The sequence below is a fragment of the Paenibacillus chartarius genome, from assembly GCF_042432825.1.
In the GTDB taxonomy this organism is placed as follows: domain Bacteria; phylum Bacillota; class Bacilli; order Paenibacillales; family NBRC-103111; genus Gordoniibacillus; species Gordoniibacillus chartarius.
Genome location: NZ_JBHLWN010000049.1, coordinates 1 through 57,671 on the forward strand (window position 1 = coordinate 1; position 57,671 = coordinate 57,671).

At 52.0% G+C, this 57,671-nt stretch carries 54 protein-coding genes (1 of these 54 running past the window's edge); 5 read left to right on the forward strand and 49 right to left on the reverse strand.

Going from position 1 to position 57,671, the window contains the following annotated elements; translation table 11 throughout:
* Positions 1-46: 46 nt before the first annotated feature.
* From ACFFK0_RS12695 to ACFFK0_RS12715, 5 genes are all read right to left on the reverse strand, one after another.
* Positions 47-1,027 carry a histidine kinase dimerization/phospho-acceptor domain-containing protein gene (locus tag ACFFK0_RS12695; RefSeq protein WP_377470596.1) on the reverse strand — a complete coding sequence of 327 codons (981 nt, stop codon included), beginning with the start codon at positions 1,025-1,027 and terminating at the stop codon, positions 47-49.
* A gap of 451 nt (positions 1,028-1,478) precedes the next feature.
* Complete coding sequence (locus ACFFK0_RS12700; RefSeq protein WP_377470597.1) at positions 1,479-3,806, reverse strand: VirB4-like conjugal transfer ATPase, CD1110 family; 2,328 nt, start codon at positions 3,804-3,806, stop codon at positions 1,479-1,481.
* Positions 3,799-4,164 carry a PrgI family protein gene (locus ACFFK0_RS12705; RefSeq protein ID WP_377470598.1) on the reverse strand — a complete coding sequence of 122 codons (366 nt, stop codon included), beginning with the start codon at positions 4,162-4,164 and terminating at the stop codon, positions 3,799-3,801. The genes ACFFK0_RS12700 and ACFFK0_RS12705 overlap by 8 nt, the downstream gene beginning before the upstream one ends.
* Positions 4,165-4,188: 24 nt before the next feature.
* On the reverse strand, positions 4,189-4,545 hold the full coding sequence (locus ACFFK0_RS12710) for a hypothetical protein (RefSeq protein ID WP_377470600.1): 357 nt from the start codon (positions 4,543-4,545) through the stop codon (positions 4,189-4,191).
* A 31-nt stretch (positions 4,546-4,576) separates the two neighbouring features.
* The gene (locus ACFFK0_RS12715) at positions 4,577-4,762 is read right to left on the reverse strand and encodes an aspartyl-phosphate phosphatase Spo0E family protein (protein WP_377470601.1); all 186 of its coding nucleotides are present in this window, start codon (positions 4,760-4,762) and stop codon (positions 4,577-4,579) included.
* Positions 4,763-4,932: 170 nt separating this feature from the next.
* Between ACFFK0_RS12715 and ACFFK0_RS12720 the strand changes: the two genes are divergently transcribed.
* Positions 4,933-5,184 carry a helix-turn-helix domain-containing protein gene (locus ACFFK0_RS12720; protein WP_377470602.1) on the forward strand — a complete coding sequence of 84 codons (252 nt, stop codon included), beginning with the start codon at positions 4,933-4,935 and terminating at the stop codon, positions 5,182-5,184.
* Positions 5,185-5,218: 34 nt separating this feature from the next.
* Here the strand turns inward: ACFFK0_RS12720 and ACFFK0_RS12725 are convergent, their stop codons facing one another.
* The 41 genes from ACFFK0_RS12725 to ACFFK0_RS12935 all read right to left on the reverse strand — a co-directional run bounded on the left by ACFFK0_RS12725 (position 5,219) and on the right by ACFFK0_RS12935 (position 51,486).
* Complete coding sequence (locus ACFFK0_RS12725; protein ID WP_446686275.1) at positions 5,219-6,058, reverse strand: VirB6/TrbL-like conjugal transfer protein, CD1112 family; 840 nt, start codon at positions 6,056-6,058, stop codon at positions 5,219-5,221.
* A gap of 66 nt (positions 6,059-6,124) precedes the next feature.
* Positions 6,125-6,424 carry a glutamyl-tRNA amidotransferase gene (locus ACFFK0_RS12730; protein ID WP_446686276.1) on the reverse strand — a complete coding sequence of 100 codons (300 nt, stop codon included), beginning with the start codon at positions 6,422-6,424 and terminating at the stop codon, positions 6,125-6,127.
* A gap of 6 nt (positions 6,425-6,430) precedes the next feature.
* On the reverse strand, positions 6,431-8,083 hold the full coding sequence (locus ACFFK0_RS12735) for a VirD4-like conjugal transfer protein, CD1115 family (protein ID WP_446686277.1): 1,653 nt from the start codon (positions 8,081-8,083) through the stop codon (positions 6,431-6,433).
* A gap of 103 nt (positions 8,084-8,186) precedes the next feature.
* Complete coding sequence (locus tag ACFFK0_RS12740; RefSeq protein ID WP_377470604.1) at positions 8,187-8,378, reverse strand: hypothetical protein; 192 nt, start codon at positions 8,376-8,378, stop codon at positions 8,187-8,189.
* A 41-nt stretch (positions 8,379-8,419) separates the two neighbouring features.
* Positions 8,420-9,325 carry a hypothetical protein gene (locus ACFFK0_RS12745; RefSeq protein WP_377470605.1) on the reverse strand — a complete coding sequence of 302 codons (906 nt, stop codon included), beginning with the start codon at positions 9,323-9,325 and terminating at the stop codon, positions 8,420-8,422.
* A complete protein-coding gene (locus tag ACFFK0_RS12750; RefSeq protein WP_377470606.1) occupies positions 9,322-10,218 on the reverse strand; it encodes a DUF3801 domain-containing protein in 897 nt (298 codons plus the stop codon). The genes ACFFK0_RS12745 and ACFFK0_RS12750 overlap by 4 nt, the downstream gene beginning before the upstream one ends.
* A complete protein-coding gene (locus tag ACFFK0_RS12755) occupies positions 10,127-11,545 on the reverse strand; it encodes a relaxase/mobilization nuclease domain-containing protein (RefSeq protein ID WP_377470607.1) in 1,419 nt (472 codons plus the stop codon). The genes ACFFK0_RS12750 and ACFFK0_RS12755 overlap by 92 nt, the downstream gene beginning before the upstream one ends.
* A gap of 13 nt (positions 11,546-11,558) precedes the next feature.
* Entirely contained in the window at positions 11,559-11,921 is a 363-nt protein-coding gene (locus tag ACFFK0_RS12760; RefSeq protein WP_377470608.1) for a plasmid mobilization protein, read from the reverse strand.
* Positions 11,922-12,289: 368 nt separating this feature from the next.
* On the reverse strand, positions 12,290-13,312 hold the full coding sequence (locus ACFFK0_RS12765; protein ID WP_377470609.1) for a polysaccharide deacetylase family protein: 1,023 nt from the start codon (positions 13,310-13,312) through the stop codon (positions 12,290-12,292).
* 1,047 nt (positions 13,313-14,359) lie between these two features.
* A complete protein-coding gene (locus tag ACFFK0_RS12770) occupies positions 14,360-14,677 on the reverse strand; it encodes a type II toxin-antitoxin system RelE/ParE family toxin (protein ID WP_377470610.1) in 318 nt (105 codons plus the stop codon).
* The gene (locus ACFFK0_RS12775; protein WP_377470611.1) at positions 14,655-14,945 is read right to left on the reverse strand and encodes a type II toxin-antitoxin system Phd/YefM family antitoxin; all 291 of its coding nucleotides are present in this window, start codon (positions 14,943-14,945) and stop codon (positions 14,655-14,657) included. The genes ACFFK0_RS12770 and ACFFK0_RS12775 overlap by 23 nt, the downstream gene beginning before the upstream one ends.
* 123 nt (positions 14,946-15,068) lie before the next feature.
* On the reverse strand, positions 15,069-16,013 hold the full coding sequence (locus ACFFK0_RS12780) for a DUF3991 domain-containing protein (protein ID WP_377470612.1): 945 nt from the start codon (positions 16,011-16,013) through the stop codon (positions 15,069-15,071).
* A 171-nt stretch (positions 16,014-16,184) separates the two neighbouring features.
* Positions 16,185-16,385: a hypothetical protein gene (locus ACFFK0_RS12785; RefSeq protein ID WP_377470613.1), complete on the reverse strand. Its 201-nt coding sequence runs from the start codon at positions 16,383-16,385 to the stop codon at positions 16,185-16,187.
* Between the two features lie 307 nt (positions 16,386-16,692).
* Entirely contained in the window at positions 16,693-17,463 is a 771-nt protein-coding gene (locus ACFFK0_RS12790; protein ID WP_377470614.1) for a hypothetical protein, read from the reverse strand.
* A 68-nt stretch (positions 17,464-17,531) separates the two neighbouring features.
* Complete coding sequence (locus ACFFK0_RS12795; protein WP_377470615.1) at positions 17,532-17,807, reverse strand: Rpn/YhgA-type helix-turn-helix domain-containing protein; 276 nt, start codon at positions 17,805-17,807, stop codon at positions 17,532-17,534.
* Positions 17,808-17,830: 23 nt separating this feature from the next.
* Positions 17,831-18,658 carry an Rpn family recombination-promoting nuclease/putative transposase gene (locus ACFFK0_RS12800; RefSeq protein ID WP_377470616.1) on the reverse strand — a complete coding sequence of 276 codons (828 nt, stop codon included), beginning with the start codon at positions 18,656-18,658 and terminating at the stop codon, positions 17,831-17,833.
* 83 nt (positions 18,659-18,741) lie between these two features.
* Positions 18,742-19,056 carry a DUF6664 family protein gene (locus ACFFK0_RS12805; protein WP_377470617.1) on the reverse strand — a complete coding sequence of 105 codons (315 nt, stop codon included), beginning with the start codon at positions 19,054-19,056 and terminating at the stop codon, positions 18,742-18,744.
* Positions 19,057-19,119: 63 nt separating this feature from the next.
* A complete protein-coding gene (locus tag ACFFK0_RS12810) occupies positions 19,120-26,397 on the reverse strand; it encodes a helicase-like domain-containing protein (protein WP_446686278.1) in 7,278 nt (2,425 codons plus the stop codon).
* Positions 26,398-26,410: 13 nt separating this feature from the next.
* Positions 26,411-26,677 carry a helix-turn-helix domain-containing protein gene (locus ACFFK0_RS12825; RefSeq protein ID WP_205430202.1) on the reverse strand — a complete coding sequence of 89 codons (267 nt, stop codon included), beginning with the start codon at positions 26,675-26,677 and terminating at the stop codon, positions 26,411-26,413.
* Between the two features lie 21 nt (positions 26,678-26,698).
* A complete protein-coding gene (locus ACFFK0_RS12830) occupies positions 26,699-27,175 on the reverse strand; it encodes a hypothetical protein (RefSeq protein ID WP_205430201.1) in 477 nt (158 codons plus the stop codon).
* A gap of 30 nt (positions 27,176-27,205) precedes the next feature.
* Complete coding sequence (locus ACFFK0_RS12835; RefSeq protein ID WP_377470621.1) at positions 27,206-31,024, reverse strand: DUF5704 domain-containing protein; 3,819 nt, start codon at positions 31,022-31,024, stop codon at positions 27,206-27,208.
* Positions 31,025-31,028: 4 nt separating this feature from the next.
* On the reverse strand, positions 31,029-32,135 hold the full coding sequence (locus ACFFK0_RS12840; protein WP_245955047.1) for a copper amine oxidase N-terminal domain-containing protein: 1,107 nt from the start codon (positions 32,133-32,135) through the stop codon (positions 31,029-31,031).
* A 115-nt stretch (positions 32,136-32,250) separates the two neighbouring features.
* Positions 32,251-33,228: a hypothetical protein gene (locus tag ACFFK0_RS12845; RefSeq protein WP_110843990.1), complete on the reverse strand. Its 978-nt coding sequence runs from the start codon at positions 33,226-33,228 to the stop codon at positions 32,251-32,253.
* On the reverse strand, positions 33,215-33,763 hold the full coding sequence (locus ACFFK0_RS12850; protein ID WP_377470622.1) for a hypothetical protein: 549 nt from the start codon (positions 33,761-33,763) through the stop codon (positions 33,215-33,217). The genes ACFFK0_RS12845 and ACFFK0_RS12850 overlap by 14 nt, the downstream gene beginning before the upstream one ends.
* A 10-nt stretch (positions 33,764-33,773) precedes the next feature.
* Positions 33,774-34,163 carry a hypothetical protein gene (locus ACFFK0_RS12855; RefSeq protein WP_377470624.1) on the reverse strand — a complete coding sequence of 130 codons (390 nt, stop codon included), beginning with the start codon at positions 34,161-34,163 and terminating at the stop codon, positions 33,774-33,776.
* 79 nt (positions 34,164-34,242) lie between these two features.
* A complete protein-coding gene (locus ACFFK0_RS12860; protein ID WP_377470625.1) occupies positions 34,243-34,722 on the reverse strand; it encodes an ABC transporter permease in 480 nt (159 codons plus the stop codon).
* A 77-nt stretch (positions 34,723-34,799) separates the two neighbouring features.
* Positions 34,800-36,869 carry a hypothetical protein gene (locus tag ACFFK0_RS12865; protein WP_377470627.1) on the reverse strand — a complete coding sequence of 690 codons (2,070 nt, stop codon included), beginning with the start codon at positions 36,867-36,869 and terminating at the stop codon, positions 34,800-34,802.
* On the reverse strand, positions 36,859-38,730 hold the full coding sequence (locus tag ACFFK0_RS12870) for an ATPase, T2SS/T4P/T4SS family (protein ID WP_377470628.1): 1,872 nt from the start codon (positions 38,728-38,730) through the stop codon (positions 36,859-36,861). Before ACFFK0_RS12870 ends, ACFFK0_RS12865 begins: the two co-directional genes overlap by 11 nt.
* Positions 38,727-39,572 (reverse strand): CpaE/TadZ family protein, encoded by an 846-nt coding sequence (locus ACFFK0_RS12875; RefSeq protein WP_080835158.1) that lies wholly within the window; start codon positions 39,570-39,572, stop codon positions 38,727-38,729. The genes ACFFK0_RS12870 and ACFFK0_RS12875 overlap by 4 nt, the downstream gene beginning before the upstream one ends.
* Positions 39,573-39,605: 33 nt before the next feature.
* On the reverse strand, positions 39,606-40,313 hold the full coding sequence (locus ACFFK0_RS12880) for a hypothetical protein (protein WP_377470629.1): 708 nt from the start codon (positions 40,311-40,313) through the stop codon (positions 39,606-39,608).
* An 11-nt stretch (positions 40,314-40,324) separates the two neighbouring features.
* Entirely contained in the window at positions 40,325-41,431 is a 1,107-nt protein-coding gene (locus tag ACFFK0_RS12885; RefSeq protein WP_080835164.1) for an SAF domain-containing protein, read from the reverse strand.
* Positions 41,432-41,476: 45 nt separating this feature from the next.
* Positions 41,477-42,085 (reverse strand): hypothetical protein, encoded by a 609-nt coding sequence (locus ACFFK0_RS12890; RefSeq protein WP_377470630.1) that lies wholly within the window; start codon positions 42,083-42,085, stop codon positions 41,477-41,479.
* A complete protein-coding gene (locus ACFFK0_RS12895; RefSeq protein ID WP_377470631.1) occupies positions 42,073-42,282 on the reverse strand; it encodes a hypothetical protein in 210 nt (69 codons plus the stop codon). Before ACFFK0_RS12895 ends, ACFFK0_RS12890 begins: the two co-directional genes overlap by 13 nt.
* Positions 42,283-42,372: 90 nt before the next feature.
* Positions 42,373-43,320 (reverse strand): ParB/RepB/Spo0J family partition protein, encoded by a 948-nt coding sequence (locus tag ACFFK0_RS12900; protein ID WP_377470633.1) that lies wholly within the window; start codon positions 43,318-43,320, stop codon positions 42,373-42,375.
* Positions 43,268-44,095, reverse strand: a complete 828-nt coding sequence (locus ACFFK0_RS12905) for a ParA family protein (protein ID WP_080835175.1) — start codon at positions 44,093-44,095, stop codon at positions 43,268-43,270. The genes ACFFK0_RS12900 and ACFFK0_RS12905 overlap by 53 nt, the downstream gene beginning before the upstream one ends.
* Before the next feature lie 293 nt (positions 44,096-44,388).
* A complete protein-coding gene (locus ACFFK0_RS12910; RefSeq protein ID WP_080835602.1) occupies positions 44,389-45,855 on the reverse strand; it encodes a hypothetical protein in 1,467 nt (488 codons plus the stop codon).
* 757 nt (positions 45,856-46,612) lie between these two features.
* A complete protein-coding gene (locus ACFFK0_RS12915) occupies positions 46,613-47,092 on the reverse strand; it encodes a hypothetical protein (protein ID WP_139787179.1) in 480 nt (159 codons plus the stop codon).
* A 394-nt stretch (positions 47,093-47,486) separates the two neighbouring features.
* Positions 47,487-49,082 carry a 23S rRNA (uracil(1939)-C(5))-methyltransferase RlmD gene (rlmD, locus tag ACFFK0_RS12920; RefSeq protein WP_377470634.1) on the reverse strand — a complete coding sequence of 532 codons (1,596 nt, stop codon included), beginning with the start codon at positions 49,080-49,082 and terminating at the stop codon, positions 47,487-47,489.
* A gap of 173 nt (positions 49,083-49,255) precedes the next feature.
* Positions 49,256-50,209: a diacylglycerol kinase gene (locus tag ACFFK0_RS12925; RefSeq protein ID WP_377470635.1), complete on the reverse strand. Its 954-nt coding sequence runs from the start codon at positions 50,207-50,209 to the stop codon at positions 49,256-49,258.
* A gap of 1 nt (position 50,210) precedes the next feature.
* Positions 50,211-51,050: a sirohydrochlorin chelatase gene (locus tag ACFFK0_RS12930; protein ID WP_377470637.1), complete on the reverse strand. Its 840-nt coding sequence runs from the start codon at positions 51,048-51,050 to the stop codon at positions 50,211-50,213.
* 145 nt (positions 51,051-51,195) lie between these two features.
* Positions 51,196-51,486: a YerC/YecD family TrpR-related protein gene (locus ACFFK0_RS12935; RefSeq protein ID WP_377470639.1), complete on the reverse strand. Its 291-nt coding sequence runs from the start codon at positions 51,484-51,486 to the stop codon at positions 51,196-51,198.
* A 211-nt stretch (positions 51,487-51,697) separates the two neighbouring features.
* Here ACFFK0_RS12935 and ACFFK0_RS12940 point away from each other — a divergent pair, with 211 nt between their 5' ends.
* Both ACFFK0_RS12940 and ACFFK0_RS12945 read left to right on the forward strand, forming a co-directional pair.
* The gene (locus ACFFK0_RS12940; protein ID WP_377470641.1) at positions 51,698-51,964 is read left to right on the forward strand and encodes a hypothetical protein; all 267 of its coding nucleotides are present in this window, start codon (positions 51,698-51,700) and stop codon (positions 51,962-51,964) included.
* Between the two features lie 432 nt (positions 51,965-52,396).
* Entirely contained in the window at positions 52,397-52,900 is a 504-nt protein-coding gene (locus ACFFK0_RS12945; protein ID WP_377470642.1) for an aminotransferase, read from the forward strand.
* Positions 52,901-53,005: 105 nt separating this feature from the next.
* Here ACFFK0_RS12945 and ACFFK0_RS12950 read toward each other — a convergent pair whose 3' ends face one another.
* On the reverse strand, positions 53,006-54,220 hold the full coding sequence (locus ACFFK0_RS12950; RefSeq protein ID WP_377470711.1) for a phosphotransferase: 1,215 nt from the start codon (positions 54,218-54,220) through the stop codon (positions 53,006-53,008).
* A gap of 186 nt (positions 54,221-54,406) precedes the next feature.
* Here ACFFK0_RS12950 and ACFFK0_RS12955 point away from each other — a divergent pair, with 186 nt between their 5' ends.
* A complete protein-coding gene (locus tag ACFFK0_RS12955; RefSeq protein WP_377470643.1) occupies positions 54,407-54,967 on the forward strand; it encodes a CBO0543 family protein in 561 nt (186 codons plus the stop codon).
* A gap of 60 nt (positions 54,968-55,027) precedes the next feature.
* Here ACFFK0_RS12955 and ACFFK0_RS12960 read toward each other — a convergent pair whose 3' ends face one another.
* The gene (locus ACFFK0_RS12960; RefSeq protein WP_377470644.1) at positions 55,028-55,792 is read right to left on the reverse strand and encodes an SDR family oxidoreductase; all 765 of its coding nucleotides are present in this window, start codon (positions 55,790-55,792) and stop codon (positions 55,028-55,030) included.
* A 138-nt stretch (positions 55,793-55,930) separates the two neighbouring features.
* Here ACFFK0_RS12960 and ACFFK0_RS12965 point away from each other — a divergent pair, with 138 nt between their 5' ends.
* Complete coding sequence (locus tag ACFFK0_RS12965) at positions 55,931-56,509, forward strand: bifunctional transcriptional activator/DNA repair enzyme AdaA (RefSeq protein ID WP_377470645.1); 579 nt, start codon at positions 55,931-55,933, stop codon at positions 56,507-56,509.
* A gap of 74 nt (positions 56,510-56,583) precedes the next feature.
* Here the strand turns inward: ACFFK0_RS12965 and ACFFK0_RS12970 are convergent, their stop codons facing one another.
* Positions 56,584-57,671: the 3' portion of a DUF3048 domain-containing protein gene (locus ACFFK0_RS12970; protein WP_377470647.1), read on the reverse strand. Its footprint extends 367 nt past the window's final position; only the last 1,088 of its 1,455 coding nucleotides appear in the window; the start codon falls outside the window, past its right edge; its stop codon occupies positions 56,584-56,586.

Consider the following 57,671-nt stretch of genomic DNA (forward strand, 5'->3'; position numbering starts at 1 on the left):
CAGCATACAGGAGGCGCTTTTTCTTTTCAAACCGCAAATTAATTCATTACAGGAATAGCTCTTTATAAAAATGCTCTAATGTGAGAGCTCCTTTTCCTTCGATGGATTCTAATGCGTTTTTAACCAAGTTGAAAAAGGCTTTGAGAATCAGATTCTTTTTTCCAACAAATTGCTTGTCCCGATCGCGGAAAATCTTCGTTACCTTTATATCGTAAAGTTTTTCCTGAAATAAAAAAATCAATGATTCCAATTCTGAACAAAGACTAATGGAGACGTTGGGTTCATCGTCTAAATCCGGTTTCGCAACCTGTAGTAAATTATTCAACGTCCTAATTGCGTTATCCAATTCTTCTACGATTATGGGAAAATAAAGGTGATCGATTTGTTTTTGCATAAGCTGAACGAAACCTTTAACGGTGGTTAATGGATTTCTAACTTCATGAGCAATCCCGGCGGCCATCTGTCCGATTGAGGACAGTTTTTCCGCTGCTGATAACCGCCTTTCAGTGGCCTTCCGTTTTGTACTATCCAGCACTCTTAATTGAATAAGCATGTCGCCACCGAGATAATACGGTGCAGCCGCGGCGACAACGTCAATGGATTCGCCATCGCTTCGGATCATTTTTTGCTCAATTAATTTCATTTCAGACGCTTCGGTACTTTTTATTTGGGCAAACTGCTCATTACAAATCCCGTGATAATCGGGATGTAAGAAACGGTTGATATCAACCCCGATAATTTCATCGGGATAAGACAAACCGAGGAGATTAAAGCCAGTTTGGTTTACATAGATGACCTTCCGGTTTTGAAGCAAGAAAATAGCCTCGAGAGAATATTTAAGCAATTGATCATAATCCAAATCCGATTTTCCAAACATGTTAGCCAAAATATCGCACTCCCGTCTGTCTATCACAATATTGCGACGTAGTAGTTCATTTCTTATTTGTTTAATAAATTCCTCGTCTAAATCTTCCTCCATTGAATTGTAATATGCTTCAAGCAGCTGCTGATCAGTAATGCTTCGCATAATATGCCCTCCACCCTTTCCGATTTTAACACTTCTTTAAACGAGTATAATACAAGAAAAGGAGGCATCTAGGCGAAATGAAACATTTACCAACATTATTGTGCCTTCACATAAAAATTGTCAAACATTTCATTTAATTGCGTTAATTATGCTCATCTAGGTTTTTCCTATCATATAGTAAAATGCGAGCATGATTTATAGATTTCCCCATTGTCTCTTTACGTTTACTCAAATACAACTATCAACCTCGTCATTTCCTATTTTAATTAACATTAGTCCTTTATCCAAGTTCACAACCATCCAACGCAATCCGATTTTTTCCTGAAGTTGTGCTCCAGTGTTAAATCTAACCTTACTGTCGCCGCACTCTTACATGATCGCATAGAACCGCTGGTTCTCTGGACATTGTCAAGCGGCTGGCCACAAGATGACCAGCCGTTTGCTACATTTGTTATTGCTCTCCAGGTTTCGTTGTCATCAGTCGATACAACTTCGTATGTCTCGGGAACTTGTCGGTAAACGGTACAAGGGAGCTTCCTACCTTCATGAGTCCATTTCCTGCGTCTACATTCGTGATATAGGAGAGTTGCAGATCCGAAATGTTAAGCAGTTCGGCAAGCTCCATCCGGTCGGTGCTGGCCTGATTCAGCATGACAATGAATTCGCTGTTCGCCAGCATCGTGCGGGCTGTATGGCTTTGAAGCAAATCATCCACGTTTTGCGTGATACCCGTACAAAAAGCGCCATACTTTCGGACACGCTTCCAAAGCGTGAACAGAAAGTTGGCGCTGTATTCATGCTGAAACAGAAGATAGATTTCGTCGATAAAAATAAATGTATTTTTTCCTTTGGCCCGATTTTGCGTAATTCGGTTCAGGATACTGTCCAAAACGACCAGCATGCCGATCGGAAGAAGCTGTTTACCGAGGTCGTGGATATCGTAACAGATGAGCCGATTATGAACATTGACGTTGGTCGGCTTGGCGAACGTGTTCAAACTGCCAGAGGTAAACAGTTCGATCGCGAGTGCAATGTCCTGCGCCTCCGACTCCGCTTGCTTGAGCAGCTCCGCACGAAAGTCTTGGAGCGTCGGCGGTTGCCCTTTATAGTTGCTCTGTAAATACTTCCGGTATACGCTAGCGGTGCAGCGATCAATGAGCGACTTTTCCTTGGCTCCCAGTTGATATCCGCCAATCAACTGTTCACAGAGCGAGAGGACAAACTCCGATTTGAGAATGATGGGGTTCGCTCCGTCGCCATATTGCCGGTTCATATCCATCGCGTTGATATGGTTGGGTGATGTGGCGGAAATATGAATCGTTTCGCCTCCCAATGCGTTCACCAGGGCAGAGTACTCCCGTTCCGGATCGATCAGGATAATATCGTCGTCTCCTGCCAATACCTGGTTGACAATTTCCCGTTTCGCGGTAAAACTTTTGCCGGAACCGGATACGCCAAGGATGAAGCTGTTTCCGTTTAGCAATTGCTTGCGGTTGGCTACAATCATGTTTTTGCTTATCACATTTTGCCCATAATAAATGCCGCCCGGATGCATGATTTCCTGCGCCCGAAACGGAATAAAGACAGCCGTGCTTTCCGTCGTCAAAGTCCGCAATGCGTGTACCTTTCGCAATCCGTATGGCAGCACCGTATTCAGACCGTCCATTTGTTGATAGGTCAACGTGGAGAACTGGCACAAATGCTTGCGTGCAGTTGTGAGCAGCGCTTCCGTATCATTATCAAGCTGTTCCTTACTGTCCGCAACATGGACCATCGTTAATAGACCGAACATCATCCGCTGATCTCGTGTAGTTAGGTCGTTCAGAAATTCTTTGCTCTCTTTGCGTTGCTGCTCCATATCGTAAGGAACCACAGCCGAAAAGTTGTTGTTCCGGTTTTGCCGCCGCTGCCAATTCGTGATGTTCGTCTCCACGCCGAGCAAACGGTTCTCTACCTCGCGAACGGCCTCATCGGTTGGAATCGGAATAATATCCAATGACAAAAGCAAATTCCGATTCAGGTCGCAAAGTTCCGATACCATGCTATCCTTTATATAGCTGGCGTATTCTCGTAAAAAAATGACGCGGCCAAAATAGTTCCCCATCCGAAAGTGATCCTTTTCAAACTCGAACGTATCCGGGCAAATGTAATCCTTGAAATCATGCCCTTTGCGCATCGTTTCGGAAAGGTCGAACCGAAAATCAGCTTCCTCGCCGATCCGAAAGAAATCATGGAAAATGCGCAGCCGATCGATCGCATCCAGTTCGATGCATTTGGAACCGAGACGGGAAAAATGAGACATCAGTTCGGTGCCGACCCTCGCAAAGTATTGACGGGCTTCCTCTACATTTTTCTTTACCACGGATATGGTAATGTACTTTTCCTGAATCGTCCCATTTGCGCCAGTGGCCTTAGCGAGAAGCATCTCGTTATACTCCTCACGGTACGTATCGAGATGATCCTGTCGGAGCGGAATGAGAATCGAGCCCTCGAAATCCGCCCGATTCAAACGCCGGTTATGAATCGTAATCTTCGTGGTCGCTCCGCTGTCAAAGGAATTGAGCAGTTCGGAATAGGACAAAAACATCGTTTCCTTATCTTCCCTGGACGCGACGGCGTAGTTGATATCCTCGAACCTATACGATTTGGAGAACTTGTTGCCAACAAAAAAAATCCCGTCCGGCCAAAGGGCACGAATCGGGATGACTTGCTGTACGCCTTTCGGTATGGTAAATCGCTCCTTGTCCTGCTTGATGATGCGTCTGAGCGTTTTAATCACGGCGCTTCATCCTTTCCTGCTCATGATGCTGCATGCTCTTTTTCAGCGCTTCAACGTAGATGTTAGTAGAGTAGAAGACAAACCGCCTCGGCAACAGAAATTCCGATTTTACATACGCCCAAAGCAATTGCTCGGCCGTCATGCCGTGATATTTGATAAAACCCAAGGCTGCGCAGGGCGCTGCTCCCAAAACGCACATCCAACTGAGCGTTTCCAGACCAAAGCGGCCGCGCAGTCCGAAGTATAGGCCGATAGCCACAACGACTGCCAGGACAGAAAAAAAGAACTGCCGCAAGGACAGTCCAAAGAATAAGCTTTCCGTATAATCCCGGATTTCCCGGTTGATTTTCACTTCCATTTGAATCCTCCAATCTTCGATTGGCTATAGCTCTCCCTCAGCCTCCGTTTGTCCCGATTTGGGCTCCGACTTTTTCAAAGCTGCCAACATTTCGTCACCGGATGGAAGGGGATCGGTCAACAGCGCAAGTACAATCTGAGCGCCGTCCCGCATCCCTTGCAAATACAAGTGCTCGTTTTCAATCGCCCGCGTGAAATGAGCCTTTTCCTCCCATTCCATAAACTCCGGCATCTGCGTCTTGTCAACACCTTTAAACATCGCTTGGAAGGCTTTGTACTCTTCTTTGCGTCGGGCGTACAACTCGGGATGGCGTTCGATCCGGGCAGAAATGTAGTCCAGCCGCTGCTGAATCGCGGTTTGAAACCAAGATGGAAACTCCACTGACTTCACCCCCTTCTTGCTTGAGCGCACACTAGCGCAACTGATGCTCTCGTCCGGTCTTCTTGTGGTGTAAATGGACGATCAATTCGTCCACCTTCCGGCTTTGAGCCTGAACCGCCTCATTCTTGAACAGAGGAATTCCCTGTTCGAGGGATTTTTCCCCCAGTTCGTTCAACTTCCTTCTTTCTTCCTCTAATTGACCTATCAAACGTGTCATCGGTCAGCCTCCCAGTGCGTCTTCATTGAGCGGCGTTCCTGGTTGTCTGATTAATTGATTACCTCTCAATTTTAATGCGATAATCGGTTTATTTCATTTTAATGCGATATTCGCATTAAAACAATGATGCACTCACGTACAATTTGATTTGTATTGTGAGGTGCATACTATTGAAACATCGAAAAGAACCGCCAGGTGACAAAAATATTATTGGCGCAAGAGTTGTTGCTATCCGCAAGGCAAAGGGAATGAAGCAGAAGGAGTTTCTCGCCAGACTGCAAACGGCTGGTCTCGATATCAGTCCGACAAGCCTTTCGCGTCTCGAAGGGCAGAATCGGCTTGTCCAAGACTATGAAGTTGTCGCGATTGCCAAAGCGCTGGAAGTTTCCCTTCGCGAATTGTTGGGCGAAGGGACTGAATAATCGACCTGGGAGCGACGGTAATCATTTCCCTTACTCACAGCCCCATCATTTCCCGCACCACTCGGTCCGCCATTTTCACCGTACCGACGAGGACGAGCATATTAAAAATTAACTCTCCGATATACGTCCATACCATCGTCACCGCACCCGCGCTTTCATCGACCGCTGGAGGCGCGGAGGCGAAGGCGGAATAGATGATGCAGGCAAGCACGATGACCGCCCCCTCCATGCAAGCGGCCGCGTACCCTTTCAGAAACGACTTGCCGATATTTTGGCTTGGCTCTCCGGCAAAAGCGGACAGCGGAACGGGAGCAATTGCCGTATAAATATAGATGCGAAAAAAACGTCCGTACACCGACAGAATCATCACAAAAGATAGCACCGTGATGAATAGACTTCCCAGAAGAGTGACCACCCACAGCGGAATGCTTTGCCAAAAGCCGACATCTTCGATCGCTTTTGCGATGGTGTTCGGCAGGGCTATGGCTTCCGTCTTTCCAAACCCGAAGCGTCCCAACATTGTCGAGATGATGCCCTGAACGATCGTAAACAACGCCATCATTAGCTCCAGTCCGTAGGTGACGACCGCTTTAGCTAGCACAAAGCGGATAAACAACTTGACGGCGAGCTCCGGCCTTTTCATCTCGGCAAAACTGCCGGTCGTCTTCACCACACCGATCACAAAAAACAAGACCAATAGCGCAAGTCCCGTCGCCTGCAACGCGCCATGAATGTCAGTAATGACGCGCCACACGCCGCCGCCCTTAAAATCGACCGGCGACTGGGTAACGAGCTGCCAGATTTCGTTCATTTTATCATTCCATGTATCGAGTGCATTTTCAAGGTTGTCGGCAATCCAACTGTTTTTAGCCAAATTCCCACCCCTCTCTGTAAACAGGGGAAACAGACATATCGTCTGTCCCCCTCATTAATGCTCCATTTATCCGGCAATCAGGGTAAGAATTTCTTTCGTAAACGTAATAATGACCCCGCCGGCGAGCGTCAGAAATCCGTTCGCCCGCTGGGAAGGGTCGTGGGACTTGAGCGACAATCCGATCTGGACAATGCCGAACCCGAGAATAAGCATGCCGATCGCCCGAATTAAACCGAAAATGAAGCTGGACAAATTATTAACCGTCGTCATCGGGTCGCCATTGGCGTAAGCGGTGGAGACGAACATAGTTCCCATTAAGATCAGCATGATATAGATCGAAAACAACCTTTTCATTTTGAAATTCAAATCCCATCACTCCCCTCGTAAAAATAGCGATTCAATTTCTTCCTCCGACAAAAGCTCGTAATCTCCGTTTTCATCCAGCGTCACGGTTCGCCAATCGAGTGCAAGATCAGTACCCCCATGCTGGTAGGGAAGACCTTTGCCATCTGTCGTAAGCGATACATGAGGATGCTTGAGCAAATCGTACTTGTCATCCTGAACCGGGCGCTCGCCGCGAATAAAGAGCAGGGCATACCGGTTGTCGAGGAGCCGCACCTCATCGGGCGTCATCAAGTCTCGGCCGGACAACTGATAATTGATCGAATAGCTGCCGCTGCGTCCCTTACTTTGGCCGTATGTGTTCGTGTCAATCGTTTCCTTGCCGAGCAACTCCGAGACGTATTTGTGGGTGGACTGTTCATTGCCGCCCAGGTACAAAAACACGTCGCAATTCCCTGCGATCGATTCCCATGAATCCTTATAAAGCGCTTTGAGCTGCGCCAAATTTTGCAGGATGATGGAAACCGAAATTTCGCGGCTGCGCATCGTCGAGAGCAGCTTGTCAAATTCATCGGGTAAGGCGACGTTGGCAAACTCGTCCATCACAAAATGTACGTGCACCGGTAGGCGTCCACCGTGCCGGTAATCGGCTTCGTACATCAGGCATTGAAAAAGCTGGGTGTAAAGCATCCCGACGATGAAGTTGAAACTGCTGTCGTTGTCGGGAATGACGGCAAACAACGCCGTCTTCTTTTCACCCATGGCAGGCAGTTCCATCTCATCGACCAGGCTCATTCCGGCGATCGAATGCAAGTTAAACTTCTCCAGCCGAACGCCGAGGCCAATCAAGATCGATTTGGCGGTTTTACCCGCCGCCAGTTTGAAGATGTTGTACTGTTTGACCGCCAAATGTTCCGGGTCACGCATGGCCAGCCGTTCGAACAACTCATCCAACGGACTTTGATACGTTTCATCTTCTTCACGTACCTCCGCGGCAGCGATCATCTCCATCACCATTGGAAAGTTTCGCTCTTCCGGCGGCGCTTCATAGAGCAAATACAATATGAGTGCCTCCAGCAGTGCCGTTTCGGATCGTTCCCAGAACGGGTCGTTCGTATTGCTCCCTTTCGGCGTCGTATTGCGAATCAGGTTCGTGACCAGTTTTAGCACGTCTTTGTCGTCCTGCAAATAAGCGAACGGGTTATAACCATGGGAACGATGCGGATTGATCAGGTCGAGCACCTTGATGTCATACCCTTTTGCTTTAAGCAGATGCCCGGTATCGCGCAAGATTTCGCCTTTCGGGTCGAGAACGACGAACGATGTGTTCGCCTGCATCACGTTCGGCTTGGCGTAAAACCGTGTTTTGCCAGAACCGGAACCTCCTACAACGAGCACATTCAAATTACGGCGATGCTTGCGTCCGTCCAATCCAATGCACACCTGCTGAGTCAAAATTTTGTTTTTCTTCGGCTCTTTGCTGCGATATTTGGCGCATACGGTTTTCGCTCGGCCCCAGCGAGCACTTCCGTGCTCTTCCCGTCGTCGATAGTTTCGCGGGGAGGCCAAAAAAACTCCGACACAGAGCCCATAGGCCAGACTAAAAACGAGCAAGCAGCGCGGTGTATCGTCTACCCACTGAATATCGAATGGATGGTTGATCGCCGCGCTGAGATGCTCCAATATCGCCGGCAGCCCCCCGGAAAGTGCAGGAGCGGTCAGCAATGCCGTCCATAGGACGGGAATAAAAAAAACCGCAAAGAGTATCAAGCTACTCCTTACGGTTTCAACGCGCCTCATGGTGACTCCGGCGTTTATTTTTTTGAATGGGGGCATCAATCGTTTTGAGCAACAATTCATCGACGGCATCGGTGGGGCGCTTCTCGCCGATTAAATCATTCCGCAGCGCATTCAGCGCATGCACCACAATGCCATGCTCGTAATGATCCAGACAAAGAACCCGTTCTTCTTCCCTCACAGGCATTCCCTCCCAAAGAAAAATAGCACATGACGACAAGCTTACCTTGCCGTTTCCGTCCGAAGCTGCTGTCGATGCTGCGCCAGCATCCGGTTCATCCTGCGAGCCATGTCATGCGCGGTATCTTTCATCACCGTCAATTCGGCGCGGATTTGTTGCGGTTCCATGTCCTTCAGTTTCTCTGGCACACGATGAAAGCGGAAGGAAGACGTATCCACGCCGAACTGTTTGCACAGGATGTAAGAAGCGCAGTATGCATGAAACGTAAAATCGGAGCGACTGTAACGGCCATCTCCGCGATCCAGCTCCGCATGCGCCAACTCCTGCGCAAGCGATCGGAAAATATCCCCAGCATCCAGGCCGCGTCGGATGACAATATTTCTTGTATCCGGCTGGTAGAGCGCATGCATTTCCGGCGGAAGCGCATCGCCGATGACAATCGGGACGGGGGCGCGGTCCATCAGCGCTTTAATGCGCATCCGGTCGTCCGGATAGATCGGCTGTTCCCTCTTCTGGCTGGCCGTCGTTTGCGTGATGTCGAACATCCTTTTGGGGTTATAGCTAATGCCGGTGCTGCCGTCATCCCTCCGGTACTCCTCTCCCGGCTCCAAGATGTAAAAGCCGGTTTCCTTGCGGCGAATAAATACGCCTTGTTCTTTCCACGTATCAAAATCAGCGATGCGCGTCGCCTCTGGCCGCTGTGCGAGAATCAGAAGCGCATTGGATACGCTGTAGCGATCGAAGCGGCTTTGCACATCCAGATAACGCTGAAATTCATCGCCGCTTCGTGCAATGGACGATGTCGCGGCATCAATCGTCTCGTAAGTCCATTGCCTAAGTTCCTGCTTTTTCTGTGCCCAGGCTTCCTTGTCAAATGGTTGCTCGGACGGATTCGTGGATGATCGACTGGCTGCATCCTGACGGAATAATTCGTCCAGATTGTTCACTTGGCTTTCCCTCGCTTTCGAGATCCGTTGGATTTGGTTTTCCCCGTCTTCGCTTTACCGGCATTTCGCTCGCTGCGTTTGGGAAGCGACGGTTCCTTGACCATCTGACGCCGTTCTTTCTCCGCCCTCCGATTTTCTTCCCGAATCTCGCGCAGCAGTTCACGGATCGATGGCCACTGCTGCACTGTCTCGGCTTTCGGTTCAATCGTACCCCTTGCGGATTCTTCGCTGCGCCCTGAGGTAGGCTCGGACGGATGGGGCGGCTCCGTCGTCGCCATCGTGGGGTTTGGTTGGTCGTGCGCCGGGAAAGTCGGCTGCTTTGATTTGTTCTCCTGCATCAATTCGTCCAAAAAATCGTCGGCGCTCTTTTCCGTAGTCGTTCCCTTGGCCGCGATTTCTTGCTCCGCCGTCCGTTGCTGGGTTTGGTCCAATGCTCGCACATGATCTTGCTCGGACGTATGTTGAACGGGCTGCTTTCCGGCGCGGGATTTTTCAATTTCGCTTTTAATGCTGGCCGTATCCACGGTCGCCAGTTTGAAGCGCTCGACAATACGGTTGATTTTGGATGCGTCCTCGGCCCGCACCATCACGTCGCACAATCCATCGACATTCTTTTTGTCTCGCAAGGCGCAGTACAGAACCCCGTATCGCTTGGCTTCCTTGCAGAACGTCGGCAAATCCTCATTTTTAACGGCAAACACTTTCAGTTCCTTGCCGCTGCGAAGCAAGCTTTCCAAACGAGTGCTGCCTTTCGTTCGTTTCTGCCCCTGCAGGGCGGCAAACAAATAGACGGCCAAATGCTTAGCGCCTTCGCCGGAAATCTTGGCCATCACCTCGATGCCCCGCAGACTCATATTGACGACCTGATCGGCCGCCTCGGCTCCACTGCTCATGGATGGAATCCTCCCTTCGTAATGGTTGATTTTGCTTGTTGCTACGAAGTACAGCCATCATTTCACCGGATCGGGCAAGGATGCCCACACACAGTTTCACCTCCTTTCGGAGCGTGGCAAGCCGTTTGGATAGTACGGCGATTTGCTCCTTGTAAGCGACGATCTGGCTTTCCTCACAACGGCGAAGACGGTTGTACAGCGCCTTGCGTTCGCCGTAAAGTAGGAGCATCTCTTGCTGTGTGGCAGATACATAGTCCAAAAGCTGCTCCTTGCTTGAAATACGATGCTGACAAAGCAGTTTCGTCTGCGCGGTAATTACCGATAAATGTCGCAGATCTTCCCGCAATAAAAAATGCGTCCTTCGCGGGGACGCACGATAACGGGGCAGGATACCCATTTCATATAAATAGCGTAGGTATAATGCTTGCAGGCCGCTGAACCGACGACCGGATCGAATCGTTCCTTTGTAAATGACGCGTTTCCTCCGAGGCATCGGCAAAGACGGTAATTTTCGGGGAACACGGTTTCGCAAAATGCGTTGCTTCAAAGCATCCTCCGTGTAATCTTCACCCAGACTGCGCAAACGAACGAAGCGTTCCTTACCAGGCGGGCGTACCGCCATATGCTTTACCGTCATTTTTACTTCATAGCCTTGCTTCTGCAACGCGGCGATAAACTGGGTCCAAGTCATCGATGCCGCAATCGCCTGATCCACATCGGTTCGAATCAGACCGCGCCAAGTCGGCTTGCCATCTCGATCCGCTCTCCATTCCCCGTAGTGTTTGGCTTTACCCGGCTCGGGTTGCTCAATGACTGACAATGCATGTTCCCGGCATAACCGGTCGGAAGTTTGCCGAAGCAGGGCGTAGGAGGCTTTGTTGTCGTAGTACCGTTTTCCGTCGATAAAGGAGACGGAATTCAGTACAAAGTGATTGTGCAAATGCTCTTTGTCCAAATGGGTCGATACGACGACTTCAAAGCGTTCTCCCCATAGCTCCTGCGCCAGCTTGACGCCGATGGTGTGTGCCATTTCCGGTGTCGTTTCGCCTGGTGAAAACGATTGGTATCCGTGAAACGCTACGACGCCATCCATTTTTTGAAATTGACGCTTGGTGCGCTGCATTTGCTCGTAAGCGGTAAGCGGATCGCAATTAATACCGCTCACGTAGAGCTGCCTCTCTGTTTTGACATCCGATACAGCATATGTGAGCGCCTGTTGCAAACCTTCATTCTCGACGCGCCCTAAATCCGTTTTGTCGGGATTGGAAGCATAGTCCAGCACGCGCTTGAGTCGGTCGGTAACGTCCCAGATTGCAGTTGTCGCCATACGCATGCCCCCTTTACGGTGGATGTACGTTCAGATTCTCGAGCGGCTCGGTTCTAAGTTCCGGCGCTGTTACAGCCTGTTGAATGGATTGGACGGCGCGGCGCAACTGATCCGCCTCCTGCTGAAAAGCGGCCCGATCCAGATGCCCGGTCGCGTGCGCCTTCGCCGCCAACTGATTGAGATTATTGCCGATCGCGTGGAGCTCGCGCATCATCGCGTAATAGTCCAGCGGAGGCAACGCCTTGGGAACATAGCCGTTGATGAGCGCACGAATAAACGCTTCCTGAGAAAGCCCCGATTTCTTCACTTGAGTTACGAGGTGTTGCCGCTCCTTTTCATTCAGGCGTACTAGAACACGAATAGAACGTTTTCTCATTCGATCACTCCTTTCAAATTTGCTGTGTAAAACAATCGTTACCGAGATGAACGAGTTACCTGCAACACATTCGATCATCTAACCGGAGGCATCGAAACAGAGGGGTCTTAGGGGCAAAGCCCCTAACAAGTGAATTTGGCTAGCCAAATTCAGTGCTTGCTACAACACGAGACGTTCGTCTCGTGTTGTCTTCAAGGCACCCGCCGGGAAGAAGAGAGGGAGCAGGTTGCACGAATCAATTGGTCACATCAGACGAAACATCGGCGATCCCTTATCACCAATCGATCCACAATTGATCCACAAGAAGTGAATTGTGGTAATGAAAATGCAGAAAAGCCTTTCCCCAGGGTGGAAAGGCTTTTCTGCATTTAATGCATACTATCCAACAATTCGGCGCGAACCGGGTCCAGCACCTCGTTCGCATCGAACATGTCGACCAGCTTAGATTGCTGAGTTTTCAGGGCGATACCGTCAATATGCCTGCGGTCCATCATGAGCGAATCGGGCATCCATTTCAAGTAAGGGGCCGGTCCAACGGAGCAGAGCACGGTGAAGCCGGCTTTCAGCAGGGCTGCATATTTCGGGTCACCTGGCAGAACACTGCTGCCAAATGGATACACGTATATATTGGTCGGGCCCGTCAATGTTTCCACTTCGTCCTTCCATCTCGCGGTATCCTCGGTAAGACGGTCTAAGCCCACTTTCCTTGCGTCAAGATGCCCGTATCCGTGCGATGCGAACGACCAGCCTGTCGATTTCAGCCGATCGATTATACGAAGCGCTCCTTGTTTCTCTTCCTCGTAGTTCGGGGCATCCTTCTTGTTCGTGCGATAGCCGAGAACGCCCTCATAACCAGTAAGCGCAATGAGCCCTTTGGCTCCGTTCAATGAGAAGTCGGGATGCACCTTGACGAAATCGTCTAGGATCGGCACGATCTCGTTGTCGCGCGACGTGATTTTCTCGCCTTTCGGGCTGACCGAATAAGTGGCGATCTCCCCGTTGTCGTCGATAACAAGTTTATTTGCATTTCCGTTCTGCAGCATATAGTCGTAATAGTTCATGTCGTCGATCGAGAGAACAATCGGTTTTTTGCCTTTGGGCAGACGAAGTTCCTTCGCTTTCGTCTGTTTTTTTCCGTCAGCTTCCTGCAATTCGTAAATCGAGTTCAGGTCGATCAGCATGAAGTTGTGTTTATAGAGAGAATCAATAATGGCCTTGAATTCCTTAACCGTGACGAACCAGTCATCGTACCCTCGCGACATGCGATCGCCGTCAAAAGCCAACTCGGGATATATCACCAATGGATGGAAAAAGATATGTTCGATCGGCCCATGGTACGGAACGAGATCCTCATCGGTCTGCGAAATTCCCCCGCCTTCGTTACCAGGCACAGCGGAACTCCCGGCGTTATGGGAAGAACCGTCCGGCGTCGGCCTACCATCAATTTTTCCAGAAGAACCGGAAGCATCTCCTCCCTCCGATATGGCTGCTTCTCCTCCTTGCGGCGAGATTCCCGATTTAAAAGGATCCGTATTCGACATTTGCGTCGATTGACCCTTACCCTTCCCGGTTGCTGCCGACCATTCTGGTACCGAACCGTCCGAAGTTCTATCTCCGCTTCCCTGCGTGGCTTTGCAACCGGCAACAATCAAGTTCATCAACATGACAGCTATTGCGATTTTCAACCATTTCATATAATCACGGCTCCTTTTCCCATATAGACGCAAGGAAAGCCCGCAATGTTCAAATAGTCAGCCAGGATTCTACACAAAATTTCATCATACAGCAAAAATCTTGGTATAGAAAGTTATCAAGTGCTTTATCGTGCTTTATCGCATTATTGAACTTAAACTTTTTATAACGTCACAAATAGAGGTCGATTCTTTTAACGCCTCCTTCACCCTTATTCTTCCTTTCTAACATGTTGCATGGCTACCAAAGTTGGTCTTGGCTTTTTTACCGAATACTCGTACCACCATTTGTATCCGTACGAGAAGGCTGCAAGCATACAACCGTAGCGCCGTTTTGAGATGATTCGAGGCTTTTTGAGCCCGTTTACCGATTTTACGATAATTGGGTGGATTCAGCCAGCATATGCCTTTCCAATCTTGCTCGCAAGCCATCCAGTGAAGTATCTCCCACATTGTTGTTTAGCATTAGTCAGGTTATCGTCGGTCTGACGCTGATTTCCATTAGTCGAGCATCATGTGATTACCAGAGCAGCAGCTAAAGCCATCATTTTGATGATTTTCAAGGTTTCTTGCCCCCAAGCAGTAATCTTGATACTATCATTAATGTCTATGTATTGACACATTTGGCAAGTTAAAAGTCACGAAATTGAATGGGGAAATTTTGAATTATTGGCCAGTTCAAGAGAACCCCCCGATATAACTCAAATAGACGCCGATTCACTCAGCGTCTTGCTCTGAACTTTTTTGTTATCTCACCAACCAGCGGTGATCCTGGCGGCAGTCTACAATGAAATCGACATACACGATTTCATCCTGAATTTGATACAATACCAGATACCATTTTTCCACGAACATCCTGTGATACTTGTTTGACGGAATAAATTCCACTTCCAGAAAAGGATAGCGTTCCGGCAATCGCGCCAAGGAACGTATCGCATTCAGCAATTCGTTCTTTGTTTTTCGCGCCGCATCCGGACTTTTCTCTGCGAGAAATCGCACATGAGCCGCCAGCATTTGGCGGGCGCGATCGGAAACGATGATTTTATATCGGGGCATCTTTTCCATGCTGCACCTCGTCAATAATGCCCTCCAGGTAAGCGTCCAGTTCATCCGGCGTCACACCAACACGGCCAGCCATACGATCTTCTTGCACAGCGAGCAGTTCTTCGCGCAACTTTAACATCTTCTCGCGGCGGGAGAACGTCTCGATATCCATCACGACGAGATCGCCTTCACCGTTCTTGGTCAAATAAACCGGTTCCCCGGATGATTTGCATAAATCGGCGATTTCATTATAGTTTTGCCGGATACTGGCAGAAGGCTTGATAATCATCTTGTTCACCCCTTGTATAGCTGTATACTGACTTTATTATATCCATTACATGCTATACAATCAATGAGATTGCGCTTATCCCCAAATATATCCACATCTCATCCACATGCTGTGCATTTCCCCTCATCGAGATGGCGCTTCGCGTCTTCTTCGAAATTCCATCAACTCATTGTTTACATCCTTGCTAACTTTGGGCGGCTCATCGGATATGAGAAGAGCGGGGGAGAGGAGTCTCTGAATCGTCGCTGCCGCCAATCGCCCGGGCTCGTCATTGTCTAAGTGCAATACGAGTCGGCTTACTTGTGGAAAGCATTGCAAATAATGCGTTAGGGCAATTGGAGGAATAGCGTCAACCCCATTTGTTTTGGGCCTGTATATTCCAGCTAGCGATAGCTTATGCGCATGCCGCCAATCCCGACCGGTGAGATGTTCCAACGTACAGTAAGATAAAAGATCAATGGCACTCTCAAACAAATGCAATTCCGTACTGCTCTCTGAGGCTGGAATTGAAAACGAATACCGCTTATCACTGCCTGCAGCTTCTCCCATATAACGGGTGCTTGTCGTTCCGCGTATCGCAGCATAACGTGGGTTCCCTTCTTGGTCAAAACCGACGAATACCGCATTGTGATAACGCCGGCTTTCATATAATCGCCCGGTTTCAAGACAAAATTCGATCAACTTACGATGGATGCCGCGTTTCCTGAGGTAGGCCATGACGCGATGCGATGTACAATTCGGTTTTGGAAGTTCAAACCGCGTTAGGCGATTTTGCGAAAGTTGAGGAAATGTAGGCACACTGTTCGGATGAACGTCTTCAATTAGCAACACCGCATCGGGAAATGAAAGACCCCGCACTTTGATCAAATAATCCAGCGCTGAACGCCCGCCAATGCCCCTCGACCACCAGTACCATTTACCGTTGGAAATCTTCAAACTATCGTGCGACCTGGTGGAGTAGACGTTACGAGAGCAACGTACCAGTTCCGCAGGCTCGTACATTTGCAAATATGTGAGCAAATCCAATCTTTTTGCACGTTCAATCTGTTCTTTACTTACGTAGCCCATCGCCGCAGCTCCTTTCCAAAGAAGTAACTTAGACATGACAACTTTTTACAAGTTGAGCCTGAACTTAGTGTAATTATGTTACATTCCGACCTCTCCCACGACTATTGAGTTCTTTTCCAATATGTCCATCTGACTAATCGAGATCCAAGCAGCATCCGATGATTATATCGTTCATCGCACCTTACCCTTACTCTTCCTTTTGGGATACAGGTAAGCGCTGCCTTCTCTCAATTCCGTAGCACCTTTCATTTTCATGAATGCGTCTAAATCGCCTTCGTAAACTTGACTGGTCACCCCGTTTGAATCACGGATATAATAGTACGTGTCACCAAATCCGTTCTTCTCTTTGGAAATCAACTCCAATGTTGGCACGGTTTCACCCTCCTCGGTCAAGGTGGTTCCGTAACAAAAAGGCGGTAGAATCGGGCAAATACATCCGCCGCTGCTTGGTATGGCATACAACATATTCATTCCTCCAGAAATGAGAAATGGACCCCCAAAGCGGGAGTCCATCGTCGTGTAATTTATGAGCTTTAATAATTGGACTTTCTTCGACCTGCGAAATGCGACGCATCGAAGGCATCTTATCCTAAAAAACAAAAAAACTTGCCACGCCTTGAAGTGCAAACAAATTTTTTATCGGTAACACGATAATTTATCGTTCCTTGTCCGGTTCCCATTACTCCGTTTTTTTGAACTCGATGCCGCTGATGGCATATTCGTAAAGGAAAACCTTGAAGGCACTCATTTCATTCGTATTGAAATATGCGGATAACAGTTCGTTAAATTGCGCCATGTTCTTCTCCGTAATGGTCAGCATGCCGCTGCCTTTTTCCAACAAAATTTTATTAGTCAGCAGAAGAGATGTCCGCATGTTACCGCGTAGAAACATTTGCCTTCTTAAAGCCCACAGAAACGCGGTAATTGCCCTGTTGGTATTAGTCATATCCGCAGACAATAGCTCGGCCAGTTCCTGTTCGATTAAACTGCGTACGGGGAGAAGGGTCACATAATCCGTATCGGAAATCTCGACTTGCCTCGTCTGCAAAACTCCCCATTCCAGTGCTTCGTTTCTTGCCACGTACTCGTTCAGTTTGCAAATGTAATTCAGCGTTGTCTGCTCGTCAATAGTAGAAACCAGATAGCGCCAGGCATCCCGCATATTCAGCACGGCCTGAATGTCGTCTATGGAGACGCTGGGTACGTTCACACCATGCAAAATCGTTTGCGTTTGCGGGAACGTGATGTTTCTGTTCTCCATTTTCATAGCGAAAAATATATTTTCATCCCATTTCTTTTTGGCCAAAAACACGCTCTGTTGCCTGGTTAATGCAAATTTATCGGAAAAAGAATTCATTTTCGTTTCCCTCGCCCAGAAACTCGTTATATCCGTTTTCAGATTGAAAACCATCGTAGAAATGCCGCCGCTTGAAAGCAGGGGAAAAAGCAAAAACAGCCACCCTAAAGAGAGCGGCTGCCATGAACACGTTCGAAATGATGACTGTCATATTATTTCCGCTAGTGTAGCGGATTTAACGTTTGAATCTCTTCGACTGACAACTCCGTTGCCTCTGCAACGATTTGAATATCCATTCCCATGGCAAGGAGCTTGGCCGCAATCTTTGCTTTTACCTCTTCTATTCCTACTGTTCTGCCTTCTTGCATAGCTCCTTCAATGCGCGACTTTTCGTCGCTGAGCGCCTTCATCCGGGCATTGTAAGCCGTCTTTGCTGCGGCATCCTGTCTTAAAAATTCGAGCGTATCCATCGGTTTTTTCATCTTCGGTTCATTCATCGCGAGACCTTCTATTTTCTGAGCTATTGAAGAGGGTTTAATGCTTGAATCTCCTCAACCGACAGCCCTGTTGCCTTTGCAATGGTTTGGATATCGATTCCCATGGCAAGAAGCCTTGCCGCAGTCTCTGCTTTTGCCTCTGCTCTGGCTCCTTCAATACGCGACTTTTCGTCACTGAGCGCCTTCATCCGGGCGTCGTAAGCCATACGCGCCGCGGCATCCTGACTTAAAAATTCCAGCGTGTCCATCGCTTTTTTCAGCATCGGTTCATTCATCGTGAGCACCTCCCAATTCGATTTGTCCACACCTTTTAAAAACAACAGCCAATTGACCAACCCGCCCTGGTCAAGAGGAATCGAATGCTGATCCAGCTTCGTCAGCTCCATCACATGAATCTCGATATCGTCCAGAAGCGCAATCCCGGTATAATCTTCCCGCAAGTGAAACACGCTGTGGTAACGATCGTTAGGCAGACAGGAATAATTCAAAATGTTGATCGTCACGCATTTTTTCAGCGTATTATAGCTGCTGCCTTTTGGAATCTGATGATAGTACATCTCAGCCCAGTAGAACAGGGTTCGTTTCTCCATGTGATACGGGTTAAATAGCTGCATCTCAATATTCAGCAGCTCACCCTTTGCCGTTTTGGCCTTAATATCCATAATCGACTGTTTGTCGTCAGGGCCATCCGCATCCGCATACGGATTCAGCAGGACAATCTCCGTCAGCGGCGTCTCGCCCGCCTCGCGAAACGTGCTGTTCAGAAACGCGAGCAGCACATCCCGGTTATGTTCGCTGCCGAAAATGCGTTTGAAAACAATATCCACGCGGGGATCAAGTAAATCTTGCATCGAAAATTCACCCCATTCCTTTCCTTTTTAGTATATCATTTTCGGCCTGCAAGATGAAATACATTCACCGGGTCTCTGACCTGTTACAGCGCGCCAATTTTTCGCAAATAAGCGAAACAATCGGCATGTCCTTGCAAATAAAGCGCCATTCGCTCCATCTGATCGGATTCGTCCGACGACTTTTTGTAGTCCAGCCATGCTTGATAGTCCTCGGCGCTTGGAAAGACCGAAGCATCCCCTTCAAAGACCGATCGGACGAACGGATGCCGCGATTTAATCTCATTTCGCTGCCGGAGCAATCGCGCGTATACCTCCTCGCTGGCGCGCAGGCGGCTGACTACCCTATTTTCAATCTCGTCAAATACAGCTTTCATCTGCGATACATCTATCGTTTCCAACTACGTCCCCTCCCTGCTTCCATAATAACAAGAAGCAGGGAAGAGGACGACGGTGCCAGCATGTTATCGATCGCGTCCCACTGCCCTTCGCTCCGGAACTTCCGCTTCTTCATCCGGAACGCTGTCCACGGCCTCATTTTCCCGTTTATCCACGTTCAGAAGGGCATTCAGTTCAGCAAGCCGCGCTGCCTTCGTTTGCAACTCCTGTTCCTTCTCGAAAGGGGCCGCGATTTGTTCCTTCGCCGTTTCCATTTGCTGACGCAAGGTGGCAAGCTGCTCTCGGGCATGCTCCAACTTTGCAGGCAAGTCGGATAGGGCATTGTTCATGCGGCTAATGTTGCCGCTGGCATCCGCTCCGAGCGTCACCGTATGACCTAGTGCGCCACGCAGCGTGACCTTGTACTCTTTATGGAAGCTATCAAAGGATAACCACAGGGAAAATCCCCGGTAGCTGCCGACTTCCTGCGGATCGGGCGATGTCATTCCTTTGCAAGCATTTAGCAAAGCCGCGCCTGCTGTCGTTCGCTCCGTATAGGTAAAATCCTTGATGACCATGCCGAGGAACTTCGATTCCTCCGATTCCTCCTGCACAGTTGCTTTAGAACGTAAAAACAAAGCTGCATCCTGCTCATAGCCGGCGATCCGTTCCTCCGTAGACTTGATTTGCTGCGGCAACATTTTGAGTAGCCGATCCTCCAGCGCGTAGCGCTGGCTTAGATGGTTGGCTTTGAGCAACTTCAGTTTGGAAACCTGGATATCCAAGTCCATTTTTTCTTTAATGTACGGGTTGCCGGTCGCCAGCGCTTTAACCTCCGCATAAGAGAGTGCCGTCTCGTCAATATCTTCGGCCGAACGAACTGGTGACTTGCTGGTCATGATCTGTGAAATGAAGCGTTGCTTGTTCTCCAGCGTCTGATAAAGATACGCATCGAACGTGTTCTCCGTCACATAGCGGAAAATATGCACCTCGCTGTTCTGGTTGCCTTGCCGGATTATACGCCCGCTGCGCTGCTCCAAATCGCGCGGACGCCACGGACAATCAAGGTCGTGGAGGGCAATCAGCTTCGTTTGCACGTTCGTTCCCGCCCCCATCTTGAACGTCGATCCCAGCAATATCCGAACTTGGCCGCTGCGTACTTTCGCGAACAGTTCCTTTTTCTTGACTTCGGTATTGGCGTCGTGAATGTAGGCTATTTCCTCAGCAGGAACACCTTTTTCCATTAGTTTGCGCCGCAGCTCGTCGTAGACGTTGAAGGAGCCATCCTGTTTGGGGATGGATAGATCGCAGAACACCAACTGGGTCAAACGCTGCTCCTGATGTTCCGCCCAATACCGGTAAACGTTGTCCGCACAAGCACTCACTTTGCTGCCTTCGTCGTCGGGAAGCATCGGATTCGCCAGCCGCTGGTCGAGCGCGAGTTTGCGTCCGTCGTTGGTGATCGTCAGCATATTGTCTTCGTACGGCTCCACTTCCTTCGCCCGTACCCGTTCGGCGCGGCGGGCAAGATCCGCAACCATATCGCGCTGAAAGTCGCTTGGTGGCACAGCAACATTGTGGAAATGGGCTTTCGGCACGGGAAGCTGGAGCATGTCCGCCGTCTGGATGTCGGCCACTTCCTTGAACATATTCATCAGTTCCGGCAAATTGTAAAAACGGGCAAACCGGGTTTTCGCCCGATAGCCCGTCCCTTCCGGCGCAAGCTCTATCGCCGTAACCGTTTCGCCAAATGTCGAAGCCCAGGCGTCAAAATGTTGCAAGCCCTGCCGCTTGAGCCGCTCGTACTGCAAGTAGCGCTGCATCGTGTACATTTCGGTGATGGAGTTGGAGATCGGCGTGCCTGTCGCAAAGATGATGCCCCGGCCTCCAGTCAGTTCAACCAAATAGCGGCATTTGGCAAACATGTCCGACGACTTTTGCGCTTCCGTTTGCGACAGCCCGGCCACATTGCGCATTTTCGTATAAAGAAACAGGTTTTTGTACGAGTCGGCTTCGTCCACGAATAAGCGGTCTACGCCCAGTTCCTCAAAGGTGACGACATCATCCTTCCGGCTCGTATCGTTCAGCTTTTCCAGTTTTGTTTGAAGCGTCTTTTTCGTTTTTTCAAGCTGCTTGATCGCATAGCGTTCGCCTCTGGCTTCCTTGAGTTCCCGGATGCCGTTTGTAATTTCCGAAATCTGCTCATACAGCTGCTGCCGCTGACGTTCCATAGAAATCGGTATTTTTTCGAACTGCGAATGGCCGATAATGATCGCGTCATAATCACCGGTGGCGATCCGCGCGCAAAACGTTTTGCGGTTTTTCGTTTCAAAGTCCTTTTTGGTCGCCACTAAAATATTCGCGGACGGATAAAGCTGCAAAAACTCCGCCGCCCACTGTTCAGTCAGATGGTTCGGAACGACCAGCATGCTTTTGTTGCACAACCCTAGATGCTTGCTCTCCATCGCTGCGGCGGTCATGGCGAATGTTTTGCCCGCGCCGACGCAGTGGGCGAAGAGGGAGTTGCCGCCGTACAATGCACGGGCAACCGCATTGACTTGATGCCGGCGAAGCCGGATTTCCGGGTTCATCCCGGTGAATCGAATATGACTGCCGTCGTATTCGCGGGGACGGATGGCGTTAAACCGGTCATTGTACAGCCTTGTCAACCGTTCGCGCCGCTGCGGATCTCGCCATATCCAATCGCGAAACGCTTCTTTTATCATCTCTTGCTTTTGCTGGGCGATGGCAGTCTCCTGCTTGTTCAGCACACGCTTTTCCACGCCGTCCTCATACACAGTATCAAATACACGCACGTCCCGCAGATTAAGCGTATCTTCCAAAATTTTGTACGCATTAACGCGGTTTGTGCCGTACGTGACGTTCGCCTTAATATTGTTGCTGCGGTCATCGCTTTTGCCTTTGACGTTCCAGGCCGCCGTATATTCGGAATACATGACGTTGATGTAGGTCTGGTACATCGGCGGCGTGTCCACCAGTTCAAACAGAAATTGCCGAATGTCCTCTGGCGGCAGCCAAGTTGCGCCCAGGCGAACGTCGATTTCGGAAGCGTCCAGGTCTTTCGGCTGTACCGCTTCAAGCGCTTTGACGTTTTCGCCGTAACGTTCGGCATCGTATGCGGCAAACTGTCTGGCCACGCGCAGCTTCTCACGCACATTGCCGGACAGGTACGCATCCGCGGTTTCATAGATCGGCTTTCCTTCCTCGTTCAGGTGTTTAGGATTAGGAAAGATGACGCCGCTCAGCTCCTTAATCAGCTGATCTTCCGTCATGCCGGTTAGCTCCGCCATATAAGGCAGATCGACACGAGCTTTTGCGCCGATGGAAACCGCAAGCGCCTCCGAAGCGGTATCCACCTGTTCTACATGGATGCGCTGACGGATGGTGCGTTTGGTGAACATATCCGCCTTGCGTACCAGCCGTCCTTCCTCGTCAATGATTTCAAGCGAGCAAAGAAGAAAGTAAGAACTGTCATCCGAAAAAGCAAGATTGTTGGCGCGGCTGTTGATTAGGCCGTATTGTGCCGTAAACCGATCGTACTGCGCATTTAGCTTACGCTGCTGCTGCCCAATCATCTCATCGCTGTAGTCTTCGGTTTGGTATTCGATCAACTCGCGCACGGTGTCCCTTAGCTGAATCATTCCCTTGATGCGACCTGCTGCCGTAGCCGACGTGTCTACGCGGCGCATCCGGCTGTTCTCCCGATAGTAGATATGCCCGTCAACCAGCGCAAAGCTGAAATTGCGGACAGACGGATCGGCAGGGAGGGAGGGCTCTTCCTCCTCCGGCTGGTCTTCCCGTTCCAGTTCCACCCATTCGGCATGAATATTGGACAACGCTTCGCGAAGCAGTTCATCCAAGTTGGCATCCGGAAATGGCTTGCAAGACGTTTCCTGACGGTTACCGTACATTCGGTCGTCAAAAACCATAGTGCCCAACACCATATCGGGATGGGCGGCGAAATAGCTGTTCACCGGCACACCGTCTGCCGTTTCGGATAAAGATAGCCATGGTTCGGTTTGCTCGCTGACGGCGACCATGCGATCCCGTTTCTGTAAAAAGATAATGTCAGCGGTTACTTCGGTTCCGGCATTGGCCAGAAACGCATTACTCGGCAGGCGCACCGCTCCGAGCAATGCGGCGCGTTCCGCAATATATTTGCGTACCGCAGGGTTTTGTTTGTCCATCGTTCCTTTGGACGTAATAAAGGCGATAATGCCGCCCGGACGCACTTTATCCAGCGTCTTGGCGAAAAAGTAATCGTGGATCAAAAACTTATGCTTGTCGTAACGCTTATCCGCCACGCCATAGCCGCCGAACGGCACGTTCCCTATGGCGAGATCAAAGAAGCTGTCCGGCAAGTTCGTCTGTTCATAGCCACTGACGGCAATCGATGCCTGCGGATATAGCTGCTTGGCGATGCGGCCGGTAATGCTGTCCAGTTCCACGCCAAACAGCCGCGAGCCTTGGAACGACTCCGGCACCAGACCGAAGAAATTACCGATGCCGCAGGACGGCTCTAAAATATTGCCGCTGCGAAACCCCATCGATTCCAGACATTCGTACATCGCTTTGATGACGGTCACTGACGTATAATGGGCATTCAGCGTTGACGCGCGAGCGGATGCATATTCATCCGGCTCCAGCACATCTTTCAGTTCCGCATATTCGGCTGCCCATTGCGTGTTCGCTTCGTCAAATGCCTGCGGGAGACCGCCCCATCCAACATAGCGAGCGAGCACCGCCTGCTCGTCCGCTGTCGCTTGCCGCTGCTCCTGCTCCAGCTTGTTCAGCAGCCGAATCGCTTCCATGTTCCATTTGAACTTCGTTTTTGCGCCGCCATGCCCCAGTTCATCATCCGTAATCCGGTAGTTGACCGCCGGGACAGACGGACGGGTTGGCGCGGTGCGGCCGGCCTCAGGATCAGGGGAAAGGAAAGTGTCGGGCTGCGATACGGTTTCTGGCCTCTCCGTCACCGGCTCTTCCGGTAAAACCGCATCTTCCGTCAGTTCCCATGCCGTTTCGTCAGTCCATTCCGACTCCTGCTCTCCGATAATCAGATGATCGTTCAGCGGGTTTTCGCGCAGCATTCGCTCAAAATCCCGGCGATTTACCTCTTTGATGAAGAGCGGGAACTGCCGGTCCTGCAGCACCACCGTTCGCTGCGCCAGTTGCACAATTTCATATTCGTCCGCACCAATCCAAACCATACTGCCAGTGTCAAAACCGTAGCGCGCCCGTTCCCGATTCACCGGCGTTTGTTCCGGTTCCGTTCGTGCGTCTGGCCCGGAAAGCCCCGACGATGTACCCGGCTGAGGCAAATCGTTCCTGGCCAATTCCTGCTGTCTACGCTTTTCCTCCTGTTCCTCTGCAAAAGCGGGCAACCGCTCGGCTTCCCGCTGATTCAAGTAACGCCCCGCTGCCAGCAGTTCGCCGATACGCTTTTGTACTTTCATCCATGGCAGCACCACCTGCGTATCCGGGTTCATGATGGAGCCGCGGGTGAGCGTAATGCCTTTGCTGTCGTAATTCATATGAATATCCGTACCAGTCAGCGCGGGAAGACGACCACCTGTCCCGTATTCCCGTTTCAGGAAATCGGCGTTCTCCTGCGCAGACAGCGACTGCTGGAAATGCAGCGCAATGCGATATTTGCCATTCTCAAAACCGCTGCCGTTTTGCAAAATGGCATCAATGACCGCTTGCGGAATTAAAAAAGCGGAGGCTTTTTCGTCCTCCGCTTGCTCCATCCACAGCGTCTGTTGCTGGATGGAGGGTTCTGCCCTTTGCGATAAGTTAAATTCGTTCAACAGCAGCATGCTGTTGATATGCCCGGAGATGACACCCCAATCGTAGAAACTTTGCGCCGTTCGTTCGTCAGCCGCACCTGTCCACAAATGTAAAACATTGCGATACGGTTCAAACCCGGCTTTTACGCCTCCATCAAGCGTTAGTTCGGTGATGCCGGCCGGAAACAAGCTGCGCACGTACAACACGCGATCGCGTTCGTCTTCATGAGCATGGAAAAACGCAGCAATTTCCGTCTTGCTTTCCCGCAGCGGCGCGGCTCGGAGCATATCGTTGATAATCGCTTTGTCGTGAAAAAACGGAAGACTGCGGTCCTCCGTTTCCCGATCAAACCATTTTAATGATAAATCAGTTCCGTGAGAATCAGTTCCTCCGCCTGCAGCTTCAGGTTGTTCATGTGTCCCGTCCAAGCTAGCGGATCGCTCGACTTGTCCGGAGCCGGGTGAGACGTGAGCAATTCCTGTATCGTCCTCTCGATCTGTTCCCTCGCTGTCCGATCGATGTCCGCCAGATGCTGGTTCAACTGCTCCGACAACATCAGATGGGCGTACATGCCCTTCCGCTCGGTTTTCAGAAACGTCTTGCGCATCATCCCGTACTTCCCGATCGTCGTCTCCGCTTCGCTCAGCGTCAGATTGGGCAATAGATAATCCCCTTGCGGCGTATAGGTCAGTTCCATGTTCATCCTTCCTTTCTTGTCGAGTAGCTTCATTGTGCGGCAAGGAATCGGGTCTTGCAAGGGTGCGAGACGAACGCTCTACATTCATTCGCTGTGCATCCCGGCGCAGCGCCCGGACGGTCGATTCCACTTCCCGCAGCATCATCTCGGACACATCGCTGATTGCTGCGCCCAAATGGGACAATGCAGGAAGCGTGTTGAAATATCCGATGCCGGACAAATCCTCGATACTGACATATTGTGCGGGATCGAGTCCGCAACGGGTCATCGCCATGTAAGCGACGGCCTTTTCGGCAGCTTGCTTGAACAACAGCTCTACATGCGAAATGTCCAGGTCCTCCAGCAAACTGTGCTCCCGCTCTTTGATCAACTGGGCCATATAATCGGCGCTGTTATCATCCACCGCATTCCGCGCGGCGGCAAGGAGAACAACGGGCAGATCCGCATGCGATTCCGTCTCATCCGACGCGCCGAATGCATTTTCCAGCGTTTCGATAACATGAGCCGTATCGCTATCCTGCAAGCGCCATAGCGATAACTCTGGTTGGCGTCTGCTCCGGGTATCCGATACATCAAACACATGACGCAGGCCCAAGTGGTTTCCTCGATCTTCGATCAGGGCGATCCCTTTGGCACCGCGTTTCACCCAACGATCCAGCCGTTTGTTCCATACCTCAATCGGCGCACAAGCCGTCGCATCAGGACGTTGGGCGTAGATCAACAATTGATCCTGAAACGGATATTTATAGTTCCAGGCTGCCGTCCGCAAAAAATCCGCCCAGCGCTCAGGCTGGTTCGTCACCGTGCGAGCCGTGCTGGCAGCTAGCTCAACGATGCGCTGCAACTTGGCAGTCATGAGAGCACCTCCCTTACAGAAGCGTAATATGATTGGTCAGGCGAATGCCTTCCTCGGAATAACGGGCCGAAATCCGAAGGAATCCGATGTGCTGCAACAGATGCAGATTTCGGCGGACTGTGGATGGAGAAACTCCCACCTCCAAGGCCAGCTTCTTGTTGGACAAAAAGACGGAACCTTGCCGTCCGCCTGCATAGTCCATCAGATAGCTATACAATAGCTTTGCGGCAGGAGAAACTTTCGCTTTGGCCAGCAGTTTATAACGGATTAGATCACTCATAGGCTCCCTCCTCAGTAGACGCTAACGTTCCGACTTCTCCGGTGTTTCCTTCGAAAGGGGGGTGCGCGACAACCGTTCAGTCAAACGATCCGGCTGGACGTAGCAATACAGATAGAAATTGTAGTCTCCAGCGTGCGGGAAACAACGAAGGTAGTACCGATGTTGCTCTGTTTGAAAACAAAAACCGTATACCCCGGAATGCCAAGCCCCCGATAAACGTGCCTCCGGATGCGACAGGCAAAAACGGTGCATCTGGTTGCGGCTTTGGAGCAGTCCCTGCTCTGTCAATGTCTGCACAACCTCATCCAGTTCCGCTCGGAATGTAGGGGTTTTTAGCGAAGGCGAGTGTTCGAACCAGGTTGACCAGAACGTCTCGCCGCTGCTGCCGAAATAGCCGCGCAGATGACCGATGCATCCACGTGCTGTATCCTTGTCCGTTGAAGCGGAATAGAAATAGGCCGCATCCTCCGACACGGCCATTTGCAATCTTTCCAGCATGTTCTCTTCCTCCCGGCTGGTAGAAGTACACTAATGGGTTCCCCCTGTACCATAATCGTCATAGGAGGATAAATTCGCATGGTAAAACACAATGTCGCCGTCTTTTAACTGAAATGTCACGCCATATGGATCGGTGAAGCTGCGCTGAAATCCTTCCATCTGCCATTGGTTGTTCAGCGGCCCGTATATATACTGCAAATGAGGATGGTTCAAGTCCTTGTTACGGATCGTTTCCAGATTAAAATTGACGATGATATACCCATCCTTCAGGAAGATAGGCGCATTGTCATCCAGCCGGTGCGTGCGACCGTATTCCGCCAGATTGAAACCTTTGGGCACCACATACGGCGCGGCGGGCACGCTGTAATCGCCAAACCACTTTTGCACCGAAGCGTTGGCGCGGGCCGCATTGACGCCGGAAGGCACGTTCATACTGCCGACATACGTTCGAAGCTGCGGCGGCAACAGCAAGATATCGTATCCGCCGACATACGTCGGCTTCTGCGCATCTTTCAAATATTGAGCGATAAACGTCTGTCTCGCTCCAGAAGAACCGTTTAACGACCAAAGAGTGGCAGCGGTGTCGTTGAGCTCCTGCCGTGGCACATTGCGCAAGCGGGCGTCAAGCGTCACATACCGCTTTTCCGTATCGTCGCTAGAGCCGATGCGAATAAACCGCTTATTTCCTGAATGATAGTATAGATCGACATCCTGCCGGTTCTTTCCTTTGCTGTCCACAAAATAAAACGTCGGTGTAATCCGGATGCCGTCGCCCGCGCCGAACATGTTGCCTTTCGTCATGACTTCGAATTTGAAATGGTAGCCCGTTTTGACCGCAACGTTTTTCTTGCCGCTCTCCGGGTGACTGCCTTGCCGTACCGGCAGCACGTAAGGAGGCGTATTACCGCGCGGCGCACCGTCAATGCCTTTCGTGCCGGCCCAATAGGCGTTTCCTGTCGGCGTTGCGCTGCCCTTCTGCGTGCGGAACACCGTTTCCCAGGCAAAGTCGGCAATGTCGGTGATCCGAAAATCATACAGACGGCCAATGACTTCCACCGGAACCACCTGCGTAGCTACATGGTTGGTCAAGTCCAGATTGGCATTCATTTGAGATGTAAAGGAAGCCGGACTATTCTCGGCAAACGTTCGGAATAACACGTCGTAATTGCCCTCGTCCACCCAAACGGGCAAGTAGAAGGTCGTCTGTGTTTGTCCGACCGGGATGGACACCCACGTTTCTTTCGGGACGAACGTCGTGCGATCCGCCTTATACACATCGAATGGAAACCAAACCTGTTTGTCTCTCACGTACTTGGCATAATCCCGATTGCCGTAGCCCTTGATATCCTTGTGTTGACCGCTTGTAGGAATCGTCACAGTAAAGGGCCTGTCTAAAATGAGCGCCGATCGTCCGGAGGTCGGTTGCGTCTTCTGATTGTGCGCCTGATCGTCCGATACTGAAGCGTAGTTCACCACCGGTGTATGCACGGTCACCGGGTTGATACCGTTAATGGGATAGGTTTTGTTTTCGCCGCCGCCAATGCCTTTAATCAAGGAATACGTTATGTTCCCAGTACTTGGCTGATTCGCTTTGTTTATTTTGGAAGCGTCGATGAGATAGCCCTTTCCATACAACACATCTTGCCCGATCATCGTCGGTGCCGGAATCGCGCCGGGCGTCGGCGCTTTTTCTTCAACGACTTGGTTATCCATGATTGTTTTTCCGTTAAAAACGAGCGAATCATTTCTCACCTTGATCTTTCCAATCGCTTTTTCGGCCTCATTCTTCCAGTCCTCGTTCGGAACGGAGGGGCGGCTGGAACCGCCGGAAATGGCTTGACCGGGAAGCGTCACATTCGTATATACCGGATCGGTGATATGTGCACTTAGTGACGGATCATGCGCGGCGGAAACGGTTGGGGCTGTGTAGCCGTTCGGCATAATCGTGACCGTTCCCGAAGGAAGCGCATAATTGGACACCGTCGCCTTCTGAATACCGTACACTTCGAGATTTTGAATCGTCCAGTAGCTGTACTTTCGTTCAATGGAATAGTTTTTGGTGACCGTCTGTGTGTCGGAACGCGGGACCGGAATGGTCGTCGAATTCCCGTTCGCATCGGGCGGGCCGGGTACGTATTCCGTCCATCGCAACGTATACGTCCGGCTAACGGAAATCGGGTATTGCTTCGTACCGGTCGTTTCCGTGAACGTGTTGCGATACAGGTACGATTTGGCCGAGGCGTTCACATACAGACTTTCCGAAGTCGGAATGCCTTGCAATACATCAAATTTTTCAGCGCCGCGCGCATCCGCCTGAATGACGGCGGAAACGCTCGGCTCCATTGCCTCGGCCTGCTGGGAAGCTCCGGGCTGCGGTTCTCCGGCACTATCACCTCTACGAACCGTATGGTCGGATGTCGAATCCCCTGTATTGCCGTCCACATCCTTCACGACGACTGTGATTTGCACGCTTACTTTGTCGCCGGAGGCAAACGGGATTTTGATCGGAATCGTTTTACTCGTTGAAGTGCCGGAGAGCGTTCCGGTTTTATCGCCCGTCAGGGCGAGTCTGGCATTTTGAATATCCGTGATTTCGTATGACTTCAAGTTTTTTAATGACTTGACTTCAAAAACAAAATTCCCTTCCACTTCGGTCACGTTTGTGTCTACCGTTTCCGGCGCTTCAATCCGGGATGTGACCGTTACCGAGGAGGGAATTTTGTATATGCCGATAAAGTTGGAACCACCCGAACCAACGAGAATGGAGCGCTCTTTGAGCTTAGGATCGTCTTTTTCCTGAATAAACAGCTTCTCTTCGGGCTTGTTATTGTTCGTAATGTAGGAGCGGATGATCTCATAAGTCTGACCACCAGATGTGATTTGACCCTCAAACGTATGGTTCGCTTCCTCGCCAGTTGCGAAAACTCCTTTGTCCACTTCTTTAAGTTTGGTCCCGTCTTCTTTTTGATAGATGGCCTTCACCGGATTGTTCTCCGCATATTCGGCAACCGCGTCCGTTCCGCCCAGATGCACCGTAAAGCTTCGCGTTCGCACTTTCGGATTCGTTTCGGGATTTTCCTGCAACCAGTCTTTCTGCGCCGGGTCCTGCTTAGGCGATAAATAGGAACGAACGATCGTATATTTTTTCCCGTTGTCCTCAATGGTTTCGGGAAATTCATGATCGATTGTTTCCCCGACTTTGTACTTGCCCTTGAAGAATGTAACTTCAGGTTTTTGAATGATTTTGCCGCCTACTGTTTTCGCAATGACATCGACCGGAAAATCCGCGCTGCGGTAGGGTACATGTATGCCGAAATAATCGTCCAAGTCGTCGGGGTGCGCCCAAGGTTCGGCTCGCTTGATCTCATCCAGCGTATAGAACGGCCCTTTGCGCACGTTGCCGTTCCCGTCGATGGACACCATAATGGCATACAGATAGAGGTCGTCGTTGTCTTTGATGTTGCCCATTCCCGCCTTCCACATGCCTTCCGTGACTAGCGCCTCGCTGACTTCGTAAAAAGTCGTAACGGGCTGGCCGGGAACCGGCGGATTCGGGTATTGATCGACTTGTCGCACCTGTTGGTCCAAAAATGAAACATGCTGGCCGCTTCTTGGATTGCCGCATTGTTTGGGCGTCGAATTCGTGCATAATTGGTCCCGACGGATCGTCCAGCCTACGGTTCTGTATTTGATGGACGACGTTGCGGCCGTGCTGGTGATCTTAAACTTTATGGTGCCATCTTCAATTTTGACATCAGGGGCTCCCGCAAAAACAGAGATTGGAATGGAAAGAAATAAAAATAAGCATGCCAGCAGCATGCTTAATAATCGAATATTCAATTTGTTCATTTCTCTACTCCATCCTTTTAATCGTATGGTTGTAGAACAAACTGGCGCTCGGACTTACTTTCAGCGTAGGACCCCAATCGCCTCCAACATTCGTTGATAAGGGGATATCGGTAAAGCCTTCATACCAAATCCCTTTTTCAAAAATTTGTTTGCTGGGGAACCATTCATCGTATAGTAGATCTTTACTTTCCTTAAACGAAACAAATTTAATCCTGAATTTGGAGCGAATGAAATTGTCGCCAAATCCGTCTTTATAAATCATGGACGGTTCGGGATCGAGGTATCCCTCGATTTGAATCTTGTTTTCTTTGACCCAATCCACATAACGACGTATATATTTCAATTCCGCATTGGAGCTTTGCACTTTCGTGGCAAATACCGCTTGCGCCCATGTATCATCGATCGTTTTGTAATCCACGTTCAGCCACAACGCGCCGAACGTTTTTAACCATTTCATCCACATATCCACATTTTTCTTGTTGAATTCTGGTATGGTCGAGTATAAAACGGATGAAACCTTACTATTCGTAGGGTGAGAATGGGGATAGGCCATTTCATACATCTCGTTCGGCACATCGGCCAGAATATACGGATAGTCTTTCGCGTTCGTCGGCAAATTGGTTGTGCGAATCAGTCGGCCCCATTCATCGTACTTCGTGTTGGCGTCTTCCTTTGTGGAAATAAAAACAGTCGATGTCGGGTTATCCCATTTCACTTCCGCACCCAGCGCTTCGCTGACAAAACGCAGCGGGACAAACGTTCGTCCGCCGCTGGTGATCGCCTTCGTATCGAAAACCATTTCCTGGCCGTTAACGAGCGCCTTGCTTTCACCGATCGTTAGCACAATATGCAAGTCGTCTCGCTCGATCGGTACGGTCATCGTTTCAGGTTCCCAGCCTACTTTCGCGCCCATCTTTTCCGCGATGAATCGAACCGGCACGAGTGTCCGATTGTTCTCATCGACAAACGCCTGCGCATCGGGAAACCAGATTTTTTGTCCGTCCATGACGACGTCGACGTAGGACGGCAGGTTGCTCGACGCGCTTACCGCCGTCCCGAACAAGCTACACATCATCGCTGCAACTAGCCCTGACAATACCCATTTCCTCACGCGTTACACTCCTCTCGAAAAAGATCACAATGTAATTGGAAAGTTTCAACGATTATTTTTATCATAGAGCCGATTTTGCGGCGTGTCCACCTTCCGAAACAGCCTCTCATTACGATCATGGAAAAGAACAGCTCAGCGGCATATATCCTTTTTGCGCAGCCGCTTTTTCGCTGGAAAACGTTTCTTCCACCGGATAGGAAAAGCCGCATGTACTGCGGTAATACACCTTCACATTTCCTTTTCTCGCGCCGACAATCTCTGGTTTCTTGAGTACGCGGCTACCGCCGAGGGCGTAATTGTTATAAAATTTGCCTCCCATCGGAATCCCCTGGATGAAAGCAATCACCCCGACATCATCCACGGTATTGTGCCACTCCTCCTGTGAAATCGTTGGCAACGTGAACGTGTAGGAGAGACCAAACCGGGAAACCCATTCATTGTGTTTGTTGATCCGGTAGGCCAATTCGTCCTCGATTGCATGGACTATGGTGCTTCGGCGCACCTTTTCAAACCGCTCAGCGTCCTTTAACAGTGCGATGTTTGTCTGCTGTCCAACGTCGCCCCGCAAACCCTCGAACCAGCTGCGACTTCCCGCATCGTAAGCGAGGACGAATTCATCCAGCGTAAACGAAAGGCTGTTTCCCGATGAATCGGCGTAGGCATACGGCTTTTTTGCTCCCCAAACCGGTTTCCGTTCCGTGTTTCCGTCGGCTCCTGTCCATTCCTCCTCGGCATAGACGTAAAAACCGTCGTACCCGATGACCACAACGGCCGGGATATACCGGCGTAATACGCCTTGTGCAACGGGATCGTCGACAATGCCGAAGTTGATATATAGCGTCCGATAAAAAGCGGCAATCGCTTCATCTTTGTTCAGCACTACCCGCTTGGCCGATTCATATTGTGTCTCCCGTTGCTGATTGGCATTAACGGTCAACATGCGCGCCGCATCATCTACAGCGGCATCCAGCGAGGTGTTATACCGCAGCTCGGTAAGCATCGCCTTTCGCTGCATGTCGACCTCGATCCGGTTGATCGTCGCAAACGGCAGGAAAATGAGCGCCCCGACAATGGCCCATTCAATCCATTTCATTGCGCACCACCCCGCCGTAAGGAATAAATATTATTTCGTTCGAACTGATGGCCTGGTTTAGAAAATCGAATAGGATGGTGCCGGGAGTCCGGTTCGTATTTTTGACCGTAACCGCAAACGTATCGCCAACGTGCAGCTTATAGCGTCGCGTCGGATCATCTTTGGCGGCCGCGCTGATCGGGAACAGAACAGGCAAAATTTGCGCGTTGTAAAACATGTCGTAGTGCACTTCGTAGCTGCCGCGAAACGTCTCCGGCCTTGTCGGGTCGTCGTAGACCGGAACGTACTTTTTGCTGCCGTGTTCCATCTGCACATCGAAGGAGTTGCCTGTTGCCGCGATTACCTTCATAAAGTCGTTATACATCGTCGGTGTCACATAACCTTTATCCCGAACAGCATCCACAAACGTCGTTGTCGCTTTCAGTACGACCATTTCCGAAATATCGTCCTGCTGGTTGAACGCTTCGGCAATGGGGTAGAGGTAGAGCAAAAGAACAGCAACGAGCACCGCGAAAATCTTCAAAAAACTGTTCATAGCATTCTCCTTAACGCGAGGCGAAAATAAGGCGCTGGAGCCGGCCGGACGCATCCCGCTGGGCAAACGCCGTATACCGGGTATTCAGTTGAATGCCGACGGGGACGAATAAGTCCCGATCGAGCGGCGGCACGTACCGAACGCCGTCCACGACGATTTCCGCATCTCCTGTCTCCAGCCGTGCAACGGACTGCACCACCTCTGTACCGGATACGGTGCCGTCGCCGGAAATCGGTGAAAGCGTCATCTGCATGTTGCTGTCCAGCGATTTTCCCGATAAATAGGCGGTATCGTTCAGCGCGGCCCCGGTTTGAAAGAGCATGAGTCCGTTCGTGACGGCCATCAGAAACAGAAAGCAGGCAACACTCATCTCCAGCATCGTTCTGGGGGCATGTTCCATCCGCTTACCTCCTTGAAAACCGGGGCGTCCGCTTCATGGACGCCCACGGTGTTGGAATGAGAGTCAGGGTGACGATCACTTACTGCTGACGGAATATGATGCCGCGGATGACGTTGCTGCTGTCGTGCACCAGTTGCGCCCGGAATTTGCCGCTCGGGTTGACGTAGTTGATATTCGATTCATCTAGCGCGTGACTCAGTTGTCCCGGCGCTGCGCCAATCACCGAGCCGTAAGTCACGCTGTCCATCGGAACGCCCGTATTGATGACTTTCCCGTACCACTGGCCGGCAGGGTTTTTCCCCGTGACGATCTGAATGCCGAACTGATCCTGATCGCTGAACTTGCGCAGCGCGTTAACGACCTGACTGCCTGACAACATCGTGTTGTCGTACACCGTAAACGCCGTTTGCGAAAGTTCCGTCTGAATATTGCTGAAGTTGCTTTGCGCGGCCTTGGTGGAGTCTTGTGCGGAAATAAACAACACGACCGCGAGCGTGATGAGCGCGATGGCAAGAAATATGCCAGCTGCCATCACGAGTGCTTTTTGTGCGTTGGACATGAACCAATCTCTCCTTCAAGTAAAATAGAAAATAAAAAAAAGCACTTCCTGTTTGGAAAGTGCCGTAGTTATCCCGTTTACTGGATACGCTGAAGCTGTTCGTAGTAAACGGACATTTGGTTCAAGCTGACGATAACGAGCGGAATGACCAGATAGCCGAAAATAAGAGCCATCATTGGCGCAAATCCGATCCATTTTCCCCAGCCTGCCTTTTGTTCGATCAATTGCTCGTATTCCTGTTTGTGTTGCTCTTGTGCGAAAGCCTGTTCCGAATCCAGATCGTCGAACGCCTCCCGAATCGGCAAACTTTGCACCGCCAGTTCCAGCTTTTCAACCGTGCGGACGAACGGCAAAAACGGCGCATCCTCTTTGAGCTGCGCCAACGCCTGTTCCGCACCCTGCTCAAAATGAAGCAAGCAGGTTTGCAGCGGTTCCTTGAACACGCGGGCAAACTGCTCCATCCAAAGGAGCAGATGTTCGACCGACATCCGGTCCATATCCGCCAGCATGGCGATGACGGCATGCAGTTGATCCACTTCATGCTTCATTTCCATTTGACGCAAGCGCCGTTGAAACAACCGGATGCCGACCGGCATGGCGTAGCCGCCCCATCCCGCCAGAACGGCGAGGAGTGCTTCCCACCATTTCACATACTGATTGTCCAGCTTCGCAAGTTTGCCGAGGATGCGCCGGGCAGTGGCACGAAGCTGATCGTCTTTGTTCGCTGCTGGCGATTCGCTGCGGAGCAAGGACATAACCGTTTCTTCGGTGCGGGACTTCACCTCCTTTACGCGATTGATGATGCGGCGGTCAAGCGCCGCTGCCTCGCGCGCCTTGGCTTCTTCCTCAGGCGAAAGTTGGCCGAACAGGATGTCCGGCTTTACCGGCGCATACAGGATTTGATGCCGGCTCGCGGCATGGAACGCAACAAACATGCCGAGCACAGCCAGAAATGCCATGCATCCAGCCAAGATGCGCTGCACATAGAGCCATTCCAGCCGAAACGGCGACGCGGTATCTTTGAGCAGCTTAACCATACGATCGGCTTCTCGGGAACCGGGGGCGGGGCCTAAGCGATGCACAAGCCAACGCATCCACGGCCATTCGTACACTCGCTTCTCCCATCTTTTTCGGCCGGTCGATTTTGGACTTGCGTCCAATTCCTGAATGTTGCGCAACAGGACGTAGGATAGCCATACGACCCCCATCAGAACGATTTTCGCGATCCATCCGGTTGTGCTCGCATAAAACGCATCCATGGCCGGAAAATAGTGACTGGCCCAAGCTTCAATCGGCCGGGTAAACAGCAGCGGCAACAGCGCGATGGCGGTCAGCCCTTGTAACAGGAAACTAAGACGCTCGCGGCGCAACAGTTCCAAATTCAGTTCGGTCGCGAGTTTCCCGAGCGCCTTCAAGTACACGGAGCCGGTTGCGGTGCGTTTGTCGCCGTATTCTTTCACTAGATGCGACAACCCGGCCAAGCCCTGCAAATACCGATTCGGCGCACTCTCGATGTACTGCGCCAGCCGCTGTTCGGCATCGCTTGCCGTCAGCACTTCGTATATTTCGTGTCCGTGCAGCGCCATCTCATACGGCGCACCGTCTGCCGCTTCATAAATGGCTTCTTCCACCATGCCATGGCGATGATAGTGATGACGTACGTCCGAGAAGAATAGACGGAGTTGGCGAAGCAGGCGCGTCTCCAGCCGATGCACCAGATTGTCCGACAGAATGCCATGGCCAACCCAGAAACCGATGGCGATCATGCCAAGCGTGGCCAGGTCGCGCACGCCCAGCGCCAGCGGAACAGCCGCTGCAATCAGCATGCCCCAAATAATTAGAGCCGTCTTCATCGTCTCCAACCGCAGCTTCCATTCGTCGCCAAGCTGGAGGATGGTCATTCGTTTGCGAATATGAATCAAATAAGCGCTCAGAATCGGCACGCGCTCACATAGACGGTACAACTGCTGCATGACGCTATACAGCGCTTGCTTCTTACGGGCTTTGCCCGGTTTGCGCAGCGCTTCATACCGCCGAATGGCCTCCACATCTGAACCGTGGCGGGATACCCATTGAAATGCGGCCGCCATCGCGAGGAACAGCACCGTCGCCGCGCCGAGCACAAGGGATAGCCATTCAAGTTTCATCGCCATCCCCCCAATGAACCGCCAGAAACGCCTCGAACGCCGCCTGATCCGGGCCTGTGAGGCAAGCGGCGATTTCGTTTCGGCTTCGCTCGGACAGCGGATGAACGGCGACATACTGCCCGTCCCGGTATTCGACGACGTTTCGTGCGTCGTATAGGGGGCGATCCGTCGTGCGGCGGAAGTATTCGAGCATCGTCTCCATAAACGCCGCCATTTTCTCTTCGGTCGTAGGTTTATGGCGGAACGAATCCGGGTATGCCGTCTCTTGCTCCACCGGGACGCACTCGGTTATTCGTTCAATGTAACGATGTCCGTCCGCGTCCCGTCTCAGGTGAATATCGAAGTTGATGACGCTGACGACCTGCTGCTCGGCCACTTTTTCGTTTGTAAACACTCTGGTTTTCAGCAACGAATTGCGCAGCGAGTAAACAAGATCGCGGAATGTTTTGGCGTGATGCGTAAACAAAGTGAACAGCGAAGCGACCTGCGCCATCTGCACCATCCAGGCGGCAACCGGGTCGGTCGCCACTTCTCCCAAAATATTGACCGATCCGTCCGTTTTCTTCTGAATGTCCAGCCCGTCTTGTCCGGAGATCGTTTCGGTTTCCCGCAGGCTTAAAATGTTGCGATCCCGATATATTTTCCGAAGCTGAAGTTCAAAACTCATTTCCTGCACCCGAATCGGCAAGATCGCCGGAATGTAGCGCACCATGGCCATCAAGAGCGTCGTCTTGCCGCTGCCTTGTGCGCCGGTGATGGCCGTGATGCGTTCCCCCATAACGAGATAGCGGATCAGCCCGATAGGCAGTTCGGCGTTGTCGTCCTGAATCAGTTGTTCGAGCGCGGCGTTTTGCACGTCGAATTTGCGCACAAAAAAAGCCCACGATTCGCTGAACCGGGGGCGCAACACAACAACGCGGGAGCCATCCGCCATTTCGTTTACCTTAAAACCGTTCGCTTCGGACAGCTGGCCGGGAAAATTATGTTTGTACACGTTCTGGCACACGCGCCTTAGCTCTTGTTCCGAGCCGAAGGACAGAAAGCTCAAATGGATGGACTTTCCTTTATAAAATATCCATACGCTGTCATGCGACCTTGGCACCTCACGAAGCTGCGCTTCTTCCTCCAAACTCCACTCGCCTTCCCACATCACGGGTGGAATGCCGGATACACCGCCCGATACGCCGTCGATTTTCATGTCGCGGATTTCGTCGATGACGCTGAATCCTTTGTATTGCTGATAGATCCGCTGTACAACGATCTGCATTTTGTCCTCGGCGGGCAGCTTGTGTACTTCCTGCTTGTAAATGTCGCGGATTTCGTCGGCGGTAATCCGATAGGACTCGGTTTCTTCGTCTTCCATACTTCGTTTGGGGCGATCCAATTCGTATTTTTGAATCAGTTCGTCCAGCGCTCTCAATCGATGCTGTTTCTTAAACAGATGGAGCAAAATGTCGAACTGATCTTGCGGCGATAATTTTTTCGGATCGTCAAACGGAAGAAGACGGTTCAGGTTATTGTCGTCCAAGCAGTAGCGCTGTTCGAGCAAATCGGCGATCACTTGCTTCACATAGGCCTTATCCCGCAAATCGCCAGACGTGCAGCCCCGCAGCGCTTTTTTCAGTTCCGCACGTTTGTTTTTGCGGCGACGGTATTCTTCTTCCGACAAGCCATAGTCAATCAAGTTGCTGCTGGTCATCTCATGCAGCGCCTCTTTCACGAACGCGGTCATCGAATCCAGCGTGTATACCGGCTGTTCGTCCGGCTGGTCCGGTAAACGGCGGCTCATGCGCAAATAAAGCAGAACGCCGACCGCGATGAGGATGCCCACGATAAGCAAAGCGTTCAGCATGAACATCATCCTCGATCGTCCTCCCTCCCGCCGAAAAGAGGCTTATCTAATCCGGCGTACCGGACGATCGTCTGTGCCAATGCCCGTACGTGATGCACAAAAAGATTGTTTTCGTGATCGCGCGGCACTTGCCGGTTGCGAAATAAAAAATGGATAGCGTCTCCTTGCTGGAGGGCATCGTGCCATCCTGTATTATGAATAATCGGGTACGCAGGCTCCCGCCGGTGGAACTGACGCATGATGTTTTTGACGGTAAACGCCGAGCGAGGGTCATATTGCCCGAATACGAGCAAAACCTGGCGGCTCGCCAGAAGTTGCACCTCCGCTAATGAAAAAACTTGCTCCAGTTTGAGCAAGTTTTGCGGCAGGCAAACGACCAGCAAATCTGCTTGATGCAAAAGCGCCCGTGTCCATTCCGTCTCATTGCCGCTTCCGCCATCCAGCAACACCAGATCGTAAGCGCGTTTTGTCAGTTCTAAGAGCGGCCCGAGCCAGTCCTGCGCCGACGAAACAAACGATACATCCGGCTTGTTCGATCCCGGCAGGATGTCGAGGCGTTCGGCGAGCAGCGGCAGCGTGTAATCCCGCAGCAATTTTGGTTCGAGCTTGCGGTTTTGCAATAGCCTGAGCAGCGCGTCGATTCCGACATCGGATGGGACATCCACTTTGCTCATCCAGGTCCGCCTTGGATAAAAGCCGCGTTCAATGGCTGCATATTCGCTTTGCAAATGCCCATGCAGCAAAAGACGCGAAGAATATTCAAGTCCGAGCAGCGCGGCGGAGGCGATCAGGTTGCTTGTCGTCCCGGCTTGTCCCGAAATCGGACTCCAAAACACCACGGTAAAACCCATTGCTTCATCTCCTTTCGTGCGACTTTACCGGCTTCACGCACGCTTTCGCGCACGCGCCCATGCCCGCCGGGCCGTTTTGGCATCGCAATCAAACAACTGTTGCAGCATGTCGAGCACGGTCCGGCGATACGTTCCAGTCAGCCGCTTGATGTTGATGCGGCCATGATGCTGGTTGTCGAGCTCTACGGACATGTCCCGTTCGTCCAGCGGAAAACGGAACACGGCATCCTCCCAGCGTACAGCCTGCTGCGGCAACAGCGAATCGATATACGACTCAGGTATGGTGATCGGCAAGGTAGGGGTGATCAGTTTGTAAAACGAGAGCGGCTGACCCTCCGCTTCGTGAAGGCACAGCCGCTGCATCAGATTTGCGTTGATTTGCATGCCGAGCCGACTATAATTGCTGCACCAAACCCGCTTGTCATAGCCCGGCAACTCTTGTCCTTTCACAAATTCCGTGTGATCGGTGTCAAGCAGCATAATATCGTATGCCGCTTCGTCTACGGTTTGACGGATGGACCGCTCAAGTTGAGCTGACGTGATCAGCCCGGTCGCCACGTCGAATCCTTCAAACTCCCGCAGCGAATTTGAGAATTCCACTTGCGGCAAATAGCCTTGCATGGATTGAGCGAGCGTGGAATCCACGATCAGCACCTTTTGATCCAACACCGTGAGCAGCTTGCCTAACACAAGAAGCAAATGACTCTTATCCGGCGCGCCGAAAAACACGACTTTTTTCATGACGGCCTCCTTTACTGGTTAAAAATGTTCTCCAGTTTATCTATGCCGGGCGACTCCCCCGAGGGTGAAGCTGGCGCTGATGGCGTTGGCTCCGCGGGTGCTTCCGGCCGATTCCCATTCGTCGTTGACGAACCGGAAGGGGAGGGTAGCGGCTGCGCGGCCGGCGGCTCGCGATCATTCGTAGCCGTTGTGCCCGACGGTTGCGGCGTGGGTGTCTTAGATTGCGTGGCATTGCCTTGCTGCGAGACGATCCTTTCGTTTTGCAGTTGCTGCTGAACCGTCACGCTGCCGCTTGTCACGCGCAGTTTGTCCGACTCGCTCATGGCTTTCAGATTGTCGTCAAGTGTCTTGCGAAGTTTGCGGGCAAGCTCGGTTGTCGCTTTTTCGAGCAGGTTCGGATCATGTTCCATCAAATCAAGCACTTTCGGATTTGCGGGATAATTGACCACAGCTGCTTCCTGCAATCCCGGTTCGATATAGGGCAAGGCATACAGCCGTGCGCCTTGCAAATAGGCATCGATAATCGCGCTTGACGTTTGCAAAATATCCTTCTCGTTCATTTCGAGCCAGATGACCGTTCCCGACAACTCCCGTGCTTTCTTTTTAGCTAACAGGACATAATCTTCTCCTGTCGGAAAGTTGATTCGCACGTCGATGTACTGTCCTTTTTGAAGGTTGGAGGGAAGTTGAATGACATGAAATTCTTGCACCCGCAAATCCTTCGGGATCGGCGTGCTCTCGTACAGCATAGATGGCATCAGCGGTGTTCCGGGCTGCAATTCGATTTTGGCGCTTTTGCCGATGGCCGCTTCCCGTTCAGTAATCATCCCGGATGGCACCAGACTCGCGGGCATCGGGACGGACAGGAGATCCTCTGCCGTGACGGTACCACCGGCCGGAATGGTTCGCGACACGGTCCAGACGTTTCTGCGCGATTGTTCCTCTATCGTTTTCAGTTCCTTGATCTGCCTTTCATAGTGCTCCTTCATTTGCTGCTGATTCTGCTCTTGCTCCGATTGCTTTTTCAGAGAATAAATGACCGCAGCCACAAGTAAACAAACGCTTATGGCGATCGCGGTGATAATGAGTGCCTTGCGGTGCCGATACGTCCACGACATCGCTCACGTCTCCTCTCAATCAATCTTAAACTGCTATCGAAATTTTTACCGGGCATCGTCACGGAGCTTCTGCTTTTGCTGGGTCGCAGCCTGATGCTGCTCCAGCTTTTCTTGCGCCCATGCGGGCATATGCTCCGGTTTTATTAAGCCGATAAAATCTTCCCGATTCCAGCGAGACTCTTCTCCGGTATACAGATTTAACACATAGACGGCCCGACCTCGGGAATAGGCAGAGGTGCCAAAACCGCTTAACGCCAGCACAAGCTGATTGACTGCGGTGCGATATTCGGGACGCAGCCGTTCCGGCCGGATGACAACAACCTGGTTGTCTATGCGCATGTCTTCGCGAATCGGCTGACATTCTGCCTGAGTAAGGGTGGTTAGGGGCACCATGACGCTTGCCCGTTCTTCTTTGAGATCCTCCAGTTCCCATTGCACACGGGAAATGAAGTCATTCATGGTCTCAAGATAATCTGCGCTGGCCGCAATCGCGTAAAATTGCTCGACACCCAAAGAATTGTTTCGGGTGCAGTAACAAACCATATACGGACGTTCGGCATTGGATTCGTCAATGCCAAGCAATACTTCCACCTTCCCAATGGAGATGGCCTGATAAACTTCATAGTTGTCCACCATTCGTTTCATTTCTTCCATCGTCCATCCTCTTTTCCTGGATAGTTGCGATCTTCCTTTGTTCTCCTACTCCGATTGGATTGACCGGCTTCGCGAGGCTTCTTGTTTCGCGTTTGCGGCTCCTCGGTTTCATCCTCCGAAACTTCAATGCGGTTGAAACCCGGCTTTTCTTGCATCAGGCGTTCATACTGACGACGCCTCCCTTTCGTAAAATACATGTATATCGCCTCCCCAAAAATGGGCATAAAAAAAGCTCTCCGACTTAGGGGAGAGTGCTGCCGAACAGGTTGGGATGCTTCGGATACAAGTTAGCGTTCCTGTTCCCGCTGCCGTTTTTTATACCAGCTTTCTAATAGTTGCACGATCAGGTCTTCCTTCTGCTTTTCGGTAAAGTCCCTCGGGAAGAAACGGTCAATTCGCTCGCGCTGAATGGTCATCTTTTCTTTCTGGTTCGGCTTTTCCTCCGTGAGAATCGAGAAGATGACATCCACGTTAAGCCGCCCATCCTGGCTCAGTTTTTTCATGCGCTGTGCCTGCGCCAGTGAAGGAGTGCAGTCTTCGGACTGCATCGTTTCGTACAGGGCTTGCTGTTCTTCTTCGGATAAGTAAGAAAGTTCTACGGCTGGATTGAAGGCAATTCGTTTATCGTCCACCATTTCGAGAATGGAGGGGGATAGTTCGGTAAGACGGATATAGCGCTGGATTTGATTGCGGCTTTCGCCTACCTGTTCTCCCAAAATTTCAACTGAATACTTACCTCTTAAATCCTGCCCAACTTGGGTAGAATTTTCTTTGCTCGGTCTTCCTGCCTGTCTTTTCATTGCTTCCAGCTTCATCTTATAGGCGAATGCCTTTTCGCTTGGCGCAATATTTTCCCGTTGCAAGTTGCTGTCCACCATGATGATAGTTGCTTGATCGTCGTCCAGTTCGCGAACGATACAGGGCATTGTCTCCATACCTGCTAATTCGCTTGCCTTCTTGCGCCGGTGTCCGGCTACCATTTCGTAGCCGCCGTCCGCCTTCGGACGTACCAGGCCGGGAACAAGAACGCCGTATTGCTTCACACTGTCCGCCATTTCCAGCATCGCTTCATCTGCCTTCACCTTGAACGGATGGCCGGGAAAATCGCTGATTTCCGACAGAGGAATATCCATCACCTTCTCCCGCTTTTCATCAGCGCGGCTTTCCTCGGTTGAGAATAAATCAGCGACTGTGGTCAGTTTGATACTTGCGAGCCTGTCTTCTCTCGATGTCAATGCCCTGCACCTCCTTCGTAAAGGCGGCATAAGCCTCCGCCGCTTTTCCATCCGGGTCATGGGCATAAATGCTTTTTCCCTTGGCGCTCGTTTCCGCTGCGCGAATGGATAATGGAATCTCTGTGTTGAACACGCGCAACTTGTCCCCGTAATCGCGCCGAAGAACGAGCGCAATATCTTTGGCAAAATTAGTGCGATTGTCTACCATCGTGAGCAGCACTCCGTCCAAAACCAATTTCGGATTGATCTGCCTACGCACGCGGGCAATCGTCTGCAACAGTTGTGTCATTCCCTTGGCGGGCAAATAGTGCGCCTGAACGGGGATAATGACGCTGTCTGCCGCAGCCAGAGCATTGATGGTCAACATGCCCAAACTCGGCATGCAATCGATTAGTACGTAATCGTAGTCAGCTTTAACCGAATCGATGTATGAACGCAAGATCGTTTCTCTGCTCATCGTATTGACAAGCGATACCTCGACAGCAGACAGTTCAATATTGCCCGGCATTAGGTCAACGCCTTCGCTGTGTTGCAGAATTCCTTCCCGTGCTTCGTAGGATTCTTCCAGCATCGTTTTGACCAGCAACGTGGCTAACGATACAGAGAGACTATCCGGCTCATGGAACCCTAACGAATCCGTCAGGTTGCCTTGCGCATCCGCGTCTACTAGCAAAACCTTCTTCCCATCGGCAGCCAAACCGATTCCCAAATTGACCGCTGTTGTCGTTTTGCCCACGCCGCCTTTCTGATTAGCGAGGGCAATCACTTTAGTCATCCGACATTTCTCCTTTCACGCAAAAAGCCGGTTGCGCTGAATATTTCAGGGCAACCGGCTTTTTGAATAGTATCTATATAAAAAGAGAACACCGCAAGAAGGGCGTTCTCTTGAATATTCATATGTTACAGTAACTTCATTTTCAAATATCTCGTGAGCTTGTTCCAATAGATTTAACAATCTATTCACACGACTCTAAAACAAATTTCAAAACAACGTAAACTCAAACTTATCATTGAGTGGCTGTATTTTTGTTGTCACTGCCTCCGCATTGTACTTAAATAAACCATACTTTACGAATTACGTCTAACCCTCTGATAATTTGCTCGGGTAGCTAGCCAATCCAAAGCGCTCGGTGTTACTCTCCATGCACTAAGGGAGGCAGAGGCATAAATGATCGCTTCCTCCTCACTCCCCCGTGAGTATGTCTCAGGAACAATATGTGGAATATATTTAACACCTACTAAGTAAGCCGGAACGAAAGAGTTCGCTTCGAGAGCTTTATTCAATGATATGGCCGCTTTGCGGGCACTTTTACAGCGGAAAGAAAGCAACGCTTCGCTATACAGCATAAAGCATGTGGCCTCATTATGTTCCGACAAAAATTCGTCAGCTTCGTTATTCATTCCCTCAGCCAGCAAATAATTAACTAGAGTATAGCGAATACCCAGACTATCATTAGGATTCAATCGGAGCAACTCACGACAGCTTGCAATGGCATCTTGCCGATGCCCATTATCCCAGAGGCATTCCGCCAGTCCCGCCAGTGCCCTCATATATGGCCTGGTCTTAGTAATCCCCCAGAAATCACCTGCATTCTCTTCAAAAAACGAATCCCCTAAAACTTGACGCCCCACCTTAACCCCACGCTCGTACAGTTCCATTCGCTCTTCCGAAGATTCGCTGTGTTCTGCCAACAAATTATAGGCATCCGTACAGTATGGCGACAGCAGCAATGCTTTTCGTGCAATCGAGAGACGCTTGCTTCTACTCATCTCTTCCCATGCGTCATAAATCATCTCCTGCGCTCGATCCAGCTTTTCTCTGTCAAACGGAGGAAGCTTCAATTCAAGTATCGTATTGTCATTTCGTCTATTTTCACCTTGTACTAAACTGAAAGGACCGGCATCAACTGTGTTAAAAAGCTTGATAAAATCATCATAAGCCGGAACAGATCGAGGATGTTGCTCCCTTGGCAAGCTTTCCTTCCATTTTTCGAACAATTTACCCGAATCAATCAAGTATTGGCATACTTTCGAACAAAGTTTGTCCACTCCATCCAGTCTATGATCCACTGTTTCACTTAAATAATAGGATAGCAACTGCTCGATATCTCGAAATATTCTGACTCCCGAAGCAAAACCGCTTGGTGGATGTAGAGGCATAATATCCAGATTCTCCAAAGCGGTAAACAAGCCGTCGGTTGCAACCGTCTTCGGTACAAATAATGCGTCCGGCATCCCGTATATAAATTTTTCTTCCGTCTTCTCCTCGCTCCAAGCATAATAAAGAAAATCTGCAAGAGGAAGCAGCCTTTTCGTCGAAGCTATTCGAAAAGCAAATGTTCCGCTATAATGATCGCGCAATATATAGTAAACGAGATGTTCTTTGCGTGATTTAAAGCTGTTTTTCAGATCAACATCCATCGGTTTTTTCTGGTATCTCAAATAACCATCGTTGCCAAAATAATAATGCCTTGAGACGGAGACCAGTAATTGATGCAATTGGTTAGAATACTCGGAAACCAACTTACGATGCATACAATCGACCCTTTCGTATAATGATGCGGCGTCCTTAGATTGCTCATAGCCAACATACATGATTTTTCGCATTTCGACAAGGAAAAGCATGCCCTACTATCATAAGCAAAAAGACTACCAAAAATCCCCCCACAATCGACGAATAAGATCACTCAGGCATTCAGCATCTTTATTTCATGCAAAAAGCCGATCGCGCTGAATATCTTTAATCAGCTTTTTATATTGCATCTATATAAAAAGAGAACACCTCAAGAATGGCGTTCTCTTGAATAATCACGAATTACAAATTAACACTTAGCAACGTGTTATTCTATAGAAAAACGAATTGAAGGAAGGGTAGGTGTATCGTGGTTACTTTCCCTATTATGTCTATTGGTTTTTTGTTAGTTTCAATTGTGTTTATACGTTATAGCAAAAGCGATAAATTTACCATTCCCCCAACGATCGCGATTGTTCTCAATGGAGTATTAATCTTATCCTTGATCGCATTTATTGCTTTATTTATGAAAAATAGTGATGTGATTACCCAAATACCTGCACCCTGTTACTGGCTTCTATTGTTCGCTGGGCTCATAATTGAAATCTTTTCTTACCTCCAAAAATATATACCCGGTCATTTCATCGCTGCTGCATTACACTGCTTTGTCGGGTTTATCGCCATCTTTTCTATTGGCCTGCCTCTACTTATTCTAACGTTGATTGAAATAATCATTGCTTTTTATCAGCATCAAAGGAACTAAGATAATTAGAGGAACAATTAGTGTTTTAGTTGATATTCTTTCTCTACCCGGTCAATCAGTTTGTTAAATATCTTGTGATTTTCTGGAGGTTCCAGTTTGAAAAATACCCCTGAGTCGAGAACCTTAAAAAACTGACCATTCCCACCGAACTCAAGTACTCTCACAGTTCCGTCCTTCATGTTAAGTTTAACCAAACGGTAGTAATCCGCTGTAGCATTTCCGGTAAGATGAGTTACTTTATTCAAAAGGTTTACGAGATTATATATGTCAGTCTCCGCATTGATCACTCCGCTAACCGGGTCGTTCACACCAGTGGAAATGGTCACACTTGAAATATCCTCTTTTTTTAACATAAATATTTTCTCGTTTGAGTTAACTGGAACTAGAGGCGAAGTATTGGTATTAGGCGTTTTCGACAACGGTAAATTTCCGCAGGAAGCTAAAAGAAATGAAACGACCGGTATGATTACAATGACAAGCCAATTGCGTTTCCCCATATCCACGTCCCCTTGTTTTATTTGATCGTTTGCACTATCTTTTGACGAATTAATTACTCAATATGTTTCCTCCTCATTCCTAGTCTTGTTGGGTTTCAGCCGGTTGCGCAGATATTTTAGGGCAAGCGGCATTATGCGAAGTTTCTATATAAAAAAGAGAACACCTCAAAAAAGGGCGTTCTCTTGAATATTCATATGTTGCGTCACCTTCATTTTCAAAGACGGTTTTCGTTAACTTATTCCATTGAATTCAACATGTCTACACACACGACGTCCAAATCCATTTCCAAAACAACGGAAACTCCAATTTTATCTTTCAGTACCTTATTTTTGAAGTCGTTGCCGTCCGCCGTGAAAGTCATAAAACGCGCAAAGTGTTGAAAATAAAGGATTTCTACGTATCGATTCGTTGCATTCCTATTACGCACTCCACATGCACCGTATGCGGGAACATATCCACCGGCTGCACCTCGACAGTCCGGTAGCCTCCATCCTCAAGCAGCCGCAGGTCTCGAGCCAACGTCGAGGGGTTGCACGAGACGTACACAATTCGCTGCGGGCGTAGCTCGAGCAGCGTTTGGAGCAGCGACGCCTCGCAGCCTTTGCGGGGCGGGTCGACGACGACGACGTCGGGGACGATGCCGCGCTGCTGCCAGGACGGCAGCACTTCCTCGGCGCGGCCGACGGCGAAGTCGACGTTGACGATGCCGTTGAGCTCGGCGTTGAGGCGCGCGTCTTCGATGGCCTCGGGAATGATCTCGACGCCGTAGACGCGGCGGGCGCGCTGGGCGAGGAACAGTGAGATGGTGCCGATGCCGCAGTAGGCGTCGATGACGGTTTCGCGGCCGGTCAGGGCGGCGTACTCTAAAGCTTTGCCGTACAGCACTTCGGTCTGGACCGGGTTGACTTGGAAGAAGCTGCGCGGCGAGATGGCGAATTTGATGTCTCCAATGTAGTCATAGATGACCTCACGCCCCCACAGGACGATGGTTCGGTCCCCGAAGATGACGTTGGTGCGGGCTTCGTTGATGTTGTGGCAGATGCTGGCGACGCCGGGGATCGCTTCGCGAATGCGGGCGATCCATTCATCCTCGTGAGGCACGTCCGCTCCGTTCGTGATCAATACGACCATGATTTCGCCGGTGCGGAAGCCGATCTTGACGACGACGTGGCGCAGCAGGCCGGTGTGCGTAGCTTCATTATAGGCGGTGATGCCGAGGTCGCGCCCGATCCGCTTGACCGCTTCGACGACGCGGTCGCCTTCGTTGTGCTGGATCAGGCATGCTTCCATGTTGACGATCCGGTGGGAGCCTTGGGCGAAGAAGCCGCCGATGAGGCCGCCCTCTTCTTCACCGATCGGAACTTGAACTTTGTTGCGGTAACGCCAAGGGTCGGACATGCCGAGGGTGGGATGCACGATGACGGCCCGATCAACAGGACTTTCGGCCCGCTCTCCCCCATCAGCCCCCGCGACACGCAGCTTCCCGATCCGCTCCAAATTGTCCTCGACAATCTGACGCTTAACCTTCAGCTGGGCGGCGTAGTCCAGATGCTGCAGCTGGCAGCCGCCGCATTCGTCGTAGATGCCGCATGGCGGCGCTACCCGCTCCGAGCTAGCCTCAAGCACCTGCAGCAGCTTGGCGTAGCCGTACTGCTTCTTGAGGTGCTCGACGCGCACCAGTGCCCTTTCGCCCGGGAGAGCGCCGGGAACGAACAGGGTGAAGCCGTTGACACGGCCGACACCTTCGCCGCTGTGGCCGATACCGATGATGTCGGCTTCGTAGTCGCGGCCGAGGGCTACGGGCAGCGCGGCAGCAGCGGCAGCTGCTCCGTTCTCGCCCACAGAGTCATGTCCCGCACCGCCGCGGCGGCCTGGACGTTCTTGAACGACGAGCGGATTACGGCGCTTCTTGCTTTCAGCCGGTTTGGTTCCGGTTGGGTTGCCGGGACGGGATTGTGGCTTTGTTTTCCTGGTCATAGGTATGATCATGCTCCGTACGTTAGGGTAAGTTCTGCTCCCCATGCTACCGAAACGGGGGGCGAAAGTCAATGAAGGTAAGGTCGCAAAGAACGGCAACGCTCGTTCGTAAAGCACCATGTTCCCCAACATGCAAAAATGCCCGCCCCCCTCGCCTTCCGGCCGGTTGCGGACATGCCTCCATGCTATTCGAGTTTGAACGGAATGTTGATCAGCGCCGGACGTTTCTTGTACGTGGACTGCCCCGATTCGTCGACGATAATATCGAGATGGGACTGCAGGTTGGTGAACACGGTCGGCAGGGTGCCGCCAAACTCTCCGTCAAAATTCAGCTGCACATAATCGGGAGAGCTGACTTCGACGTTCCGGGCTTTAAAATGAATCAGGTTCGGATCCGCCAGATGCTCGCCGCGGAGCGCCAGCGTCACAAGCCGGATAAACTCCGGAAGGTTGCAGCGCTTCAGTACGAGGACGTCGAACATTCCGTCGTTCAGGGAAGCGTCGGGCGCCAGCCTTTCGAAGCCGCCGACGGAGTTGCTGTTCGCAATCAGGAACATCATGACCTCTTCATGGATCTCCCGGTCGTCGGCCTTCATGAGCAGCTCGATCGGGCGGAGGCGGGGCAGCTTTTCGAGACCTTTCATATAATAGGCCAGCTGGCCGAGCATCGTCTTGAGCTTCGAAGGCACCTCGTACGTCAGCTCCGTCATGGAGCCGCCGGCCGCGATGTTGATGAAATACCGATTGTTCACTTTGCCGAGGTCGATGTCGCGGGTAAAGCCCCGCGTGATGATGTCGCAAGCTTCCTCAATATTGCGGGGAATGGCCAGCGCCCTGGCAAAATCGTTCGTCGTCCCTAACGGCAATATGCCCAGCGCCGGCCGGTTCGACTTCTCCGCGAGGCCGTTGATGACCTCGTACAGCGTACCGTCGCCGCCGGCGGCGATAACGACGTCGAACCCCCGCTCGACGGCCTCCGCTGCGGCTAGTGTCGCGTCGCCTTCGCCGATTGTGGCGTGCGTCGACGTTTCGAGACCGCCCCGTTCAAGTCGATCGAGCACGTCAGGGAGGCGCTTGCGCATTTCTTCCCGACCGGAGGTAGGATTATAGATGAGCCTTGCACGCTTACGCTTAGCCACGTTATCCGATCACCTGTCCTTGTTGTTCGTCGCCGGCTTCCGCCCTCTGGAGCGTCCGTTCGATCTGTACCTCGATCCAACGCGAGATCAGCGGACTTGGCAGCAGCGCTTTGCCGTGGTAGCGGACGTGAGGATGCTCCGCCAAGCGCCCTGGAATGACATTGCGGGTAAAATACCCTTCGCTCAGGAACAGCGGCGCGACGATGACGGAATAGTCAGGCTTCTGCTTACGCCAGTAATTCAGCTTGCGCGCCGTTTGGTCGGGCAGCAGCATCGCTACGTCGGCTTCGGCGAAGCCTCCGAGCGTACGAATGCGCGCGGCAAGCCGCTCCAGCCCGCGCCGCCAGCGCAGATGAAAGCCGCGTTCGATGCTGCCGTGCCCGACGAGCAGGACGACCTCCTGCCGGGGATCGGAGCTCAAGCTGCGGATTTTGCTGTAAATCAGTTCGGCAATAGTCGGATCGTCGTCAATCGGCGCAGCCATATGCACGTTCGCGGTGACGCTGAAACGTTCGAGCTCGGTCGGCAGCTGCGGCTCCTCCGTCACGCCGAGCGCCCAGCTGATTTCGTCGATATGGGTGGAGCCGGAGGAGACGAAGAGCGGCACGACGATGATGTCCGTCACTCCTTGCCGCTCCAGCTCCGCGATGCCGTCCTGAATCAGCCTTCCATCGATGAGCTCGAGGAACGACGAATATACCGGGATACCGCCGGGGACGCGCACATCCGCGACCGCTTCGTCGACGAGCCGCACCCAATCGTCGCTACGGGAGCCGTGGCTGATCACGAGAACGCCATACTGCCTCGCCCGAGAGCCGGCGCTTGGTTGATGCTGCTTCATGTGCGTGTCCCTCCTTTGCTCACTTAGTTGATGAATATGCTATCGAAACCGTCAAGGAAAGTCAAACAACGCAAAAATCCTCCTCTACGCTAAGGCAAAGAAGGATGGCGGAACGGCAGATATGTCCTGACCGAACGATTCGAGCTTAGCGGTCCAGTCGGTCCAGCGTCATGATATAGCCGTCGTTGCCGTAGTTGAGGCAGCGTTTGACCCGCGATATCGTTGCCGTGGAGGCGCCGGTCTCCGCTTCAATTTGATTATATGTGTAGCCTTTGCGCAGCATTCGCGCCACTTCCAGACGCTGCGACAGCGATTGAATCTCGTTCACCGTGCACAGATCATCGAAGAACACATAGCATTCTTCCAAGTCCTTCAGCGTCAGGATCGCCTCGAACAGCTGATCGATCGCTTTGTCGTTCAACTTCTTCAACTGCATTATGCTCAACTCCCTGAGGATCAACCTATAATAAAATGGAACTAGGAGTATGATTTCGACACTTTTGTCGTAAATTCCTTCCTTTAAGTTTGCAAAACGTTAAAATTTTTATGCGTTACTGAGGTAAAAGGTGACAGCGTTGGCGTGTTACGGCGGGAACTGGGCGGAGCAGGGGGATTGTGTCTCATGAAGAGGGCGGAGATATGGAGATATGGAGATATGGAGATATGGAGCTCTGGAGCTCTGGAGCTTTGGAGCTTTGGAGCTTTGGAGCTTTGGGGCTTTGGGCTTTGGGGCTTTGGAGCTGTGGAGATATAGAGCTTTGGAGCTTTGGAGCTTTGGAGCTTTGGAGCTTTGGAGCTTTGGAGCTTTGGAGCCTTGGAGCCTTGGAGCTTTGGAGCCTTGGAGCTTTGGAGCTTTGGAGATACGCAACTGTAGAGCCGCGGAACTTCAGGCCTGCGTTACCGCGTGGCTGTAAAGCTGTGGAGCTGTGGAAGCACAAACCTGCGAAGCCGCGGAACTTCGGGTCTGTTCAGCCACGGGCAGCGGAGCAATGGAACTATAGAGCCGCTATGGTTTGGATCTGTGGAGTCACGGTGCAAGAGAACCACGTCGCCGCAGAGTTGCGGAGCCACGGAACTGCTAAGCCGCAAAACGGTAATACCCTTCACCCCGGAAGACATCCCCCATCTGTACAAGCCCAACCTAATCGGGACCTCATCTAGCCGACTCGTAACCTTATCCGATCGCCCCAAATAAAATAATCTGAACCGCTACTTTCACCCCGACTCCTCCCCGCAGCACCCCCGTTTCGAGCTCATCCTTCTTCCAGCATACCGGGCATCCGTCCATACCAAACATTCGCCTATGACATACAATGCCAGTAAAAAAGGAAATGGGTGAATTCCCCGTGACAAATCAATACAACGAAAGCAGCTATCCAATCGACGCAGGCACGCGCAGCTTACACGAAGGAGGCGGCGCACCGGCGCAGGGAGGATTATTTGGCGGCGGCCCTTCCATATATCCCGGACTGGGCGGCAACCCTTACGGATTTCAGCAGCCGCCAAGTCTCCCCGTCGCTCCGAGCGGCAACGGCGGAGCAGGCGGCGGGCAAGCAGGCGGCGGCTTGCTAGGCAACTTCAACATAGCCCAGCTCAAAACGATGCTCGACCGGATGGGCGGCATTGACGGCGTCCTCTCGACGATGACGAAGGTGCAGAAGGTCGTATCGACGTTCCAGCAGATGGCCCCGATGATGAAGCTGATGCTTGGCGCCTTCGGCGGCAAAGCGTCGACGAAGAACGCCGGCTTCGATATACCGCCGCCGGTGTACCGCAAGCGCCGGAAGAAGCGGCGCGGCGCAGGCCGGCCGGGCTCCGGCAGGCGCGGCAGCGGCCGGACGCGGCGATAACTGCCCGGACGCGGCGAACTGCCAGGCGCCTCAATAGCAACAGCCGCAGGCCGAAACAGCAAACAGCCTCCACCCGCACAGGGGGAGGCTCTTCAATACCCATAATTAAGGAACAAGGACATAGCGCCGGCACAGCTCCATGAGCTGTCCGGTATGGCGGTCCAGCCAGCCGATATGCGAGGCGGCGCTGGCGATTTGCTCCCGCACCATCGCTTCCGTGTCCACTCCGTCCCAATAGCGTCCAAGGAAGTGAATGAATACGTCAAGGCGGCGCAGCAGCACCAAGAGCGGCAGCGCTTCGACCTCTGCAGCCGTAAGCCTCGCGCCGTAGCCGCGCAGCAGCGCCTCCACCCGCGGCCGCGCCGGGACGCGGGCTCCCGCAGACCGCTCGTCCGCACCGCCCGGCTCGTCTGCATCCAGCACGTCGGACAAGCAGACGGCGAGCTCCATCACCCGCAGGTCACGCGTAACGAACTCGAAGTCGAGCACGGCGACGATCTCTCCGTCCGCGTCCGCCAGGACGTTGGAGGCGTTCAAGTCGCCGTGCACGAGCGCATGCGGCAGCCGCCGCAGGCCCGGCAGCGCCTCGCCCGCCTGGCGGAGCCGGTCGCGGATCGCGAGCAGCTCCGCCCCGAGCGGGCGGAACGCCGCCGGCGGCTCCGCGCAGAATGCCGCGACGCTGTGCGGCGGGCAGAGCGGGTGCGTATGCTCGAGCTCATAGTAAGGCCGATACGCCGGCTGCAGCGGCACCCGCACGCGCTGCAGCCGCTCCGACAGGAGCCCGACGGCCCGGCCGAAGCTTTCGAGCTGAGCCTCGCTGACGAGGGCGGGATTCACGCCCTCGGTGTAGCTGAACAGCGCGGCCAGCTTGTCCGCGCTGCCTTCGCCCGCCGGTACGCGCGCGAACGTCGCGCCGTCCGGCAGCCGCTGCGGCACCGGCGTCTGCAGCCGCATCCCTGCCGGGCCGGACACGCCGCCGGTCCGGCTGCCGGACATGCTTTCCGCAAGGCCCATCCCTCCCGAACCGGCCCCATCCTCCGAGCCGCCGCAGCCGGCGCGGCCCGCTCCGCCCGAAACCGCCGGGCCCGCCTCCTCCCGCCGCAGCTCCGCGAGCGCGAGCAGCACGGCGTGCTCGAACGCGAGCTTTGCCTCGTCGCGATGCGTCTCATAGACGCGCAGCACGTAGCGCGTTCGCTCCGGCCCCGCCTCGATGATGCGGGTCGTATTGTTTTTGCCGCCGCCGGCGAGCTCCAGTACGCGAGCCGGCGTGCCGTCCGGCAGCCAGAGCGCCGCCAGCTGTTCGGGGTGATTTTCGCTCATCGTCACTGGTTGGACTCCTTCCGTTTCCCATCATCCCCCTCATTATAGGTATTCCGCCGCCGACCGTCCACACTCCGCCATCTACCGTCTACCGTTTACCGTCCACCGTTACATGGAAAACACATGTTGCGCATCATTTTGGAAAAACATAATAACTCTACGACATCACGGAAACGGGTGAACGTCATGAAGCCGATTCAAGATCCCGAGAAACTTCGGAAAATAGGGGAGTTCTACGACAAGATCGTTGAAACTCATTATGACTATTTTCAATATTGGCTGCACCATACGTGGTTTCATTGGGATTTCTGGATATCCTTTGCGTTGACGGTCTTGCCCTGGGCGCTGTGGATCAAATTCAGAAAGAAAGACAGCACCGACCGGCAGCTGTTCGTCGCTTTTTTCGTCATACTCATCAGCTCGTGGTTAGATTTTATCGGCACTTGCTACGGCTTATGGTATTACACCGGCAAAGTGATTCCAACCATCCCGGTATACATCCCATGGGATTTTTGCCTGTTACCGGTGTTTCTTTTATTTCTGCTCCAATTCAAGCCAAACAGCCCTGCCGTCATTAAAGCTCTTGGATTTGCATGCGTCTGTTCGTTTGCAGGCGAACCGTTCTTCCAATGGCTTGGGTTCTATGTCATGAAGAAGTGGAGCGTATGTTACTCGTTCCCTATTTATTTCGTCATCTTTCTGGCCGCCTATAAGCTAAGCAAACGTTCGAGTTTTTCCGCTATATAGGTTTGACAAACCGCGAAAATAAAGCCCGGCCCCGCAGCGCAGAGCCGGACTTGTGCCAAACTACAGATGAGAGCCACCGCTGGCGTCGATGCATTGCCCGGTAACCCATCGGCTGTCGGAAGAAGCCAAGTACCCCGCAATGTCCGCAATGTCCTCCGGTTCGCCCCACCTGCCGAAAATGGAAAAATCGGCGCCGAACTGTTTCGCGGCCGGATCATTCAGCATCCCCGCATTCATGTCCGTGGCGACGAAGCCGGGAGCGATCGCATTGACCGTAATGCCGCGCGGCCCGAGCTGCTTGGACAACGTATGCGTCAGCGTGTTCACCGCCCCTTTGCTCATACTGTAGGCTAATATATCGGGGATCGCAATTCTCGTCACGGCAGAGGAAATATTGATGATCCGCCCTCCTTCGCGCATCCGGGGCAGCGTATGCCGAATCAAATAAAACGGCGCCTTCACATTGATCGCAAATACCGCATCGAAGTCGGCCTCCGGTGTATTTTCGACAGATCCGTATGCCGCCAAGCCGGCATTATTCACGAGAATGTCAATCGCGCTGCCGCCCATGCGGCTGTCCAGTTCGCGGTCGATTGTATCGAACAGCGATTCGATCGCACCCGGCGCCCCAAAATCCGCTTGCACGGCAAATGCCGATCCGCCGCCGCTTTCAATGCCGCGTACCGTCTCCAGCGCAGCCTGCCGGTTGCTGCCGTAATGTACCGCAACCAAAGCTCCGTCCCCGGCCAACCGCCGCGCGATGGCGCGGCCGATTCCCCGGCTCGCTCCCGTAACCAATGCCGCCTTGCCCTTCAAATTCCCCACAAGCTCATCTCCTCATGATCGTTATGTCCCTTGCAATCCTGTTGTATCACGATGGGACGTTCGGGATGTTGCTCTCTTATTCGCGCCCTCTTATCGGGAGGCCGGCATGCGGCTATACTCATCGTAGAGGTGAATCGAATGGAGATTACGGAGAAAATCTGGCAGGCCATCGTGCAATGCGACCCGGCGTATGATGGCCGGTTTATTTACGCGGTTTTGACGACCGGCATCTGCTGCAGACCGTCGTGCAAATCGAGAGCACCGAAGAAGGAAAATGTACGGCTCTTTCCTGACGCTGACCAAGCATGCAGGGCTGGTTTCCGTCCGTGCAAGCGCTGCCGCCCATGCCGGCAAGACAGCCCAATGGAGGAATGGATCGCTCTCATCGCCGAATATATTGACAACAATTTCGACAAACCGCTGACTCTGGAAACGCTCTCGAATTTCGCTCACAGCAGTCCTTACCATTTGCTGCGCTCGTTCAAACGGCTTCGGGGTATGACACCCGGCGAATATATTCAGCGAACGAGAATTAACAAAGCCAAAGAGCTGCTCACCGCCTCAGACCGCAAAATAGCGGATATCGGCTCTACGGTCGGCTTGCCCAATCCGCCGCATTTCATCACGGTGTTCAAGAAGCTGACCGGCTGCACGCCTGCCGGCTTCCGCAGCAGCTATCGCGGTGAGCCCAGGGCGGCGCAGCGGTCCGCAGATTAGCTCCGACGGACGATGCAACCGAAACAAGCCCGCAGCCGTGACGCACGACCGCGAGCTCTCCCAACATAAATCCGTTAAAATGTTACATGAGACCCAAACGAAGGCGCATTCGGCACGATCAAATAATGCGTGCGGCCCGGCGACAGCGCAATTCTATCCCCTTCCGGCGTCGCCAATCGGAACGGTTCCGCCGCTTCCTTGCGCCGCCATTCGCCGGTGACCGCCCTGCCTTGCCGAAAGACGACTGCGGGGCCGCTCCCGACCAGCTTCACCTCGCGCCGCCCTTCCGCATCGAGCACCTTATGATCCGCCCCGAGCACGACGACATTCGCCGCCGACAGCTGCGACCCGTCGTTAAGATCAAAGTGAGGCAGGCCTTCCACGGAACGGCGATACGCGCCTGCATCCTCATCGTAATCGTACGACACTACATAGGATTTCCACAAAAATGTAACCGCCAAATGCGGTGCATCGGCGCCAGCCGCCTCATCGCTGCCGGTAACGGCCGGAACGGCGAATTCCAGTGCCGGCCGCTGCTGCGTTTCCACTCTTAATTCAAGTTGGTCGATGCCTGTTCTTAACCAGGCCATGTCCGTATATAAGTTATGAGGAAGCTTACGAAAGCTCTCCCTCCAGAAGTAACGCCCCGCATTCGTAATTTCATCCAAGTGATCGACGCGCTGCTCTTGGAGCTGGGCGTACGCATCGGGAGAACCGCCTGCGTGAATCTCGATGGCGTCGAACATACGCCCCAGATCGATATAGTACGGACGAATACTGCGCACCGGTCCAATCATCCCCGGAGCGTCGCGGTCCGTAAATATTGCGACGAGCCGCGTAATTTCCCCTTCCGCCAAGCACTCAAACAGCACGTCCGCCCGGCTTAGGCCCGATTGCGGACGAGCGGACGGATGGTTATTGATCATCACCATGAGCGGCCGGCGCAGCCCGTCTTCCTGCTGCTGCGGCAAGGGCAGCCCGGTAAGCGGGTTGAGGGCGCCGAGCTCCGGCTGATCTGCGGGTTCCGGCTGTACATGGGATTCCAGCTCATCTGCGGGTTTCGGTTGTGCATCGGGTGCCAGCTGATCTGCTGGTTCCACCCGTTTTTTTGGTTCCAGCTGGCCTACTGTTTCCAGCCGTGCTGTTGGCTTCAGCTGAGCAG

Excerpts from the sequence above, each read along its gene's own strand:
- ACFFK0_RS12795 (WP_377470615.1), bottom strand. The coding sequence starts at position 17,807 with ATGAATGAACCGAAGATGAAAAAACCGATGGATACGCTCGAATTTTTA.
- ACFFK0_RS12830 (WP_205430201.1), bottom strand. The coding sequence starts at position 27,175 with ATGCTGGAAAGATTGCAAATGGCCGTGTCGGAGGATGCGGCCTATTTC.
- ACFFK0_RS12760 (WP_377470608.1), bottom strand. The coding sequence starts at position 11,921 with ATGAGAAAACGTTCTATTCGTGTTCTAGTACGCCTGAATGAAAAGGAG.
- ACFFK0_RS12865 (WP_377470627.1), bottom strand. The coding sequence starts at position 36,869 with ATGAAACTTGAATGGCTATCCCTTGTGCTCGGCGCGGCGACGGTGCTG.
- ACFFK0_RS12800 (WP_377470616.1), bottom strand. The coding sequence starts at position 18,658 with ATGCAAGATTTACTTGATCCCCGCGTGGATATTGTTTTCAAACGCATT.
- ACFFK0_RS12705 (WP_377470598.1), bottom strand. The coding sequence starts at position 4,164 with ATGGAAGTGAAAATCAACCGGGAAATCCGGGATTATACGGAAAGCTTA.
- ACFFK0_RS12715 (WP_377470601.1), bottom strand. The coding sequence starts at position 4,762 with ATGACACGTTTGATAGGTCAATTAGAGGAAGAAAGAAGGAAGTTGAAC.
- ACFFK0_RS12775 (WP_377470611.1), bottom strand. The coding sequence starts at position 14,945 with ATGATTATCAAGCCTTCTGCCAGTATCCGGCAAAACTATAATGAAATC.
- ACFFK0_RS12875 (WP_080835158.1), bottom strand. The coding sequence starts at position 39,572 with ATGGGTTTTACCGTGGTGTTTTGGAGTCCGATTTCGGGACAAGCCGGG.
- ACFFK0_RS12850 (WP_377470622.1), bottom strand. The coding sequence starts at position 33,763 with ATGAACAGTTTTTTGAAGATTTTCGCGGTGCTCGTTGCTGTTCTTTTG.
- ACFFK0_RS12825 (WP_205430202.1), bottom strand. The coding sequence starts at position 26,677 with ATGAGTGATCTAATCCGTTATAAACTGCTGGCCAAAGCGAAAGTTTCT.
- ACFFK0_RS12870 (WP_377470628.1), bottom strand. The coding sequence starts at position 38,730 with ATGATGTTCATGCTGAACGCTTTGCTTATCGTGGGCATCCTCATCGCG.
- ACFFK0_RS12965 (WP_377470645.1), top strand. The coding sequence starts at position 55,931 with ATGGAGATTACGGAGAAAATCTGGCAGGCCATCGTGCAATGCGACCCG.
- ACFFK0_RS12955 (WP_377470643.1), top strand. The coding sequence starts at position 54,407 with ATGAAGCCGATTCAAGATCCCGAGAAACTTCGGAAAATAGGGGAGTTC.
- rlmD (WP_377470634.1), bottom strand. The coding sequence starts at position 49,082 with ATGATCATACCTATGACCAGGAAAACAAAGCCACAATCCCGTCCCGGC.
- ACFFK0_RS12935 (WP_377470639.1), bottom strand. The coding sequence starts at position 51,486 with ATGCAGTTGAAGAAGTTGAACGACAAAGCGATCGATCAGCTGTTCGAG.
- ACFFK0_RS12910 (WP_080835602.1), bottom strand. The coding sequence starts at position 45,855 with ATGCATCGTAAGTTGGTTTCCGAGTATTCTAACCAATTGCATCAATTA.
- ACFFK0_RS12835 (WP_377470621.1), bottom strand. The coding sequence starts at position 31,024 with ATGAACAAATTGAATATTCGATTATTAAGCATGCTGCTGGCATGCTTA.
- ACFFK0_RS12780 (WP_377470612.1), bottom strand. The coding sequence starts at position 16,013 with ATGGGCTACGTAAGTAAAGAACAGATTGAACGTGCAAAAAGATTGGAT.
- ACFFK0_RS12755 (WP_377470607.1), bottom strand. The coding sequence starts at position 11,545 with ATGGCGACAACTGCAATCTGGGACGTTACCGACCGACTCAAGCGCGTG.
- ACFFK0_RS12885 (WP_080835164.1), bottom strand. The coding sequence starts at position 41,431 with ATGTCGTGGACGTATCGGCACCGCAAGGCACTCATTATCACCGCGATC.
- ACFFK0_RS12880 (WP_377470629.1), bottom strand. The coding sequence starts at position 40,313 with ATGAAAAAAGTCGTGTTTTTCGGCGCGCCGGATAAGAGTCATTTGCTT.
- ACFFK0_RS12930 (WP_377470637.1), bottom strand. The coding sequence starts at position 51,050 with ATGAAGCAGCATCAACCAAGCGCCGGCTCTCGGGCGAGGCAGTATGGC.
- ACFFK0_RS12940 (WP_377470641.1), top strand. The coding sequence starts at position 51,698 with ATGGAGATATGGAGATATGGAGCTCTGGAGCTCTGGAGCTTTGGAGCT.
- ACFFK0_RS12695 (WP_377470596.1), bottom strand. The coding sequence starts at position 1,027 with ATGCGAAGCATTACTGATCAGCAGCTGCTTGAAGCATATTACAATTCA.
- ACFFK0_RS12845 (WP_110843990.1), bottom strand. The coding sequence starts at position 33,228 with ATGAAATGGATTGAATGGGCCATTGTCGGGGCGCTCATTTTCCTGCCG.
- ACFFK0_RS12855 (WP_377470624.1), bottom strand. The coding sequence starts at position 34,163 with ATGGAACATGCCCCCAGAACGATGCTGGAGATGAGTGTTGCCTGCTTT.
- ACFFK0_RS12915 (WP_139787179.1), bottom strand. The coding sequence starts at position 47,092 with ATGGGGAAACGCAATTGGCTTGTCATTGTAATCATACCGGTCGTTTCA.
- ACFFK0_RS12950 (WP_377470711.1), bottom strand. The coding sequence starts at position 54,220 with ATGAGCGAAAATCACCCCGAACAGCTGGCGGCGCTCTGGCTGCCGGAC.
- ACFFK0_RS12770 (WP_377470610.1), bottom strand. The coding sequence starts at position 14,677 with ATGGAAAAGATGCCCCGATATAAAATCATCGTTTCCGATCGCGCCCGC.
- ACFFK0_RS12750 (WP_377470606.1), bottom strand. The coding sequence starts at position 10,218 with ATGAGCAGTGGAGCCGAGGCGGCCGATCAGGTCGTCAATATGAGTCTG.
- ACFFK0_RS12895 (WP_377470631.1), bottom strand. The coding sequence starts at position 42,282 with ATGTATTTTACGAAAGGGAGGCGTCGTCAGTATGAACGCCTGATGCAA.
- ACFFK0_RS12890 (WP_377470630.1), bottom strand. The coding sequence starts at position 42,085 with ATGGAAGAAATGAAACGAATGGTGGACAACTATGAAGTTTATCAGGCC.
- ACFFK0_RS12905 (WP_080835175.1), bottom strand. The coding sequence starts at position 44,095 with ATGACTAAAGTGATTGCCCTCGCTAATCAGAAAGGCGGCGTGGGCAAA.
- ACFFK0_RS12860 (WP_377470625.1), bottom strand. The coding sequence starts at position 34,722 with ATGTCCAACGCACAAAAAGCACTCGTGATGGCAGCTGGCATATTTCTT.
- ACFFK0_RS12810 (WP_446686278.1), bottom strand. The coding sequence starts at position 26,397 with ATGACTGCCAAGTTGCAGCGCATCGTTGAGCTAGCTGCCAGCACGGCT.